The 56779-nt window shown below is 72.1% G+C and carries 53 protein-coding genes and 1 pseudogene (2 of these 54 running past the window's edge); 37 read left to right on the top strand and 17 right to left on the bottom strand.

Going from position 1 to position 56779, the window contains the following annotated elements; translation table 11 throughout:
• Window positions 1-451 carry the 3' portion of a LysR family transcriptional regulator gene (locus AQJ84_RS25825; protein WP_030038408.1) on the top strand. Its footprint begins 485 nt before the window's first position, so the window shows 451 of its 936 coding nt (coding positions 486-936); the start codon falls outside the window, past its left edge; it ends in the stop codon at window positions 449-451.
• A gap of 285 nt (window positions 452-736) precedes the next feature.
• Here AQJ84_RS25825 and AQJ84_RS25820 read toward each other — a convergent pair whose 3' ends face one another.
• Both AQJ84_RS25820 and AQJ84_RS25815 read right to left on the bottom strand, forming a co-directional pair.
• A complete protein-coding gene (locus AQJ84_RS25820) occupies window positions 737-1432 on the bottom strand; it encodes a gamma-glutamyl-gamma-aminobutyrate hydrolase family protein (RefSeq protein WP_030038409.1) in 696 nt (231 codons plus the stop codon).
• A 43-nt stretch (window positions 1433-1475) separates the two neighbouring features.
• Window positions 1476-2210 (bottom strand): FadR/GntR family transcriptional regulator, encoded by a 735-nt coding sequence (locus AQJ84_RS25815; protein ID WP_030038410.1) that lies wholly within the window; start codon window positions 2208-2210, stop codon window positions 1476-1478.
• 93 nt (window positions 2211-2303) lie between these two features.
• On the opposite strand from AQJ84_RS25815, the gene AQJ84_RS25810 reads away from it, so the two are divergent.
• The 4 genes from AQJ84_RS25810 to AQJ84_RS25795 are packed head-to-tail and all read left to right on the top strand — an operon-like array spanning window position 2304 to window position 6791.
• The gene (locus tag AQJ84_RS25810; protein WP_030038411.1) at window positions 2304-3674 is read left to right on the top strand and encodes a glutamine synthetase family protein; all 1371 of its coding nucleotides are present in this window, start codon (window positions 2304-2306) and stop codon (window positions 3672-3674) included.
• A gap of 7 nt (window positions 3675-3681) precedes the next feature.
• A complete protein-coding gene (locus tag AQJ84_RS25805; protein WP_030038412.1) occupies window positions 3682-5061 on the top strand; it encodes an aldehyde dehydrogenase family protein in 1380 nt (459 codons plus the stop codon).
• Window positions 5058-5849: a 3-oxoacyl-ACP reductase gene (locus AQJ84_RS25800; protein ID WP_030038413.1), complete on the top strand. Its 792-nt coding sequence runs from the start codon at window positions 5058-5060 to the stop codon at window positions 5847-5849. The genes AQJ84_RS25805 and AQJ84_RS25800 overlap by 4 nt, the downstream gene beginning before the upstream one ends.
• A gap of 27 nt (window positions 5850-5876) precedes the next feature.
• Complete coding sequence (locus AQJ84_RS25795; RefSeq protein WP_030038414.1) at window positions 5877-6791, top strand: DUF2510 domain-containing protein; 915 nt, start codon at window positions 5877-5879, stop codon at window positions 6789-6791.
• A gap of 7 nt (window positions 6792-6798) precedes the next feature.
• Here AQJ84_RS25795 and AQJ84_RS25790 read toward each other — a convergent pair whose 3' ends face one another.
• Window positions 6799-8001: an amino acid deaminase/aldolase gene (locus AQJ84_RS25790; RefSeq protein ID WP_053190429.1), complete on the bottom strand. Its 1203-nt coding sequence runs from the start codon at window positions 7999-8001 to the stop codon at window positions 6799-6801.
• A 1877-nt stretch (window positions 8002-9878) separates the two neighbouring features.
• On the opposite strand from AQJ84_RS25790, the gene AQJ84_RS45145 reads away from it, so the two are divergent.
• The 3 genes from AQJ84_RS45145 to AQJ84_RS25770 are packed head-to-tail and all read left to right on the top strand — an operon-like array spanning window position 9879 to window position 12615.
• Window positions 9879-10703, top strand: a complete 825-nt coding sequence (locus AQJ84_RS45145) for a hypothetical protein (RefSeq protein WP_030038418.1) — start codon at window positions 9879-9881, stop codon at window positions 10701-10703.
• 14 nt (window positions 10704-10717) lie between these two features.
• Window positions 10718-11896, top strand: coding sequence for a type VII secretion-associated serine protease mycosin (mycP, locus tag AQJ84_RS25775; RefSeq protein ID WP_053193128.1), 1179 nt, complete (start codon window positions 10718-10720; stop codon window positions 11894-11896).
• Window positions 11897-11940: 44 nt separating this feature from the next.
• A complete protein-coding gene (locus tag AQJ84_RS25770) occupies window positions 11941-12615 on the top strand; it encodes a TetR/AcrR family transcriptional regulator (RefSeq protein WP_030038420.1) in 675 nt (224 codons plus the stop codon).
• A 101-nt stretch (window positions 12616-12716) separates the two neighbouring features.
• Here the strand turns inward: AQJ84_RS25770 and AQJ84_RS25765 are convergent, their stop codons facing one another.
• Window positions 12717-13808 carry a serine hydrolase gene (locus AQJ84_RS25765; RefSeq protein ID WP_051869592.1) on the bottom strand — a complete coding sequence of 364 codons (1092 nt, stop codon included), beginning with the start codon at window positions 13806-13808 and terminating at the stop codon, window positions 12717-12719.
• Window positions 13809-13958: 150 nt separating this feature from the next.
• Here AQJ84_RS25765 and AQJ84_RS25760 point away from each other — a divergent pair, with 150 nt between their 5' ends.
• Window positions 13959-14690 (top strand): SseB family protein, encoded by a 732-nt coding sequence (locus AQJ84_RS25760; protein WP_053193138.1) that lies wholly within the window; start codon window positions 13959-13961, stop codon window positions 14688-14690.
• Between the two features lie 16 nt (window positions 14691-14706).
• Here AQJ84_RS25760 and AQJ84_RS25755 read toward each other — a convergent pair whose 3' ends face one another.
• Window positions 14707-15072, bottom strand: coding sequence for a DUF1844 domain-containing protein (locus AQJ84_RS25755; protein WP_030038423.1), 366 nt, complete (start codon window positions 15070-15072; stop codon window positions 14707-14709).
• Between the two features lie 346 nt (window positions 15073-15418).
• Between AQJ84_RS25755 and infC the strand changes: the two are divergent.
• The 10 genes and pseudogenes from infC to AQJ84_RS25705 all read left to right on the top strand — a co-directional run bounded on the left by infC (window position 15419) and on the right by AQJ84_RS25705 (window position 26358).
• Window positions 15419-16112 (top strand): annotated as a pseudogene (gene infC / locus AQJ84_RS25750) (translation initiation factor IF-3).
• A 111-nt stretch (window positions 16113-16223) separates the two neighbouring features.
• Window positions 16224-16418 (top strand): 50S ribosomal protein L35, encoded by a 195-nt coding sequence (gene rpmI / locus AQJ84_RS25745; protein ID WP_003977225.1) that lies wholly within the window; start codon window positions 16224-16226, stop codon window positions 16416-16418.
• Between the two features lie 100 nt (window positions 16419-16518).
• The gene (gene rplT, locus AQJ84_RS25740; RefSeq protein WP_018549117.1) at window positions 16519-16902 is read left to right on the top strand and encodes a 50S ribosomal protein L20; all 384 of its coding nucleotides are present in this window, start codon (window positions 16519-16521) and stop codon (window positions 16900-16902) included.
• 179 nt (window positions 16903-17081) lie between these two features.
• The gene (locus tag AQJ84_RS25735) at window positions 17082-17927 is read left to right on the top strand and encodes a TrmH family RNA methyltransferase (protein ID WP_030038425.1); all 846 of its coding nucleotides are present in this window, start codon (window positions 17082-17084) and stop codon (window positions 17925-17927) included.
• Between the two features lie 52 nt (window positions 17928-17979).
• Window positions 17980-19116 (top strand): sensor histidine kinase, encoded by a 1137-nt coding sequence (locus tag AQJ84_RS25730; RefSeq protein ID WP_053193118.1) that lies wholly within the window; start codon window positions 17980-17982, stop codon window positions 19114-19116.
• Window positions 19117-19252: 136 nt separating this feature from the next.
• Window positions 19253-20374, top strand: coding sequence for a phenylalanine--tRNA ligase subunit alpha (gene pheS / locus AQJ84_RS25725; protein ID WP_030038426.1), 1122 nt, complete (start codon window positions 19253-19255; stop codon window positions 20372-20374).
• A complete protein-coding gene (gene pheT, locus AQJ84_RS25720; protein ID WP_030038427.1) occupies window positions 20374-22881 on the top strand; it encodes a phenylalanine--tRNA ligase subunit beta in 2508 nt (835 codons plus the stop codon). The genes pheS and pheT overlap by 1 nt, the downstream gene beginning before the upstream one ends.
• A 167-nt stretch (window positions 22882-23048) precedes the next feature.
• A complete protein-coding gene (locus tag AQJ84_RS25715) occupies window positions 23049-24134 on the top strand; it encodes a PP2C family protein-serine/threonine phosphatase (RefSeq protein ID WP_030038428.1) in 1086 nt (361 codons plus the stop codon).
• Window positions 24135-24396: 262 nt separating this feature from the next.
• Complete coding sequence (locus AQJ84_RS25710; protein WP_030038429.1) at window positions 24397-25737, top strand: hypothetical protein; 1341 nt, start codon at window positions 24397-24399, stop codon at window positions 25735-25737.
• 75 nt (window positions 25738-25812) lie between these two features.
• Window positions 25813-26358, top strand: coding sequence for an NUDIX domain-containing protein (locus tag AQJ84_RS25705; protein ID WP_030038430.1), 546 nt, complete (start codon window positions 25813-25815; stop codon window positions 26356-26358).
• 24 nt (window positions 26359-26382) lie between these two features.
• Here the strand turns inward: AQJ84_RS25705 and AQJ84_RS25700 are convergent, their stop codons facing one another.
• Together AQJ84_RS25700 and AQJ84_RS25695 are read right to left on the bottom strand one after the other, a co-directional pair.
• A complete protein-coding gene (locus AQJ84_RS25700) occupies window positions 26383-26640 on the bottom strand; it encodes a hypothetical protein (protein ID WP_030038431.1) in 258 nt (85 codons plus the stop codon).
• A 206-nt stretch (window positions 26641-26846) separates the two neighbouring features.
• A complete protein-coding gene (locus AQJ84_RS25695; protein WP_030038432.1) occupies window positions 26847-27707 on the bottom strand; it encodes a 3-hydroxybutyryl-CoA dehydrogenase in 861 nt (286 codons plus the stop codon).
• Window positions 27708-27887: 180 nt separating this feature from the next.
• Here AQJ84_RS25695 and AQJ84_RS25690 point away from each other — a divergent pair, with 180 nt between their 5' ends.
• Entirely contained in the window at window positions 27888-29135 is a 1248-nt protein-coding gene (locus AQJ84_RS25690; protein WP_053193141.1) for a glycoside hydrolase family 10 protein, read from the top strand.
• Between the two features lie 16 nt (window positions 29136-29151).
• On the opposite strand, the gene AQJ84_RS25685 is transcribed toward AQJ84_RS25690, so the two are convergent.
• Together AQJ84_RS25685 and AQJ84_RS25680 are read right to left on the bottom strand one after the other, a co-directional pair.
• Window positions 29152-29346, bottom strand: a complete 195-nt coding sequence (locus tag AQJ84_RS25685; protein ID WP_030038434.1) for a DUF1918 domain-containing protein — start codon at window positions 29344-29346, stop codon at window positions 29152-29154.
• 93 nt (window positions 29347-29439) lie between these two features.
• Window positions 29440-30387, bottom strand: a complete 948-nt coding sequence (locus AQJ84_RS25680) for a DMT family transporter (protein ID WP_053193121.1) — start codon at window positions 30385-30387, stop codon at window positions 29440-29442.
• On the opposite strand from AQJ84_RS25680, the gene AQJ84_RS25675 reads away from it, so the two are divergent.
• From AQJ84_RS25675 to AQJ84_RS25665, 3 genes are all read left to right on the top strand, one after another.
• Complete coding sequence (locus tag AQJ84_RS25675; RefSeq protein ID WP_037802264.1) at window positions 30386-31864, top strand: aminotransferase-like domain-containing protein; 1479 nt, start codon at window positions 30386-30388, stop codon at window positions 31862-31864. The two genes, AQJ84_RS25680 and AQJ84_RS25675, sit on opposite strands and share 2 nt — an antisense overlap.
• A gap of 123 nt (window positions 31865-31987) precedes the next feature.
• On the top strand, window positions 31988-32422 hold the full coding sequence (locus AQJ84_RS25670) for a GNAT family N-acetyltransferase (RefSeq protein ID WP_030038438.1): 435 nt from the start codon (window positions 31988-31990) through the stop codon (window positions 32420-32422).
• 67 nt (window positions 32423-32489) lie between these two features.
• Complete coding sequence (locus AQJ84_RS25665; RefSeq protein WP_030038439.1) at window positions 32490-33083, top strand: histidine phosphatase family protein; 594 nt, start codon at window positions 32490-32492, stop codon at window positions 33081-33083.
• On the opposite strand, the gene AQJ84_RS25660 is transcribed toward AQJ84_RS25665, so the two are convergent.
• Window positions 33065-33508, bottom strand: coding sequence for a DUF6314 family protein (locus AQJ84_RS25660; protein WP_030038440.1), 444 nt, complete (start codon window positions 33506-33508; stop codon window positions 33065-33067). The two genes, AQJ84_RS25665 and AQJ84_RS25660, sit on opposite strands and share 19 nt — an antisense overlap.
• A gap of 164 nt (window positions 33509-33672) precedes the next feature.
• Between AQJ84_RS25660 and AQJ84_RS25655 the strand changes: the two genes are divergently transcribed.
• From AQJ84_RS25655 to AQJ84_RS25620, 8 genes are all read left to right on the top strand, one after another.
• Entirely contained in the window at window positions 33673-36156 is a 2484-nt protein-coding gene (locus tag AQJ84_RS25655; RefSeq protein ID WP_030038441.1) for an alpha-L-arabinofuranosidase C-terminal domain-containing protein, read from the top strand.
• Window positions 36157-36329: 173 nt separating this feature from the next.
• Window positions 36330-37547, top strand: a complete 1218-nt coding sequence (locus AQJ84_RS25650) for a DUF6745 domain-containing protein (RefSeq protein WP_107082847.1) — start codon at window positions 36330-36332, stop codon at window positions 37545-37547.
• Between the two features lie 52 nt (window positions 37548-37599).
• The gene (locus tag AQJ84_RS25645; RefSeq protein WP_030038443.1) at window positions 37600-38052 is read left to right on the top strand and encodes a hypothetical protein; all 453 of its coding nucleotides are present in this window, start codon (window positions 37600-37602) and stop codon (window positions 38050-38052) included.
• A gap of 205 nt (window positions 38053-38257) precedes the next feature.
• Window positions 38258-39286: an N-acetyl-gamma-glutamyl-phosphate reductase gene (gene argC / locus AQJ84_RS25640; RefSeq protein WP_053193124.1), complete on the top strand. Its 1029-nt coding sequence runs from the start codon at window positions 38258-38260 to the stop codon at window positions 39284-39286.
• On the top strand, window positions 39283-40434 hold the full coding sequence (gene argJ / locus AQJ84_RS25635; RefSeq protein ID WP_030038444.1) for a bifunctional glutamate N-acetyltransferase/amino-acid acetyltransferase ArgJ: 1152 nt from the start codon (window positions 39283-39285) through the stop codon (window positions 40432-40434). Before argC ends, argJ begins: the two co-directional genes overlap by 4 nt.
• Window positions 40431-41339, top strand: a complete 909-nt coding sequence (argB, locus tag AQJ84_RS25630) for an acetylglutamate kinase (protein ID WP_030038445.1) — start codon at window positions 40431-40433, stop codon at window positions 41337-41339. The genes argJ and argB overlap by 4 nt, the downstream gene beginning before the upstream one ends.
• The gene (locus AQJ84_RS25625; RefSeq protein ID WP_030038446.1) at window positions 41336-42523 is read left to right on the top strand and encodes an acetylornithine transaminase; all 1188 of its coding nucleotides are present in this window, start codon (window positions 41336-41338) and stop codon (window positions 42521-42523) included. Before argB ends, AQJ84_RS25625 begins: the two co-directional genes overlap by 4 nt.
• Before the next feature lie 19 nt (window positions 42524-42542).
• Window positions 42543-43082 carry an arginine repressor gene (locus AQJ84_RS25620; RefSeq protein ID WP_030038447.1) on the top strand — a complete coding sequence of 180 codons (540 nt, stop codon included), beginning with the start codon at window positions 42543-42545 and terminating at the stop codon, window positions 43080-43082.
• A 72-nt stretch (window positions 43083-43154) separates the two neighbouring features.
• Here the strand turns inward: AQJ84_RS25620 and AQJ84_RS25615 are convergent, their stop codons facing one another.
• The 6 genes from AQJ84_RS25615 to AQJ84_RS25590 form a co-directional block, all read right to left on the bottom strand.
• Window positions 43155-43955 (bottom strand): FAD:protein FMN transferase, encoded by an 801-nt coding sequence (locus AQJ84_RS25615; protein ID WP_225877133.1) that lies wholly within the window; start codon window positions 43953-43955, stop codon window positions 43155-43157.
• Window positions 43948-45027 carry an FMN-binding protein gene (locus tag AQJ84_RS25610; protein WP_059198870.1) on the bottom strand — a complete coding sequence of 360 codons (1080 nt, stop codon included), beginning with the start codon at window positions 45025-45027 and terminating at the stop codon, window positions 43948-43950. Before AQJ84_RS25610 ends, AQJ84_RS25615 begins: the two co-directional genes overlap by 8 nt.
• 28 nt (window positions 45028-45055) lie before the next feature.
• The gene (locus AQJ84_RS25605) at window positions 45056-46438 is read right to left on the bottom strand and encodes a ferredoxin reductase family protein (protein ID WP_030038452.1); all 1383 of its coding nucleotides are present in this window, start codon (window positions 46436-46438) and stop codon (window positions 45056-45058) included.
• Between the two features lie 138 nt (window positions 46439-46576).
• Window positions 46577-47275: a L,D-transpeptidase family protein gene (locus AQJ84_RS25600; RefSeq protein WP_030038453.1), complete on the bottom strand. Its 699-nt coding sequence runs from the start codon at window positions 47273-47275 to the stop codon at window positions 46577-46579.
• 86 nt (window positions 47276-47361) lie between these two features.
• Window positions 47362-47943, bottom strand: a complete 582-nt coding sequence (locus AQJ84_RS25595; protein ID WP_030038454.1) for a pyridoxamine 5'-phosphate oxidase family protein — start codon at window positions 47941-47943, stop codon at window positions 47362-47364.
• A gap of 118 nt (window positions 47944-48061) precedes the next feature.
• The gene (locus AQJ84_RS25590) at window positions 48062-48973 is read right to left on the bottom strand and encodes a hypothetical protein (protein ID WP_059198869.1); all 912 of its coding nucleotides are present in this window, start codon (window positions 48971-48973) and stop codon (window positions 48062-48064) included.
• Window positions 48974-49165: 192 nt separating this feature from the next.
• Here AQJ84_RS25590 and AQJ84_RS25585 point away from each other — a divergent pair, with 192 nt between their 5' ends.
• The 5 genes from AQJ84_RS25585 to AQJ84_RS25565 all read left to right on the top strand — a co-directional run bounded on the left by AQJ84_RS25585 (window position 49166) and on the right by AQJ84_RS25565 (window position 55212).
• The gene (locus AQJ84_RS25585; RefSeq protein ID WP_030038456.1) at window positions 49166-50359 is read left to right on the top strand and encodes an argininosuccinate synthase; all 1194 of its coding nucleotides are present in this window, start codon (window positions 49166-49168) and stop codon (window positions 50357-50359) included.
• 117 nt (window positions 50360-50476) lie between these two features.
• The gene (gene argH, locus AQJ84_RS25580; protein WP_030038457.1) at window positions 50477-51904 is read left to right on the top strand and encodes an argininosuccinate lyase; all 1428 of its coding nucleotides are present in this window, start codon (window positions 50477-50479) and stop codon (window positions 51902-51904) included.
• Window positions 51905-52087: 183 nt separating this feature from the next.
• Entirely contained in the window at window positions 52088-53059 is a 972-nt protein-coding gene (locus tag AQJ84_RS25575; protein ID WP_030038458.1) for an aldo/keto reductase, read from the top strand.
• A gap of 81 nt (window positions 53060-53140) precedes the next feature.
• Window positions 53141-53692 (top strand): TetR/AcrR family transcriptional regulator, encoded by a 552-nt coding sequence (locus tag AQJ84_RS25570; RefSeq protein ID WP_030038459.1) that lies wholly within the window; start codon window positions 53141-53143, stop codon window positions 53690-53692.
• Window positions 53689-55212, top strand: a complete 1524-nt coding sequence (locus tag AQJ84_RS25565) for an MFS transporter (protein WP_053190225.1) — start codon at window positions 53689-53691, stop codon at window positions 55210-55212. Before AQJ84_RS25570 ends, AQJ84_RS25565 begins: the two co-directional genes overlap by 4 nt.
• A 150-nt stretch (window positions 55213-55362) precedes the next feature.
• Here the strand turns inward: AQJ84_RS25565 and AQJ84_RS25560 are convergent, their stop codons facing one another.
• Window positions 55363-56034 (bottom strand): lysophospholipid acyltransferase family protein, encoded by a 672-nt coding sequence (locus AQJ84_RS25560; RefSeq protein WP_030038462.1) that lies wholly within the window; start codon window positions 56032-56034, stop codon window positions 55363-55365.
• Between the two features lie 377 nt (window positions 56035-56411).
• Here AQJ84_RS25560 and AQJ84_RS25555 point away from each other — a divergent pair, with 377 nt between their 5' ends.
• Window positions 56412-56779, top strand: the start of a protein-coding gene (locus AQJ84_RS25555) for a glycerophosphodiester phosphodiesterase (protein ID WP_053190226.1). The gene runs 820 nt beyond the window's last position; the window shows 368 of its 1188 coding nt (coding positions 1-368); it begins with the start codon at window positions 56412-56414; its stop codon lies off the right edge, out of view.

Raw genomic sequence — 56779 nt, 5'->3', positions numbered from 1 at the left:
GGCGGACCTGGGGTTCGTGGAGGGACTCAACGTTCCGACGGGTCTGGACTCCGTGGTCATCGCCCACGACCACCTGATAGTGGTGACGGCCCCCGGACATCCCTGGGCGCGGCGGCGCCGGGCGCTGGAGGCGTCGGAGCTGGCGACGACGCCGTTGATCCTGCGGGAGGAGGGCTCCGGGACCCGGCAGGTCCTGGATGCCGCGCTGGGGGGTCTGGCCCGCCCGCTGATCGAGCTGTCGTCCACCACGGCGGTGAAGGCGGCGGCGGTGAGCGGGGCGGGGCCGGCCGTGCTCAGCGAACTGGCCGTGGGGGAGGAGCTGGCGATGCGGAGGCTGGTGAGCGTGCCGGTGGAGGGAATCTCCCTGGCCCGCGACCTGCGGGCCGTATGGCCGACGGGGCACCGCCCGGTGGGACCGGCGCGGGACCTGCTGTCGCTGACCCGGGGGTAGACGGGCGGCGGTGACCCGGGGTGGGCGGGCGGCGGAGACCCGGGGTGGGCGGGCGACGGTGACCCGGGGTGGGCGGGCGACGGTGACCTGGCGGTAGACGGGGAAGGCTGGGCCGGGGGGTAGCCGGGCGGTGGTGACCCGGGGGTAGACGGGCAAGGTTGGGTCGGGGAGACGGGCGGCGGTGACTCGGGCGGGTGGCGGTGGGGCTTGGGTGGGAGGCCGGTGTGGGTTCCGGCGGGAGGCCGGTGACGCTCCGGTCAGGTAACCGCCGCGGGCCTGGCCGGCTCAGGCAGCCCGGCGATGCGCCGCCTCCACCAGTGCCCGCATCACGCGCAGGTCCTCGCCCATCTCCGGATGCCACTGCACGCCCATCACCCAATGAGAGCCGGGGAGTTCGACGGCCTCCACCGTGCCGTCCGCCGCGTGGGCCGACGGGACCAGGTCCGTGCCCAGCCGGTCCACGGCCTGGTGGTGGTAGGTGGGGACGGACGTCTCCTCGGGGACGACGTCGGCGTACGACGTGCCCGGCACGGGCTTCACGGGATGGTGGCCGAAGACGCCGGGCGTTTGCGCGTGGCCGTCGAGGTGCTGGACGAGCGTGCCGCCCAGGGCGACGTTCAGCAGCTGCATGCCCCGGCAGATGCCCAGCAGGGGCACCCCCGACGAGAGCGCCGCGTCGATCAGGGCGAGTTCCCAGGCGTCCCGGGCACGCGCGGGCGGCCCGGTGCGGGGGTCGGTCTCGGCGCCGTAGCGGACCGGCTCGACGTCCGGGCCGCCGGCGATCACCAGGCCGTCGAGGCGGGCGACGGTCGCGGCGGCGTGTTCCGGGGCGTCCGGCGGGAGCATCGCGGCCAACCCGCCCGCACGCTGGACGAGCCGGTGGTACCCGGCGGGCAGCAGCGCGGCCTCCAGCTCCCAGACGCGCCAGCGCACCTCCGCCTCCAGATACGTACTGACCCCGATCAGCGGCCTGACCGCCATGTGTCCCTCCGGTCCTTCAATGGATTGCCGCCATACCTTTTCGTCACGCCAGGAACCCCCTGAGGAGCGCCCCCGTTCCCGCGCAGTGTTCCCGCATCATCTCCCGCGCGCCGTCCGCGTCCCCGTCGAGGACCGCCTCCACCAGTGCGGAGTGCTGGCGCTGCGAGTGCTCCAGGTTGCGTACCAGCAGCGGGATGCAGTCGAGCAGGTCGTTGACCGAGGCCCGTACGGCCGCGTACTGCGCGGTCAGCGTCGGCGATCCGCACAGCTCGGCGAGCGTGAGGTGGAGCAGCGTGTCCAGTCGACGGTACTCCGACAGCGGGGCGTCCTGCGTGGCCACCAGTGCCTCCCGCAGCCGGCCCTCCTGCTCCGCCGACAGCCCGTGCGTCGCGCACAGCCCGGCCGCGCCCACCTCCAGCACCTCCCGGAAACGCAGGACGTCCTCGATGTCGACCTCGGTGATCCGCCGCCGCAGCTCGTCCTCGCCGCCGGCGTCCGCGCGCGGCAGCACGAACGTGCCGCCGTACCGCCCGCGCCGCGACTCCACCAGCCCCTGGTCCTGGAGCACCTTCAGCGCCTCGCGCAAGGTCACCCGGCTGATCCCGAGCCGCTCCGCGAGCTCCCGTTCGGCCGGCAGCCGCTCCCCGCCCGGCACCAGACCGAGCCGCACGACCTGAAGGATCTGTTCCAGTGCCTCCTCGAAGCCGTTGCCCGCCCGCACCGGCCGCAGCACCGGGGTCAACCGGTCCTCGCCGCCGCCGTCCGCATCGAGCGACATGAAGCGGTGCCCCCTTCCCAAGCAATGGTTCTCCGCAATACCTTATGGCTTCCGGCCCGGCCGAAAAAGCGAAGAAGCCGAAGGAGCTCTCCCGTGGCAGACCGCACACCCCCGCTCGGCATCGAGGAGCTGCACGCCCTCGTGGCGAGCGGTGAGATCGACACCGTCGTCCTGGCCTTCCCCGACATGCAGGGGCGGCTCCAGGGCAAGCGGTTCGCCGCCCGCTTCTTCCTCGACGAGGTCCTCCACCACGGCACCGAGGGCTGCAACTACCTCCTCGCCGTCGACACCGACATGAACACCGTCGACGGCTACGCGATGTCCTCCTGGGACCGCGGCTACGGCGACTTCGCCATGCACCCCGACCTGTCCACGCTCCGCCGCGTCCCCTGGAACGCCGGCACGGCGATGCTGGTGGCCGACCTCGCCTGGAACGACGGCTCCCCCGTGGTGGCCGCCCCCCGCCAGATCCTGCGCCGCCAGCTGGAACGTCTCGCCGAACACGGCTTCACCGCCCAGGTCGGCACCGAGCTGGAGTTCATCGTCTTCAAGGACACCTACGAGCAGGCGTGGGACGCGAACTACCGCGGGCTCACCCCGGCCAACCAGTACAACATCGACTACTCGGTGCTCGGCACCGGCCGTATCGAGCCCCTGCTGCGCCGCATCCGCAACGAGATGGCCGCCGCCGGCCTCACCGTCGAGTCCGCCAAGGGCGAGTGCAACCCCGGCCAGCACGAGATCGTGTTCCGCTACGACGAGGCCCTGGTCACCTGCGACCAGCACGCCCTCTACAAGACCGGCGCCAAGGAGATCGCCGCCCAGGAAGGCGTGTCGATCACCTTCATGGCCAAGTACAACGAGCGCGAGGGCAACTCCTGCCACATCCACCTCTCGCTCGCGGACGCGGACGGCAACAACGCCATGGCGGGCTCGGCGCAGGAGCCGGGCGGCATGTCCGAGGTGATGCGCCACTTCCTCGCCGGACAGCTCGCCGCGCTGCGCGACTTCTCCCTGCTCTACGCCCCCAACATCAACTCATACAAGCGGTTCCAGCCGGGCTCCTTCGCCCCGACCGCCGTCGCCTGGGGCGTCGACAACCGCACCTGCGCGCTGCGGGTGGTCGGCCACGGCCGCTCCCTGCGCTTCGAGAACCGGCTGCCCGGCGGAGACGTGAACCCGCACCTCGCCGTGGCCGGGCTGGTGGCGGCGGGTCTGTACGGCATCGAGCAGAAGCTTGAGCTGCCGGAGGTCTGCACGGGCAACGCGTACACCGCCGAGTACGCGCACGTGCCCACCACGCTCCGCGAGGCCGCCGAGCTGTGGGAGAACAGTCCGATCGCCAAGGCCGCCTTCGGCGACGAGGTCGTCGCGCACTACCGCAACATGGCCCGCGTCGAACTGGACGCCTTCGACGCCGCGGTGACCGACTGGGAGCTGCGCCGCTCCTTCGAACGCATGTGAGGCCCTCTTGTCTGCCGAGTACACGCTGGACGTACTGAACCCCGCCACCGAGGAGGTCGTCGCCACCGTCCCCGGCGCCACCGCCGCCGACGTCGACGCGGCCGTCGTACGCGCCACGAACGCACAGGCCCGGTGGGCCGCCCTCGCGCCCGGCGACCGGGCCCGGCTGCTGCGCCGGTTCGCCCTCGCGGTGGACGACCATCTCGAGGAGCTGGCCCGGTCCGAGGTCCGGGAGGCCGGCCACACCATCGGCAACGCCCGCTGGGAGGCGGGCAACGTCCGCGACCTGCTGGACTACGCGGCCGGGGGAGTGGAGCGGCTCACGGGGCGTCAGATCCCGGTGCCCGGCGGCCTCGACGTGACCATCCTCGAACCGCTGGGCGTCGTGGCCGTCATCGCGCCCTGGAACTTCCCGATGCCGATCGCGGCCTGGGGCACGGCCCCGGCGCTCGCGGCCGGCAACGCGGTGATCCTCAAGCCAGCCGAGACGACCCCGCTCACCGCCCTGCGCCTGGCCGAACTCGCCCTGGAGGCGGGCCTGCCCGAGGGTCTCTTCCAGGTGCTGCCCGGCCACGGTCCGGTCGCGGGCAACGCGCTCGTCGAGCACCCGGGTGTCGCGAAGATCGTCTTCACGGGGTCCACGTCCGTGGGCAAACAGGTGTTGGCGAGAGGCTCGGCCCTGCTCAAGCGGGTCACCCTCGAACTCGGCGGCAAGAGCCCCAACATCGTCTTCGCCGACGCGGACATCGAGGCCGCCGCCGCGGCGGCTCCCATGGCCTTCCTCGACAACTCCGGCCAGGACTGCTGCGCCCGCACCCGCATCCTCGTCCAGCGCGGTGTGTACGACCGGTTCCTGGACCTGCTGGCCCCGGGCATCGAGTCGGTCCGCGTCGGCGACCCGGCCGACGAGCGGACCCAGATGGGCCCGCTGATCTCCAGGGCCCAGCTGGACCGGGTCCGCTCCTACGTCGACCAGGACGCCCCCGGCCTCCGCGGCAAGGCCCCCGAGGGCCCCGGCTTCTGGTTCCCGCCCACCGTCCTGACTGGCACCGACCCGCACGCGCGCGTGGCCGTCGAGGAGGTCTTCGGGCCGGTCGCCGTGGTCCTGCCCTTCGAGGACGAGGCGGAGGCCGTGGCCCTGGCCAACGCCACCGACTACGGCCTCTCCGGCTCCATCTGGACCCGGGACGTGGGCCGCGCCCTGCGCGTCTCCCAGGCCGTCCGCGCGGGCAACCTGTCCGTCAACTCGCACTCCAGCGTCCGCTACTGGACGCCCTTCGGCGGCTACAAGCAGTCCGGTCTCGGTCGCGAGCTCGGCCCGGACGCCCTCACCGCCTTCACCGAGACCAAGAACGTCTTCATCAGCACGGAGGGCCCCGCACAGTGACCCCATCGACCGAGGAAAACATCTGCCGGCGTCTCGTCGGCCGTACCGCCGTCATCACCGGAGCCGGCAGCGGCATCGGTCTCGCCACCACGCGCCGGCTCGCCTCCGAGGGCGCACACGTCGTCTGCGGCGACGTCGACGAGGCCCGCGGCAAGGCGGCCGCCGAGGAGGTCGGCGGAACGTTCGTGAAGGTCGACGTCACCGACCCCGAGCAGGTCGAGGCGCTGTTCAGGACCGCCTACGACACCTACGGCAGCGTCGACGTCGCCTTCAACAACGCCGGCATCTCCCCGCCCGACGACGACTCCATCCTGGAGACCGGCCTGGAGGCCTGGAAGCGCGTCCAGGAGGTCAACCTGACCTCCGTCTACCTGTGCTGCAAGGCCGCCATCCCCTACATGCGGCGGCAGGGCAGGGGGTCCATCATCAACACGGCGTCCTTCGTGGCGAGGATGGGCGCCGCCACCTCCCAGATCTCGTACACCGCCTCCAAGGGCGGCGTCCTGGCCATGTCCCGTGAACTGGGCGTGCAGTTCGCCAGGGAGGGCATCCGGGTCAACGCCCTGTGCCCCGGCCCGGTCAACACCCCGCTTCTGCAGGAGCTGTTCGCCAAGGACCCCGAGCGGGCCGCCCGCCGGCTCGTGCACATCCCGGTCGGCCGGTTCGCCCGGGCCGAGGAGATCGCCGCCGCCGTCGCCTTCCTGGCCAGCGACGACTCCTCCTTCGTGAACGCCACCGACTTCCTGGTCGACGGCGGAATCTCGGGGGCGTACGTCACACCGCTGTAGGCGGCGCCCTACAGTGCCGGGATGAGCATGACGCCCTCGCCCGGCTGGTACCCCGACCCGTCGGCGCCCCATCTGGAGCGCTGGTGGGACGGGGCCGTATGGACAGAACACCGGCGCGTACCGGAGGCAGTCGAGACGCCCACGCCGCCCGCGCCGTCCGAGCCGGGCGGCGCGGCGTCCGGGCGGGCGAAGGCCGTGGCCCTCACGACCGCGGCCGTCGTCCTCGTCGCCGCGATCGTCACCGGAGTGGCCGTGCTCGGCGAGGACGACGACAGCGGCCCCGTGGCGGACGCCCTGCCGACGGCCGTCACCTCCCCGCCCGTCACCCCGACGACCGGCCCGCCGACCTCCTCGGCGCCGCCCGGCGATCCCGACGTCGTGGTGGACCAACTCAACGGCATCACCCTGCCGTTGCCGGACGGCTGGACCAGGCCGGAGAACGTCGCCGAGGACGACGTCGTGATGACCACCGACGACGGGACCTACGACTGCCCGGCAGGCATCGGCACCTGCCGCCACGGCCTAGTCCTCACCCACACGGTCACCGAGAACGACGAGCGGTCGCCGCGGGCCCTCGCCGAGCAGGACATCGCGGACGCGGCCGACGCGGCGTACGAGCACGACACCCTCGACCGGCGCGTCCACGGCGGCATCGAGTCGCACCGGACCGTCAGGTCCGGGCAGGTCGCGGTGGCGGGACGCGCCGGCTACCTCGTGCGCTGGCGGGTCAGGACGGCCGAGGGGCCTGGTGGTTACGTCCAGTCCCTCGCCTTCTCGTCCAGTGTCGGCAGCGAGTCACCGGTGATCGTGCGGTTCGTCTTCGACGCCGGTCCGGACGGGCCGCCGCTCGCCGACATGGACCGGATCACCAAGGGAATCCGGCCGGTCGGCGACGCGGACACCGGCGGAGGCGTGGGCAGCAGCATCGGCCCCACCGGCTGACCCCGGCCTACAGGAACGTGTGGCCCTCCCCGCGATACGTCGGCACGGTCCCCGTCACCGCGTCCCCCTCGATCAGGTGCAGCGCGTCGAACCGCTCGCACAGCTCACCGGCCTTCGCGTGGCGGAACCACACCTTGTCGCCGAGCAGCAGGTCGTCGGCCGGCGAGCCGAGCAGCGGCGTCTGGACCTCGCCGGGCCCCTCCTGCGGGTCGTACTTCAGTCCCTCCGGCAGATACGGCACCGGCAGCCGGTCGGGCCCGGCCGCACCGGAGGCGGGATACCCGCCGCCGAGCACCGTCACGACCCCGACACCCGGCCGCCGTACGACGGGCTGGGCGAAGAGCGCGGCCGGACGCCCGCTGAAAGACGTGTAGTTGTCGAACAGCCGCGGCACGTACAGCCCCGATCCGGCGCCGATCTCGGTGACCGCGTCCTCGGCGGCGGTGTGCTGCACACTGCCCGTGCCGCCGCCGTTGACGAACTCCAGGTCCGGTACGACGGCCCGGACCGCGCGCACCACCCCGGCGCGCCGCTCGGCGAGCTCCCGGCGGGCGGTGGCCTGCATGAGCCGCACGGCACGGGAACGCAGCGGCCGCCCGGCGACCGCGTCGCCGACACCCGCGATGTGCCCCTCGTACGCCATGATCCCGGCGACCTTGAACCCCGGCCGCCGGGCCACCGCACGGGCCATGTCGGCGACCTGGGCGGGGGAGTGCAGCGGCGAGCGCCGCGCTCCGACGCGCACCCGCCCGCCGAACATTTTCAGCGAGGTGTCCAACTCCAGGCAGACCCGCACGACTTCGCGACCGCCGCCGCGCGCCTCGTCGATGAACCGGAGCTGTGCCGGGTTGTCGACCATCACGGTCACGGCGGCGGCGAGCTTCGGATCGGAGGCGAGCTCGGCGAACCCGGCGCGGTCGGCGGAGGGATAGGCGAGCAGGATGTCGTCGAACCCGCTCCGCGCCAGCCACAGGGACTCGGCGAGGGTGAAGGACATGATGCCCGCGAAACCGTCCTTGGCCAGGACGCGTTCCAGAAGGGCCCGGCAGCGTACGGACTTGCTGGCGACGCGGATCGGCTTGCCGGCGGCGCGGCGGACGAGATCGTCCGCGTTCGCGTCGAAGGCGTCCAGGTCCACGATCGCGAGGGGGGCGTCGAGATGGGCGGTGGCCCTGTCGTAACGGGCCCGGTCGGCGGCGCGCGCAGTCATGGACGCAGCCTGCCAGACTGGATTACCGCAGGGTAGGGGGACGTTCCGGGCAGATGCCCCGGCCTCGCGGACTGGTTCCCGTTCGCGCAGGAACAACCCGTAGAGTGACGCGCACGCACGGAGGATCGCTCCACCGCCGGTCGCAGGCCGCGGGATGCCGGTCCGGCCGTGCGGGTATGCGTGCCCGGACGGCCTCGTCCGCACCGGGCGGGCCCACGACATCCGCGGCCCGCGTACGAGGAGACGGCCCGGGCACGAGGAAACGGGGGGTGGCCCGCATGAGCACCGAAGCACGCCGCCCCGCCGTCCCCCCGCGCCCCTCGACGCCACCCCGCCCGCCCGGGCCGCCCGCGGTGGGGGAGGGCGAGCCCGACGACTCGGGCCGGCCCGGCTCCTCGGACGCGCCCCGAGGCCGCGCCGATCACGTGAACGGGCGGGACATCGGCACCGACGGCGACGCGGCCCGGCGGAGCGCAGGCACCGACGGCGACGCGCGGCCCGACAGTTCTCCCCGAGACTGGTTCGGCGGCGACAGGGGCCGGGGCGCGACCGACGGGGCGGGCCGGGGTTGGTCCGAGGGGGAAGGCCGAAGCTTGACCGACACGGCACGTCGTGGCTGGTCCGACGCGGCAGACCGGGGCTGGTCGGCCGGCGCGGGCCGGGCGAGCGACGCGGAAGCGGGCGGGCACCGGCCCGACGGGACGGGCTCCACCGCCACCTCCCCGGGGCGACAAGGCACGGTGCCGGGAGGGTTTTCCGCCGCCCGTGGTCCGGTCGCCTCCGCGAGCGGTGACGGCTACGGCGCGGTGACGTCGCCCCGGCGCGCCGCGGAGAGCGACGGGACCGGCGCGACCACCACGCCCCGGACCGACCGACCCCGCATCCCGAGAACCTCCCCCCGGCCCGCGGGCTCCCCGCCCCCGCCACCGCCCCGGGCCTCGGCCCGCTTCCCGGACACCCCGCCGACAGCGGGCGGCGACACGGCACGAGAGAACGTCCACCGGACGAGCCCGGGCCCGATGCCGCCCCGCCCTCGTTCCGCGCCGTCGGGTTCGGGTTCGGGTTCGGGTTCGGGTTCGGGTTCGGGATCGGTTCCGTCAGGCCCGGCCTCGGAATCGGTGGCGTCCGGCGCCGGTTCCGCGCTGTCGCCTTCGGGGTCCGTGCCACCGCGCCCGAGCACCCCGCCCTCCGGGTCGGGCCCGATTCCTCCCCGTCCTGGTGCCGCGCCCGCCACACCGCATCCCGTGCCGCCCCGGCCGGGCCATCGCCCGCCGATACCGCCCCACCGCGCCGGCGTGCCCGCTCAGACCGCCGCGGAGACGACCTTCCGGATGCGGCCGATTCCCGTGGAAACGCCGTCCGAGACGGACGCGCGCCGGAGCGCGGAGTCGGGCGAGCCGGTACGCCGGCCGGACGCCCCGTCCAGGCCGCCCCGCCCCACCCGTCAGGCGCAGGCCGCCGATCGCGCCGCCGGACCGCGGGCGGGCTCCGCACCCGCCGAGGCCGCGGGCGCCCCACGCACTCCCATGGCGTCCACCGGCCCTGACGCCGATCCGCACACGCCCTCGGCGTCCGGCGGCCGTCCCGGTGGAACGCGCATGACCTCCGGGCCCGCCGCCCCGGCCGACAGCCCGCGTACGCGCCCGGCGTCCACCGGTCCTTCCGGTCACCCGCGCACGCCCTCCGCGTCCCTCGGCGGGCTTCGTGCCCCGTTGCCCCCCGCCGTCCCCGTCGAGGACCGGCGAACGCCTCCGGCACCGGCCGCCCCGCCGTCCGTCACCCCCGGTGCGGGGTCCGCGCCGACGAACCCCGACCCCGCCCTCTCCTGGAGCGCCCCCATGGCGCCGGGCGGGACGGCCGGTGCGAGCCGGCCCGTGATCTCGTTCGGGGAGCCGGAGGGGTTCGACGAACAGGCGCCGTCGCGGTCGCGGTCACGGACGTTCGGCGTGCGGGTACGGCCGCGCATCGCCCTGGTGGCCGCCTGCGTCGTCCTCGGACTCGGGCTCATCGGCGGTGCCGTGACCGGGACCTGGCTCATCGGGGAGCCGGGGGAGAGCGGCACCCGCGACACCTTCGCCGCCGCGCGCGGCCTGTGGCACAACATCCCGGTCGACCAGCTGTTCCCGCCCACGGTCGAGGGCCAGGGCGCGGGCCCCGGCGGCTCCGACCGGGCCTGGACGCGGATCGCGGTGGCCCCCGACAGCGGCTGTCAGAACGCCTTCGACCCGCTGCTGCGCAAGGCCCTGTCGACGGTGGGCTGCAGCCGTCTCCTGCGCGCCACCTACACCGACGCCACCCAGAGCTACGTCACCACCGTCGGCATCCTCTTCACGAAGGCCGACGCCGCCGCGACGACCACCCTGAACAAGAGGTTCGAGGACGAGGACCTCGGCAGCCGCGACGACCTCATGCCCCGGCCGTACGCCGCCAAGGGCACCGTCGCAGCCGGCTTCGGTCCCGAGCAGCGTGCCTCCTGGACCATCTCGGTCCTGACCGACGCCCCCGTCGTGGTCTACGCCGTCTCCGGCTGGGCGGACGGCCGTACGGTCGACGCCCCGGAGCCCGCCGCCGAGGCCATGAAGTCCGGCGCCACCACCGCCCCCGCCCAGGCCGGCCTCGGCAACGAGGCCCAGGGGCTCGCCGACCGCGTCGAACGCGGACTGCGCAAGACCGTCAGCTCGCCCACGGAGAAGACCTCATGAGCCGCGTGCGCCGGATGAGCAGCAGGACCCGCAGAGCCGGAACCCTGAGCGTCCTGCTCGCGGCGTCGATCGCGCTGGTCCCGCCCACCGCCGCGCACGCCGACGGCATACGCGCCAAGCAGTGGGCCCTGGACGCCATGCACACCCAGGAGGCCTGGCGCACCACCAAGGGGGCGGGCGTCACCGTCGCCGTCCTGGACACCGGTGTCGAGGCCGACCACCCCGACCTGGACGGCAACGTCCTCACGGGCAAGGACATGGTCGGCTTCGGCGCGAAGGAGGGCGACCGCTCCTGGGCCCGCCACGGCACCGCGATGGCCGGCATCATCGCAGGCCACGGACACGGCGTCGGGGACGGCGACGGCGTCATGGGTATCGCCCCCGAGGCGAAGATCCTTCCCGTCCGGGTGATTCTCGAGGACGGCGACCCGGCGCGCGCCAAGGCCCGCAGCACCCGCGGCAACGCGCTCGCCGAGGGCATCCGCTGGGCCGCCGACCAGGGTGCCGACGTCATCAACCTCTCCCTGGGCGACGACTCCGCCTCCGCCCACCCCGAACCCGCCGAGGACGAGGCCGTCCAGTACGCCCTGAAGAAGGGTTCCGTCGTCGTCGCCTCGGCCGGCAACGGCGGCGAGAAGGGCGACCACATCTCCTACCCGGCCGCCTACCCGGGCGTGATCGCCGCGACCGCCGTCGACCGCCTGGGCACCCGCGCCTCCTTCTCCACCCGCCGCTGGTACGCCACGGTCAGCGCCCCCGGCGTCGACGTCGTCATCGCCGACCCCGACCACAAGTACTACGAGGGCTGGGGCACGAGCGCCGCCTCCGCCTTCGTCTCCGGCGCGGTCGCGCTCATCAAGGCCGCCCACCCGGACCTCACCCCCGCACAGGTCAAGAAGCTCCTGGAGAGCACGGCCCGCAACGCCCCGGCCGACGGCCGCGACGACTCCCGCGGCTTCGGCTTCATCGACCCGGCCGCCGCCCTCGCCGCGGCCGACCGCCTCAAGCCGGAGGGCCTCCAGGCCGCCGCCTACGGCGACCGGTACTTCGGCTCGGGCCCCGACGCCGCCACGGACGAGAACACCACCGCGGACTGGGCGGCCCCCCTGGCGGGCACCCTCGGCGGACTCCTCCTGATCGCGGCGGTCCTCCTGTGGCGCGGCCGCCGAACCCGCTACGACGACGACTTCTAGACCGAGCGGGCCGGTCTGCCCGCGTTCCCGTGCGCGTCCAGAATCTGCGACTCACCGACTGCGCGAGGCGATCGACGCCGCCTCGTATCCGGCAGCGGGCGATCCTCGACACCGCGGCGGCCATGCTCGAGGAGATGCCGGTGAGTGCGGTCAGTCTCAACGAGCTGAGCCGGCGCGTGGGCCTGGCGAAGTCCAACGTGCTCAGGTACTTCGAGTCGCGCGAGGCCGTCCTGCTGGAACTGCTGGACCACAACTGGCGGCGATGGACGGCCGAGCTCCCCGCCCAGCTGGACGCGGCGATCGCCTCCGACGCCACGGCGCAGCAGCGTGGTCAGGCATTCGCGGCCGTGCTGACCCGTTCCGTCGCGCAGAACCGGGTGCTGTGCGACCTGCTCAGCGCACAGGCCGGCGTCCTGGAGCACAACGTCTCCGCCGACGTGGCCGCCCGCTACAAGCGATCCGCCCTTGACAACGTCGCCGCGCTGGCCGCCCTGGCCCGCCGTCACCTTCCCGAACTGGGCGACCGGGCCGGGCAGCTGAGCGCCCAGGCCGTCATGGTGATCGGCGCGGTGTGGACCCACGCCCGGCCCTCCGCGGCCATGCTCGCCGCCTACGCCGCGGACCCCTCGCTCGCGGCCCTGCGCATGGACTTCACCGGCACCCTGGAGGAGATGCTGGCCACGCTCGTCGCCGGGACCACGGCCCGGGCGGAGGGCTGATCACGCGGGGTCATCTGCCGGAGCCGGCGCCGGGAGCACACAGTGGCGACGACTCAACCCGCTTGCCGTGACCTTGTAGGCGGCCTTGGTTCACCCGGGACTCACCGCGTGACCGCCACCGAGGCGGAGTCCGAAACCGGTTCGTCCGTGTCGGTGGCCGTGCCCGTGGATGGGGCCGTGGACGGGGCCGTGCCCGTGGCCGTGGATGGGGACGTGTCCGTGTCCGTGAACACCGACAGCGCCGCCTTCGCCACCCGCTCCACCAGCGAGATTCCCGCCGCCTGCGTCGAGTTGCCCTTCGACAGGACGGCCACCAGATAGTCGGAGCCGTGCGCCGTCACCCGTCCGATGCTGTTGATGTCCCACAGCCCGGTGGTGCTGCGTGGCAGCCAGCCGTTCTTGAGGGCCCACCCGGAACCGTCCGCCGCGGCGGAGACCCCCCAGTCCTGCCCGGTGGCGATCCGCCCCATGAGTTCCCGCAGGTACGTCCGCGAGGCCTCGCTCAGTTCCGAGTCGGCTCCGAAGACCTGCCGGAGCAGGGTGAGCTGGTCGGTGGCCGTGGTCTGGGTCAGTCCCCACAGCATGTCGTCGCCGCCCTCGGTGTCCGCGAGTCCGAGGCGCACGTTCGCCGCGTCGAGGCCGTCCGCCTTGCCGATGGCCCGCCACAGGGCCGACGCGGAGGTGTTGTCGCTGTGCTCGATCATCGCGGTGGCGTACGACCTCTCCCGCGCGGTGAGAGGCCGGTCGGCGTCCTGCGCCTGGAGCAGCAGGGCCGCCAGGATGTCGACCTTGACGATGCTCGCCGTGTCGAAGAGGCCCTCGCCGTACGAGGCACCCACGCCGGAGTCGAGGTCGAGCACGGCCGCGGACACCTCCGCGTCGTCCGCCCCGCCCACCGACCGCATGGCGGCGGCCAGCAGACCGTCGTGGTCGACGGCCGGCGCCGCCACAGGTTCCACCGATGCCTCCTGGTCCGACGAAGCGGAAGTCGCGGCCGACGACGAGGCCGACGGCGTCGCCGCCGACGATACGACGCCCCCACCCGAGTGCGCCCGCGCCTGCACGTAGACGGTCCCGGCCGCCGTACCCCCGAGGACGGCGACGGAGGCGAGCGCGGTGTACAGCAACGGCCGGCGTCGGAAGGGCCGGGAGGAACGGGAGCGGCGGTTGCGGGGGGCTCTGGAAGACTCCATGCCCGCGATGGTCGGGGCGCCGACTGTGCGGGCCGTTAGACGGACGTTAGATGTGGGTCAGGGAAATCCGAGAAACCTGTGAAGTGGGTCACGGCCGCGTTTCCGGGCCCGCACAAGCCCAGCAGCATCCCCCCTATAGGGTCGGTGATCGTGGCGAACAAGAACATTCCCGACCCCGGCTTCTCCGACGACGACGGCTCGGCCGACCCCCGGCTGAGCGCGGCGCTCGCCGCCTGGGCCGAGGACGGCTCCGCCGTCGGCCCTGTCCTGGAGGCCCTCAAGGGCGCCCGGCTCCTAGTCCCCGTCGTGGCCGTGCTCGGCGAGGTCGAGGAGGACGAGAACGGACTGCGCCGCGAGAAGACCAGCGACATGGCCGTACCCACCCTGAAGGCCGGCCACCGCACCGCCCTGCCCGCCTTCACCTCCACCGAGTCGCTGGCCCGCTGGGACGCCTCGGCCCGCCCGGTCGCCGTACCGCTGCACCAGGCGCTCCAGGCCGCCGCGCACGAGAAGGCGGACACGGTGGTGCTGGACATGGCCGGGCCGGTTCCGTTCGAGCTGACGGGGACCGCGCTGCTGGCGCTCGCGGAAGGGCGTACGACCACGGATCCGCTCGCCGACCCGGCCGTCGTCGCGGCGGTTCGGGACGTCGTGGCCGCCGAACCCGCCGTGCTGCGTGCCCACCTCGGCCCCGGGCAGGCCGACGGCACCCTCGCCCTCGTGCTGGACGCGGCCGCCTCCCCGCCCGAGGTCGCCCGGGCGGTCGCCGAGCGGCTCGCCGCCGACCGGACGCTGAGGGCCCGCCTGGTGCGCGGCCTCGACCTGGCACTGCTGCCTGCCGGGGCGACGCCACCGGGCGAGCCCTTGTACGTACGCGGCTGAGAAGCCGTGGCCCGGACTAGCCGTAGATCGGGCCGGTGTACTTCTCGCCGGGGCCCTGGCCCGGCTCGTCGCGGACGAGCGACGCCTCGCGGAAGGCCAGCTGCAGCGACTTCAGGCCGTCGCGCAGCGGGGCGGCGTGGAAGGAGCTGATCTCGGTCGCGCTTCCGTCCAGCAGACCGGCCAGGGCGTGGATCAGTTTGCGGGCCTCGTCCAGGTCCTTGTACTTGTCGCCCTCCTCGGTGAGGCCGAGCTTCACCGCGGCGGCGCTCATCAGGTTGACGGCGACCGTCACGATCACCTCGACGGCGGGGACCTCCGCGATGTCGCGGGTCATCTCGTCGAAGTCGGGGGCATCGGGGGACTCAGGAGGGGTGTCACTCATGCCCCACACGATAGGCCCCGGTGTACGCCGGTTAGCACCACCCCCGGGTAGCTGCTAACCTTGTGTGACGACCGGCCGGACACGCGTGTGTAAGTGTGACTGGCCCACAAGTGGAGGCTCCGATCTCCCACCTGACCGTCCCCCGGGACGGCGGGTCACCCCGGTCAGGCGGCCACCATCGTTCCGTACGGACGATGGAGTCGTCCGAAAGCGCGCCCCGCGGCATCACCGCGGCGGTGCTCCGGTAGTGCTTGGAGCCCCGCCTGTGATCGTCCGGGGCATTTTTTGTGCTTCGGCGCGGTTAGGTCTGTCAAAAGAGACATACGCGGCCGTCCGCCAGATGGCCGTGTGGTGCTAACCGAGGAGGATCCATCAGCGCCGAGCCCCGCATCAACGACCGGATTCGCGTTCCCGAGGTGCGACTTGTCGGTCCCAGTGGCGAGCAGGTGGGCATTGTCCCGCTGGCCAAGGCACTGGAGCTTGCGCAGGAGTACGACCTGGACCTGGTCGAGGTCGCGGCGAACGCCCGTCCGCCTGTGTGCAAGCTCATGGACTACGGGAAGTTCAAGTACGAGTCGGCCATGAAGGCCCGTGAGGCGCGCAAGAACCAGGCGCACACGGTCATCAAGGAGATGAAGCTCCGGCCGAAGATCGACCCGCACGACTATGACACCAAGAAGGGTCACGTCGTCCGGTTCCTCAAGCAGGGCGACAAGGTCAAGATCACGATCATGTTCCGTGGTCGCGAGCAGTCCCGGCCCGAGTTGGGCTACCGACTGCTGCAGCGTCTCGCGGAGGACGTCCAGGACCTCGGTTTCGTCGAGTCGAACCCGAAGCAGGACGGCCGAAACATGATCATGGTTCTCGGTCCGCACAAGAAGAAGACCGAGGCGATGGCCGAGGCCCGCCAGGCGCAGGAAGCCCGCAAGGCAGAAGCGAAGGCCAACCCCGGCAAGTCGCAGAACGCCGCGGAGTCCGACCACGTCGAGGAGGTCGAGGCTCCGGCCGAGACTTCCGTCGAGGCTCCGGCCGAGGCGTGACCCCGGGGGACGCGAGTCCCCAGGACGTAACCGATACAAGAGCGACGCTCCACCGTGCCCGGTTTTCGTGACCGGGCACCGGAGCGCCACCGACGAGGAGAGAACGGCGCTATGCCGAAGAACAAGTCGCACAGCGGTGCCAGCAAGCGCTTCAAGATCACCGGCTCCGGCAAGGTGCTCCGTGAGCGTGCCGGCAAGCGCCACCTGCTCGAGCACAAGTCGTCCCGTGTGACGCGTCGCCTCACCGGCAACGCCGAGATGGCCCCGGGCGACGCCGCGAAGATCAAGAAGCTTCTCGGCAAGTGACGCGACGGCGCCTCCACTGAGCGCCGTACGTCAAGACCGGGACCCAATCGATACCGGGCCGCGTGAGTCCAACCGCGGCCCCGCTACAAGGAGTTAACAAGTGGCACGCGTCAAGCGGGCAGTCAACGCCCACAAGAAGCGCCGGGCGATCCTCGAGGCGGCCTCCGGCTACCGCGGTCAGCGTTCGCGCCTGTACCGCAAGGCCAAGGAGCAGGTCACCCACTCGCTGGTCTACAACTACAACGACCGCAAGAAGCGCAAGGGTGACTTCCGTCAGCTGTGGATCCAGCGCATCAACGCCGCTGCCCGCGCCAACGGCATCACCTACAACCGCTTCATCCAGGGTCTGAAGGCCGCCAACGTCGAGGTCGACCGCAAGATCCTGGCCGAGCTGGCCGTCAACGACGCCGGTGCCTTCGCGGCGCTCGTCGAGGTCGCCCAGAAGGCGCTGCCGGCGGACGTGAACGCGCCCAAGGCCGCGTGACGCCGCGCTGGGCCTAGGCCGACGTGACTGTACGGACCCGTGGGTTTTCTGCCTGCGGGTCCGTTGCGTTGAGCGGTGCGGCGGGTTCGGCACCGCCGTAGTCCGCCGTCGTGGTTGATCGCCGTAGCGGCGGAGCACTCTCCGCCCCCCGGCGGAGAAGAGTGCTGAAAGTGAGTCCGATGTCTGCTGCCTCCGAGCTGATCTCCCCCCGTTCCCCCCGCGTCGCCGCCGCCCGGCGGCTCGCCCGGCGGAACTTCCGGGGGAAGGAGCGGCTGTTCCTCGCGGAGGGACCGCAGGCCGTGCGGGAGGCGGCGGCGCACGACTCCACGCTGGTCGAGCTCTTCACCACCCCGGAGGCCGCCGAGCGCTACGCCGACATCATCGGCGAGGCCCGGGACGCCGGGGCCCGCGTACACCTCGCCGACGAGCAGGTCATCGCCGACATCTCCACCACCGTCACCCCGCAGGGACTCGTCGGGGTCTGCCGGTTCCTCGACACGCCCTTCGAGGAGATCCTCGCGGCCCGGCCCCGGCTGGTCGCCGTGCTCGCGCACGTCCGGGACCCCGGGAACGCCGGGACCGTCCTGCGGTGCGCCGACGCCGCCGGCGCCGAGGCCGTCGTCCTGACCGACGCCTCCGTCGACCTCTACAACCCCAAGGCCGTACGGGCCTCCGTCGGCTCGCTGTTCCACCTCCCCGTCGCCGTGGGCGTCCCCGTGGAGCGGGCCGTCGAGGGCCTCAAGGAGGCCGGCGTCCGCATCCTCGCCGCCGACGGCGCCGGGACGGACGACCTCGACGGCGAGCTCGACAAGGGCACCATGGGCGGGCCGACCGCCTGGGTGTTCGGCAACGAGGCCTGGGGGCTCCCCGAGGAGACCCGCGCACTGGCGGACGCCGTGGTGCGCGTCCCGATCCACGGGAAGGCCGAGAGCCTGAACCTCGCCACCGCCGCCGCCGTATGTCTCTATGCGTCGGCCCGTGCACAGCGCGCCTCCGGAGGGTGCCGCTCCGTCACCGAGAGCTAGTAGGGTGACCAGCTCGGGGGCCCCTCAGACGCCTGAGAGGTGGGGTACGGGGATGAGTGTCGGCACGAGCAGCGCACCGGGAGCACGGGACGTACGGCGCCCGCCCGCGCCGCGGCCCGGTGATCTCGCCGAGCTCGGTATCGATCCCGACCAGCTGCCCGACGGACTCGTCGTCGCGGACGAGCACGGGCACGTGGTCTGCTTCAACGCCGCGGCGGCCCGGATCACCGACCTCCCCGCCGAGGACGCCCTCGGACAGCGGCTGGAGAAGGCCCTGCCGTTAGAGGACCTGGAGGGCCGGCGGTGGTGGCAGCTGACCGACCCCTACGGCGGTCTCGCCATCCGGGTCGGACAGCCCGAGCGCAACCTGCTGCTGCCCGGCGGCCGTGAGGTCCTCGTCTCCGCGAAGTTCGTCCGGACGCGGCCCACCGGACCCGTCCACCGGGTCGTCGTCAGCCTCCGCGACACCGAGGCCCGCCGCCGCACCGAGCGCAGCCACGCCGAGCTGATCGCCACCGTCGCCCACGAGCTGCGCTCGCCGCTCACCTCGGTGAAGGGGTTCACCGCCACCCTCCTCGCGAAGTGGGAACGCTTCACCGACGACCAGAAACGCCTGATGCTGGAGACCGTCGACGCCGACGCCGACCGCGTCACCCGGCTCATCGCCGAGCTGCTCGACATCTCACGCATCGACTCCGGGCGCCTGGAGGTCAGGCGCCAGCCCGTCGACATCGGCGCCGCCGTCGGCCGGCACATCCAGGCGTACGTCGCCGCAGGCCTCGCCGCCGACCGGTTCCTGCTGCGGATGGCACAGCCGCTGCCCGCCCTGTGGGCCGACCCCGACAAGATCGACCAGGTGCTCAGCAACCTGCTGGAAAATGCGGTGCGGCACGGCGAGGGAACCGTCACGATTGACATCACGCCCACGGCGTCCCCCCGCGAGGGCGAGGACACCGGCACGTCGGTCACGGTGAGCGACGAGGGGTCCGGCATCCCGGAGGAGTCCATGAACCGCGTCTTCACCCGCTTCTGGCGGGGCAGCAAGCGCGGCGGCACCGGGCTCGGGCTCTACATCGTCAAGGGCATCGTCGAAGCCCACGGCGGCACCATCACGGTCGGCCGCGCCACCGGCGGTGGCGCCGAGTTCCGATTTACGTTGCCCGTGAGCGCTCCGGCCTACCTGACCTGAGCGGCCCGCGGGCGCATTCGTCCACCCCCACCCCGTTAGACTCGGCCATTGGCACCTTTGCGTCCCCGTTCAGGGACGACGCGTCCCCCGAGTCGGGACGGGGACCATCCGCCAGCAATCGGAAGCACGGGAAGAGATGTCGGCACCGAATAAGTCGTACGACCCTGTCGAGGTCGAGGCGTTGAAACCGGAAGAGATCGAGCGCATGCGGGACGAGGCGCTCGCCGCCTTCGCTGCCGCGGACTCCCTCGACGCGCTCCAGGAGGCCAAGGTCGCCCACACCGGCGGCACCTCCCCGCTGGCCCTCGCCAACCGCGAGATCGGCGCGCTGCCCCCGCACGCGAAGGCCGCCGCCGGCAAGCTGGTGGGCCAGGCCCGCGGCGCCGTGAACAAGGCCCTCGCCGCCCGCCAGGCCGAGCTGGAGGCCGAGCGCGACCAGCGCGTGCTGGTCGAGGAGGCGGTGGACGTCACGCTGCCGTACGACCGCGTACCGGCCGGCGCCCGCCACCCGCTCACCACCCTGTCGGAGCGCATCGAGGACGTGTTCGTGGCCATGGGCTACGAGGTCGCCGAGGGCCCGCAGGTCGAGGCCGAGTGGTTCAACTTCGACGCGCTGAACATCGGCCCGGACCACCCGGCCCGCGGCGAGGCCGACACGTTCTTCGTGCAGGGCGAGGGCGGCGGCACCGAGTCCGGTGTCGTGCTGCGCACCCACACCTCGCCCGTGCAGATCCGCTCCCTGCTCGACCGCGAGCTGCCGGTCTACGTGATCTGCCCCGGCGTCGTCTACCGCACCGACGAGCTGGACGCCACGCACACGCCCGTCTTCCGCCAGGTCGAGCTGCTCGCCGTGGACGAGGGCCTGACCATGGCCGACCTCAAGGGCACCATGGACCACATGGTCCAGGCCCTGTTCGGCGAGGGCATGAAGACCCGGCTGCGGCCGAACTTCTTCCCCTTCACCGAGCCGTCCGCCGAGATGGACATGGTCTGCTACGTGTGCCGCGGCGAGTCCGTCGGCAACCCCGACCGCCCCTGCCGCACCTGCTCCAGCGAGGGCTGGATCGAGCTCGGCGGCTGCGGCATGGTCAACCCCAAGGTGCTGACCGCCTGCGGCGTGGACCCGGAGAAGTACAGCGGCTTCGCCTTCGGGTTCGGCATCGAGCGAATGCTGATGTTCCGCCACAACGTCGAAGACATGCGAGACATGGTCGAGGGTGACGTCCGGTTCACCCGGCCGTTCGGGATGGAGATCTGATGCGGGTCCCGCTTTCTTGGCTGCGGGAGTACGTCGACCTGCCGGCGACTCAGACCGGACGTGACGTCCAGGCCAAGCTCATCTCGGCCGGTCTCGAGGTCGAGACCGTCGAGCACCTCGGCGCCGACCTCAAGGGCCCCCTCGTCGTCGGCCAGGTGCTGACCATCGAGGAGCTGGAGGGCTTCAAGAAGCCGATCCGCTTCTGCACGGTCGACGTCGGCCAGGCCAACGGCACCGGCGAGCCCCAGGAGATCGTCTGCGGCGCCCGCAACTTCGCCGTCGGCGACAAGGTCGTCGTGGTCCTCCCCGGCGCCACGCTGCCGGGCGGCTTCTCGATCTCCGCCCGCAAGACGTACGGCAAGACCTCCCACGGCATGATCTGCTCCGGCGACGAGCTGGGCATGGGCGACGACGGCAGCCACGGCATCATCGTGCTCCCCCCCGAGACCGAGGTCGGCAAGGACGCCATCGAGCTGCTCGAACTGGTCGACGAGGTCCTGGACATCGCCGTCACCGCCAACCGCGGCGACTGCCTGTCCATCCGCGGCGTCGCCCGCGAGACGGCCATCGCCTACGGCCTCCCGCTCAGCGACCCGGCCCTCCTCGACGTGCCCGGCCCGAACGCCTTCGGCTACCCGGTGCAGGTCTCCGAGCCGGTCGGCTGCGACCGCTTCACCGCCCGTACCGTCTCCGGTCTCAGCCCCGAGGCGCGCTCCCCGATCTGGCTGCAGCGCCGACTGCAGAAGGTCGGCATGCGCCCGATCTCGCTCGCCGTCGACGTCACCAACTACGTGATGATGGAGCTCGGCCAGCCGCTGCACGCGTACGACCGCTCGCTCGTCCAGGGCACCATCGGCGTCCGCCGGGCCGAGGAGGGCGAGCAGATCGTCACCCTCGACGGCGTCACCCGCACCCTGCACGCCGAGGACCTGGTGATCACCGACGAGCGCGGCCCGATCGGCCTCGCCGGCGTCATGGGCGGCGCCGACACGGAGATCGCCGACCACGAGGACGGTGCCACCACCGACGTGGTCATCGAGGCCGCCCACTTCAACGCGGTCTCCATCGCCCGTACGGCCCGCCGCCACAAGCTGTCCTCCGAGGCGTCCAGGCGCTTCGAGCGCGGCGTCGACCCGCAGGCGGCCTCCGCCGCCGCGCAGCGGACGGTCGACCTGCTGGTGCTGCTCGCGGGCGGCACCGCCGAGGCCGGCGTCACCGAGGTCCTCGCGCCGTCCGCGCCGCACACCATCACCATGCCGGCCGACCACCCGGACCGGGTCGCGGGCATCGAGTACGGTCGCGAGACCGTCGTACGCCGTCTCCAGGAGATCGGCTGCGACGTGTACGGGCAGGACGAGCTGATCGTCACCGTGCCGTCCTGGCGGCCCGATCTCGGCGAGGTCAACGACCTGGCCGAGGAGGTCATCCGCCTGGAGGGCTACGAGAACCTGCCCTCCACGCTGCCCAAGCCCCCCTCCGGCCGCGGCCTCACCCACCGCCAGCGGCTGCACCGCCGCGTCGGCCGGGTGCTGGCCGGTGCCGGCTACGTCGAGGCGCCCAACTACCCGTTCGTCTCCGAGCAGGTCTTCGACCAGCTCGCACTGGACGCCGACGACCCGGCCCGCCGGGTCGTCAAGCTGGTCAACCCGCTCAACGACGAGGAGCCGGCCCTCCGGACCTCGCTGCTGCCCGGCCTGCTCGGCGCGCTGCGGCGCAACGACGGCCGGGGCTCGCACGACCTCGCGCTGTTCGAGACCGGCCTGGTCTTCCTCCCGCGCGAGGAGCAGCGGGCCGCCGTCTCGCCGCCCGTCGACCGGCGTCCCACCGACGAGGAGATCGCCGAGCTGAACGCCGCGCTGCCCGACCAGCCACGCCACGTCGCCGTCGTCCTCGCGGGCGCCCGCGAGCAGGCCGGCTGGTGGGGCAAGGGCCGTCCCTCCGACTGGGCCGACGCGGTCCAGGCGGCGCGCGCGGTGGCGGGCGAGGCCGGTGCGGAACTCGTGGTGCGCGGCGGGCAGTACGGGCCGTGGCACCCCGGGCGGTGCGCCGAGCTGGTGATCGTCACCGACGGTGCGGAGCGGGTCGTCGGTCACGCGGGTGAGCTGCACCCGCGCGTGGTGAAGGCCCTGGGCCTGCCCGCGCGTACCTGCGCGATGGAGCTCGACCTGGACGCGGTGGAGCGGGTGGGCGACTCGACTCCGCAGGCGCCGGGCATCTCCACCTTCCCGGTCGCCACGCAGGATGTCGCGCTGGTGGTCGACAAGTTCGTACCGCACGCCGACGTGGAGGCCGCGCTGCGTGACGGGGCGGGTGAACTGCTCGAGGCGATCCGGCTGTTCGACGTGTACGAGAACGCCGAGCAGCTCGGTGACGGGCGGAAGTCCCTGGCCTACGCGCTGCGCTTCCGGGCGGCTGACCGGACGCTGACAGTGGACGAGGCGTCGGCGGCCCGGGACGCGGCGGTGGCCCTCGCGGGCGAGCGTACGGGGGCAGTGCTGAGGGGCTAGCCGTTGCGGGGGACATGCCCCCTACAACCCCCATACCGGTCACCTCACTCGATGGGGTGACTTCTCCCGGTGATCGGGCCCTCTCGGGTCATACGATCGACAGAATCGGACCGGCCCTTCGGGGTCGGTCCGATTGCGCTTGCAGGGCCTGATGGGGGGCCGTCGGCATGATCCGTACCAAGGCTGGGGTGCCCCGCCGGCCGCTGCGGCGGGCCCTCGCGCTGGGCCTGCCCACCGTCTGGGGAGCCGTCGCGATCACCTACAAGCTCGGCTGTCCGCTCGCCCGGCAAAGCGGCCTCGAGGCACGCGTCGCCACCAGTGCCGTCTTCTTCGTCGTCGGCACCGGACTGATACTGCACGTCCGGCACGCCCTGCTGCGCGAGCTCCGGCAGGCACGGCAGGTCGCCGGCGCCGCCCAGAGCGCGCTGCTGCGGCCGCTGCCCCCGCGCATCGACGGGCTGGACGTCGCCGCCGCCCAGTTGTCGGCGGACCGGGGAGCCACCATCGGCGGCGACCTGTACGAGGCCGTCGCCACCGAACACGGCGTGCGGGTCGTGATGGGCGATGCGCGCGGACACGGACTGGCGGCGATCGGCACGGCCGCGGCCGTCCTCGGCAGCTTCCGCGAGGCCGTCCACGACGAGGCCGGACTCGACGGTGTGCTGCGCCGATTGGAGCGCGCCCTGGCCCGGCATCTGCGCGAGCAGGCCCGCGCGGAGCACCCCTCGGCCGGCCCGGAGCCGGATCATCCGGCCGCCGAGGAGTTCGTGACCGTACTGCTGCTGGAGATCCGTCGGGACGGGGAGGTGCACGCCCTCAACTGCGGGCATCCATGGCCGTATCTGATCAGCGGCACCCAGGTCGAACCCCTCGCCAGGGCGGACCCCCTGCCGCCGCTCGGGGCGTTCCCGCTGCCGTCCGACCTCGCGCCCGCCCACCGGGGCCGTCTGCTGCCGGGCGAGGCACTGGTGCTCCACACCGACGGTGCCGAAGACGCGAGGGACTCCCGTGGCCGGTTCTTCCCCCTCTCCCGAGCGCTGGCGGACGCCGTCCGGGACCGGCCCTCGGCAGGTCCCCAGGTTGTCCTGGGATCGGTCTTCACCGCGCTCCTGCGCCACACGGGAGGCGCCCCCTCCGACGACGTGGCCCTGCTGGTGCTGCGCAACGACCGGACGGCCGGGTGCGTTTCCGGGGTACCGCCCGGGACCGCGCGGGCCGCCACGACCGACCCGCAGCCGACCAACCACCTCTGAGGCCACCGGCGTTGCCAGTGCGCCGCCCGCCCCGCCACGGAGTGTCGGGCAGGCAGCCGGGCGGACGGCGCGGAGTCGGGCCGCCGCACTGTACGAGGGGGAGCCGGCGGCCCGGCCGGCCTCTTGCGAGGCATTTCAGTCAACCGGCTGGAAACTCTCCGCAACAGTGTGCACACAGCGCGGATTCGAGTACTCCGTTCACACCCCGTGTGAAGGCGGACCCACTACTCTGACGGCACCGAGCCACCCGGGGGGCCATCCCATGCAGCCCAACACTCTGCTCGACGCGATCCTGGACGAGGCGGGCATCTCGCACGCGGGACTCGCCGCCCATGTGAACCAGGCCGGCCGGGCGCGCGGACTCGCGCTCAGGTACGAACACACCGCGGTGGCGCGGTGGTTGAAGGGCCAGCGGCCCCGGGGTCAGGTGCCCGACCTGATCTGCGAGGTGCTCGCCGGCCGGCTGCACCGGCCGGTCACCCTCGACGACATCGGTCTCGGCGTGCCGGGCGAACCCTCCGCCCCGCACGGCACCTCGCTGTCCGGGTTCGTGGAGCGGGCCACCGCCCTGTGGCGCTCCGACGAGCAGCAGCGCCCGCACATCCTGGGCGCGCCCGCGGTCACCGGTACGCCCGCCGTGATGCCGGTGTGGGAGTGGGAGAACCCGCCCGAGGACGTCGACGTGTCGCGGGGCGGCCGCCACCGGGTCACCCCCGCCGACATCGAGATGCTGCGCGCGGCCCGTGCCCACTACGAGCAGATGTACCGCAAGGCCGGCGGTGTGGCGACCCGTACCCGGATCGTCGGCTTCCTGAACGCCGAGGCCGCCCCGCTGCTGCGCGGCAGCTACACCGACGAGACGGGCCGTCAACTGCACCGGGCCACCGGCGGGCTGGTCGCGGTCGCCGGGATCTGCGCGTACGACTCGGACGCGCACGGGCTCGCCCAGCGCTACTTCCACCAGGCGCTCAGGCTGGCCAAGGCCAGCGGGGACCGCGGCCTGGGCGCCTACGTGATCGCGCTCCTCGTCAACCAGGCACTGTTCATGCGCGAGTACCGGCAGGCCGTCGCCTTCGCCGAGGCCGCGCTGCGCGCCGCCGGCCCGCACATCACCCCGGCGCTCGCCTCCGACCTGTACGCGATGCAGGCGAAGGCGTACGCGCACCTCGGCGACGGCACGAGCGCGCTGTCCTGCATCCGGCGGGCCGAGCAGGCCGCCGACCGCATCCGGCGCGGATACGAGCCGGCCGAGACGGGCTATGTCCAGCCGGGACTCGTCAACGTCCAGGTGGCGGAGGCGCTGCTGAGCCTCGGTGAGGTGGCGGCGGCGCGGGAGCACGCCATGGCCGCCGTCGACAACCCCGCCCACGACCGGGGCCGGGTGCACCGGCTCGCCATGCTCAGCACGATCGAGCTGCGCCAGGGCAACGCCGACAAGGCGGTGGTCATCGCGGTGCAGATGGCCGAACAGGCCCGCGGAATGGAGTCCCAGCGGCTGCGCGACAGACTCCGGGCGGTGCGCGAACACCTCGTGCGCAGCGGCTGCGCGGGCACGGCCGAGGCGGCCGAACTCATTGACGGGGCACTGCGCGTACCGCTGTAGACCGGAACGTGGGCACCGACACCTCATCGTCCCTGCTGCGATATTGCCACTTACTCGACGGAAGGTGGCAGAACCTTGCAGTGGACGAAACAGAACGAACAAACTGTGTATGAAAACCGCTGGTTCACCGTCAACCTGGCAGATGTGGAGCTGCCGGACGGACGGCACCTCGATCACTTCTTGATACGGCTGCGGCCCGTCGCCGTGGCCACGGTGGTGAACGAGGCCAACGAGGTCCTCCTCCTGTGGCGCCACCGCTTCATCACCGACAGCTGGGGATGGGAACTCGCGGCGGGCGTCGTCGAGGACGGCGAGGACATCGCGGCCGCGGCCGCGAGGGAACTCGAGGAGGAGACCGGCTGGCGGCCGGGACCCCTGCACCACCTCATGAGCGTGGAGCCTTCCAACGGGCTCACCGACGCCCGGCACCACATCTACTGGGCCGACGAGGGCGAGTACCTCGGACACCCCGTGGACGACTTCGAGTCGGACCGCCGGGAATGGGTTCCGCTCAAGCTGATCCCCGACATGGTCGCCCGTGGGGAGGTCCCGGCCGCCAACATGGCGGCCGCGTTACTCCTGTTGCATCACCTCAGGCTCGGCCAGGACACCTTGCCCTGACGTCCCCCCACCGCGTCCTGGACCTCAGTGGCCGAGAGCCTGCCAGACCGTCACGACGAGCGCGCCCACGGCGGTGATCACCGCGACCGCGGGCAACGGCCAGCGGGCGTGCTCCAGTGCGACGACGCGTGTGCTCAGGTCGTCGACTTCCTTGTCCGTCTCCTCGGTTCGATGACTGAGCAGAGCCAGCCCTCCCTCGACACGCGCGTAGGCGACGTCGAGGCGTCGGCGTAACTCTGCGAGTTCGCCATGGACGACGGGATGCTCTGGGTCGGTGTTCACGAGTCCACTCCTCTCGGTGGTCGGGTCATCCCTTGCATGCGCATGAAGAGTCAACTCGCCTGGTGGGCGCGTGGGGAGAGTGTGCGAGGGGCATATGCGAGCCCACGGCGCACACGCCGTGTGAATACAGTGAGCCCGGCACCATATGAGGTGCCGGGCCCACGTGTTGGCTGAATTCTTACGGTACGTAATCAGCCGCGGGACGCTCAGCCGTACGTGTAGAAGCCCGAGCCGGACTTGCGGCCCAGCCGGCCGGCGTCGACCATGCGCTGCAGCAGCGGGGGAGCGGCGTACAGCGGCTCCTTGTACTCCTCGTACATCGAGAAGGCCACCGAGGCCACCGTGTCCAGGCCGATCAGGTCGGACAGCTTCAGCGGGCCCATCGGGTGGGCGCAGCCCAGCTCCATCCCGTTGTCGATGTCCTCGCGGCTGGCGATGCCCGACTCGAACATCCGGATGGCCGAGAGGAGATACGGGATCAGCAGCGCGTTGACCACGAAGCCGGAGCGGTCCTGTGCCCGGATGGCGTGCTTGCCCAGCAGCTTCTCGGCGAAGGACTGTGCCCGGCTGAGCGTGCCCTCGGAGGTGGTGAGCGCCGGGATCAGCTCGACGAGCTTCTGCACGGGGGCCGGGTTGAAGAAGTGGATGCCGATGACGTGGTCGGGCCGCGAGGTGGCGACCGCCAGCCTCACCAGGGGGATCGAGGAGGTGTTGGAGGCCAGGATGGCGTCCGGCCGGGTCACGACCTGGTCGAGCACCTGGAAGATCTCGGTCTTGACCTGCTCGTTCTCGACGACGGCCTCGATCACCAGATCGCGGTCCGAGAACTCGCCGAGGTCGGTGGTGAAGCTGAGGCGCGCCATCGTGGCGTCCCGCTCCTCCTCGGTGATCTTGCCGCGCTCGGCGGCCTTCGTCAGGGAGTTGAACAGCCGGGTCCGGCCGATCTCCAGGGCTTCGCCGGTGGTCTCGGCGACCCGCACGTCCAGTCCGGCGCGGGCGCACACCTCGGCGATGCCCGCTCCCATCTGGCCGCAGCCCACCACTCCGACGCGCTCGATGTCGGTCACATCGTCCCTTTCGCTGGTCTACGGACATCGCAGGCTCCGTGGGTCCGGTGCGCTGCTCCGTTCGTGCACGTTACCGCCAAGTATCGATGATCGATCGCCGGGGTCGGGCATCCGTCGGGCATTCTGGGGCCCGGAGACGGTCCGTGACCGTGCGGATCCGTGGTGTTCGGGGGTGTGCGGATGGGACGTGTCTCACGTCTTTCACGTCGGGCTTTCGCGCTGGCGGCGCTGTCGACGCTCACGACGGCCTCGGGCGGTGCGGCGGTGGCCGTGCCGGACCGCCGGTCCGCCGTGCCTCGCCGGGTCACCGAGATGCGGGGTGTGTGGCTGGCGGCCGTGGAGAACCGGGACTGGCCCTCCCGCCCGGGCCTGAGCGCGGCCGAGCAGCGCGCGGAACTCCTCGCCCACCTCGACCACGCCGCGGAGGCCGGCCTCAACACGGTGTTCTTCCAGGCGCGGCCCACGGCCGACGCCCTGTGGCCCTCCCCGTACGAGCCCTGGTCGCGGTACCTCACCGGGACCCAGGGCGAGAACCCCGGGTGGGACCCGCTGGGCACGGCCGTCACGGAGGCGCACGCGCGCGGCCTGGAGCTGCACGCCTGGTTCAACCCCTACCGGATCGCGATCCACGCCGACCCCGGCCGGCTCGTGGAGAACCACCCGGCCCGCCGCAACCCGGGCTGGGTGGTGCCGTACGGCGGGAAGCTGTACTACAACCCGGGGCTGCCCGAGGTCCGCGCCTTCGTCCAGGACGCGATGCTCGACGCGGTGGAGAAGTACCCCGTCGACGCCGTGCACTTCGACGACTACTTCTATCCGTATCCCGTGGCGGGCCAGACCTTCGACGACGGTGACGCCTACGACCGGTACGGCGGCGGCTTCCCCAGCCGGGCGGCGTGGCGGCGCGACAACATCGACCTGCTGGTGCGCGAGACCTCGGCCCGCGTCAAGAAGGTCCGGCCGGGTGTGCGCTTCGGTATCAGCCCCTTCGGGGTGTGGCGCAACGCCACCACCGACCCTCGCGGTTCTCACACCCGGGCCCTGCAGACGTACGACGACCTGCACGCCGACACCCGCAGGTGGGTCCGCGAGAACTGGATCGACTACATCGTCCCGCAGCTGTACTGGCACATCGGCTTCGCCGCCGCCGACTACGCCGAGCTGCTGCCCTGGTGGGCCGAGGTGGCACGGGGCACCGGCACACAGCTGTACGCCGGTGAGGCGCTGTACAAGGCGGGGGCCGATGGGCAGCCCGCACCCTGGCAGGACCCCGCCGAGCTCTCCCGGCATCTCACGCTCGCGCAACGCCATCCGGAGGTGCGCGGGCATGTGTTCTTCGCCGCGAGGGAGGTCGCGGCGGACCCGATCGGCGCGATGGCCCGGGTGGTCGCCGACCACTACGGTCAGCCGGCGACGCCCCCGCGCTGAACCGGCCGGACGGGGCTCAGTGGTCCATTTCGCGGTGCCGGATCTCGGTGTCGGGGCCGGGTGAGCACACGCCCTCGTGCCCGTCCTCGAAGCGGACGCGGTACGGGGGAGTGCCCTCGTGCCCCATCACTTCGACGATCTCGCCGACCTTGTCGTGCTGTCCGACCACCCTGCCGTGCTGTACGAGCTGGTCGCCCACGGTTGCACGCATCTGTCGGGCCTCCTCACCAGGTGCGGGAGCATCGGTCCGTGGCCTTGAGTCTACGGCGCAGGGGCCCGGTCGGAACCGGTGCGTGCGCGCCGCTCAGCCTCGCGCCCGCTGGGTGACCGCGATGCACACCAGCACCGCCGCGGCCGTCAGCGGTGCGGCCACCGTCAGGTGCTCGCCGAGCAGCAGCACCGACCACACCAGTGTGAGCAGCGGCTGGGCCAACTGCAACTGGCTGGCCTTGGGGATGCCGACGGCGGCCATGCCCCGGTACCAGACGACCAGGCCGAGGAACTGCGAGCCCGCGGCGACCCACAGCAGCCCGGCCACGCTGTGGGCGGTGAGGTGGACGGGTTCGTACGACAGCGCCACCGCGGCGGCGGGGACGGCGAGCGGCAGGCACAGCACCAGGGCCCAGCCGATGACCTGCCAGCCCGGCATGACCCGGGCCAGCCGGCCGCCCTCGGTGTAGCCGGCCGCGCACACCAGAAGCGCGGCGAAGAGGTAGAGGTCGGCGGTGCCGAGGGCGCCGCCGCTCTGCTGCACGGTGAAGGCGGCCACCGCCGCCGCGCCCGCGAGCGCCGCCGCCCAGAAGGTGCGGGACGGGCGGGTGCCCATGCGCAGCGCGGACCCGAGGGCGGTGGTCAGCGGGAGCAGACCGACCACCACGGCGGCGTGCGCGGTGGTGGAGGTCTCCAGGGCGAGCGTGGTGAGCAGCGGGAAGCCGACGACGACACCGGCGGCGACCACCGCGAGGCCCGGCCAGTGCCGGCGGCCGGGCAGCGGGACGCGCAGGGCCAGCAGACAGCCGCCCGCGATCACCGCGGCGAGGACGCCGCGCACGGCGACCAGGGACCAGGGGCCGAAGCCCTCCAGGCCCCAGGCGGTGGCGGGGAAGGTGAGGGAGAACGCGACGACGCCCAGGGCGGCCTGCAGGGTGCCGGCTGCGGGGGTGCCTGGTGCGGGCGTGCCGGGTCCGCTCGTCCCGATCGGGGTGGTGACCGCTATCCGGTGCGGCGCGGTAGCGCTACTCTGTGCTCTCATGCAAGAGCGTAGCAGCGTGGATGACCTGGCGGAACGGTTGCGCAGAGAGCTGGACCGCTACTCTCCCGGTGAGAAGCTCCCGTCGAGCCGTGCCCTCGTCGAGCGCTTCAGGGTCAGCCCGGTGACCGTCTCGAGGGCCCTGGGGCAGCTCGCCGCCGAAGGGCTGGTGGTCACCCGGCCCGGCGCCGGCGCCTTCCGGGCCCGGCCGCGTGCGGAGACCGGCGCCGTGGGGGACACCTCCTGGCAGGAGGTCGCCCTCAGCGCGGGCGACACCGCCGACCTCGTGCCGCGCTCGGTGGACGCCTCCGGGGTCCTGGTCTCGCTGGCCGCTCCGGCGCCGGGCGTCATCGAGTTCAACGGCGGCTATCTGCACCCCTCCCTGCAACCCGAGCGGGCGATGGCCGCGGCCCTCTCCAGGGCGGGCCGCCGCCCGGGAGCCTGGGGGAGACCGCCCATGGAAGGGCTGCCGGAGCTGCGGGAGTGGTTCGCGCGCAGCATCGGCGGGGCCGTCACGGCCGCGGAGGTGCTGATCACCTCGGGCGGCCAGTCCGCGCTGACCACCGCCCTGCGCGCGCTCGCCCCGCCCGGCGCGCCCGTGCTCGTCGAGTCGCCCACCTACCCGGGCATGCTGGCGATCGCCCGCGCGGCCGGGCTGCGCCCGGTCCCGGTGCCGGTGGACGCCGACGGTGTACGGCCGGCCCTGCTCGCGGACGCCTTCCGGGCCACCGGCGCCCGGCTCTTCGTCTGCCAGCCGTTGTTCCAGAACCCGACCGGAGCCGTGCTCGCGCCCGAGCGGCGCGGTGAGGTGCTGCGCATCGCGCGCGAGGCGGGCGCGTTCGTCGTCGAGGACGACTTCGTACGACGGCTCGTGCACGAGGACGCGGGACCGTTGCCGCGTCCGCTGGCCGCCGACGACCCCGACGGCGTCGTCGTCCACGTCGGTTCGCTGACCAAGGCCACCTCGCCCAGCTTCCGGGTGAGCGCGCTCGCCGCGCACGGGCCGGTGCTGGAGCGGCTGCGCGCCATCCAGGTCGTCGACACCTTCTTCGTGCCCCGGCCGCTGCAGGAGGCGGCGCTCGAACTCGTCGGCTCGCCCGCCTGGCCGCGCCATCTGCGCGCGGTGTCGGCGGAGCTGAAGGCCCGGCGGGACGCGATGACGGCCGCGCTGCGGCTGGACCTGCCCGAACTCGCGCTCCCGCACATCCCGTCGGGCGGCTACCACCTCTGGCTGCGCCTGCCCGACGGCACCGGGGACACCTCCCAGGCTTTCGGCTCCGGGGGCGAGTCCGCCCTGGTGGCGGCCGCCCTGCGCGCGGGCGTCGCCATCACCCCCGGCCGCCCCTACTTCAGCGCCGAACCCCCGGCCGGGCACATCCGGTTGAGCTTCGCGGCGGTGGCCGGTCCGCAGGAGATCGCGGAAGGAGTACGGCGGCTCCGGGCCGGCTGTGACGCCGTGCTCCAGTCGGGTCGCCTGTGACGTCGTGCTCCAGTCGGGTCGCCTGTGACGCCGTGCTCCAGCCGGTACGCGTCCGCGGCCGCAGACGCGAGGCGGGGCGAAAACCGCTCGACGCGCTCGTGCGCGACCTGCGAATCTCCCCGCATGACCGACACCCCGCCGCTCGCCGAGGGCTACGAGATCTCCGCCGACACCGACCGCATCGACGCCGAGCGCGTGCACCGCTGGCTGTCCGCTGACGCGTACTGGGCGATCGGGCGGACCCGCGAGAAGCAGGACCGGGCCGTCGACGGATCACTCAACTTCGGGGTGTACGAGGCGGTTTCCGGCGATCAGGTGGCGTATGCCCGGGTCGTCACGGACCGGGCCACCTTCGCGTGGCTGTGCGACGTGTACGTCGACCCCTCGGTGCGCGGCAAGGGCATCGGTACGGCGCTCGTCGCGGCCGTGCGCGAGCACCTGCGGCCGTACGGGCTGCGGCGGATCCTGCTGGCCACGGACGACGCCCACGGGGTGTACGGGAAGCTCGGGTTCGCGTCGCTGGAGAAGCCGGACCAGTGGATGGCGCTGGTCCTTTGACGGCCGCTCGGATAACTCCCAGGTAACACCCCTTGACCTGCGCACTTTCGCGACTCACCATCGCCGCATGCAACTACGGGTCACGTTCGTCGCCGCCGCGCGCAGCTCCCCGCTGCTCGCCGAGCGCTTCGAGGACGACCGTCCGCTGGACCAGGCCGGCTGGGGCGAGGTGCAACAGGTCGCCCAGGACCTGATCCCACTCGCGGCGGCCGAGCTGCGCTACTGCTCGCCGACCCCGCGCAGCCGCGCCACCGGGGACGGCCTCGGGTACGCGCCGCTGGTGCAACTCGCCCTGCGGGACTGTGACATGGGGCGCTGGCGCGGGCTCACGCTCGGGGAGGCGATGGCCCGGGAGCCGGAGGCCGTGGACGCCTGGCTCGCCGATCCGAACGGCACGCCGCACGGCGGGGAGTCGCTGCTGGAGTTCATCAACCGGGTCGGCGGCTGGCTCGACACCCGGCCCGTGGAGGACGGCGGCCGGATCGTCGCCGTGGCCGAGCCCTCGGTCATCCGTGCCGCCCTGGTGTACGCCCTGAAGGCGCCGCCCTCGACGTACTGGAACATCGACGTCCGTCCGCTGTCGACGACTGTCGTCACGGGGCGGGCCGGACGCTGGAACCTCCGCCTCGACGGTGTGTCGACTCAGCTCTCGCGGACGTAGTCGGTGGTGAGGACCAGGTCCTTCGCGGGGCCGCCCACCCGCCACACGGTCCGCCAGTGGTCCCCGTCCCGGACGGTGAACTCGCCGCGGTAGAGGTCCGCCGCGCAGGGGTGGTCGGCGACATGGCGGCCGGAGGTCAGGTCCAGGTCGTGGAAGGGCCTCCCGTCGGCGAAGCACACGTCCGCCGTGCCGGGCGAGCTGCCCGGCAGGTACCGCAGGGCGCGTTCGGCGGGGCGGGAGACGCCTTGCCAGGTGAAGATGCCGGACTCCCGGTGCAGTAGTCCGCCGCCGTCCAGTGGGCCGAAAGTCGTCGTGCCGGCGAACCGGCCGTCCGCGCCGCTCGCCAGATCCCGCACGGAACGCCGCACACGCCAGCTCCCCGCCAGATACGCCAGTACGTCCGGCACTGGCCAGAACTCGCCCATCCCTTCCCGCCCTCCGTCCCCTCCGGTCTGGTGCGACCCATTGACGCGTCCCTGCCTCCTACCTATCTTGCCGTTCGAAGTGCTGATCATTGTCCGAGATCTCGAACTACTCTCGAACCACTGCACCGCACACAACTCCACACCCCCAGAGCCGCGGAGTATCAATGTCACGCAATTGCACCCGCTGGAGACTCGGTCTCACGGCCACCGCCCTCCTGGTGGCCGCCGGCCTGATCCCGGCGCCCGCGCATGCCGAGGACGTCACCGACTACGCGATCACCGTCGATCCGGCCGCCCAGGGCGCGAAGATCGACGACTCGATGTACGGCGTCTTCTTCGAGGACATCAACCGGGCAGCCGACGGCGGGCTGTACGCCGAGCTCGTGCAGAACCGGTCCTTCGAGTACTCCACCGCCGACAACACCTCGTACACGCCCCTCACCTCCTGGACCGTCGACGGCACCGCGCAGGTCGTGAACGACGACGGCCGGCTCAACGACCGCAACCGCAACTACCTGTCCCTGGCGGCCGGTTCCTCCGTGACGAACGCCGGCTACAACACCGGCGTCCACGTCGACGAGGGCAAGAAGTACGACTTCTCGGTGTGGGCCCGCGCCACCGGCGCCGCCACCCTCACCGTCACCCTCCAGGACGCCGACGGCACGCTCGCCACCGCCCGCAGGGTGGCCGTGCGCAAGAACGGCTGGGCCAAGTACACCGCCACCTTCACCGCGACCCGCACCAGCAGCAACGGCCGGCTGTCCGTCGCGTCCTCCGCCGCCGCGGCCCTGGACATGGTGTCCCTCTTCCCGCGCGACACCTACAAGCACCAGTCCAACGGCCTGCGCAAGGACCTCGCCGAGAAGGTCGCCGCCCTGCACCCGGGCTTCGTGCGCTTCCCCGGCGGCTGCCTGGTCAACACCGGCTCCATGGAGGACTACAGCGAGGCCTCGAACTGGCAGCGCAAGCGGTCCTACCAGTGGAAGGACACCATCGGCCCGGTCGAGGAGCGCGCCACCAACTCCAACTTCTGGGGTTACAACCAGAGTTACGGCCTCGGCTACTACGAGTACTTCCGCTTCTCCGAGGACGTCGGCGCGATGCCGCTGCCCGTCGTCCCGGCCCTGGTGACCGGCTGCGGCCAGAACAAGGCCACCGACGACGAGGCGCTGCTCAAGCGGCACATCCAGGACGCCCTGGACCTCATCGAGTTCGCCAACGGACCGGTGACCTCGACCTGGGGCCGGAAGCGGGCGCAGATGGGCCACCCCGAGCCCTTCCACCTCACCCACATCGGGGTCGGCAACGAGGAGAACCTGCCGGTCGAGTTCATGGCCCGGTTCAAGCAGTTCCGCACGGCCATCGAAGCGAAGTACCCGGACATCACCGTGGTCTCCAACTCCGGTCCCGACGACACCGGTTCGACCTTCGACACGGCCTGGCAGCTCAACCGCGAGGCCAAGGTCGACATGGTCGACGAGCACTACTACAACAGCCCGCAGTGGTTCCTCCAGAACAACGGCCGCTACGACTCCTACGACCGCAACGGGCCCAAGGTCTTCCTCGGCGAGTACGCCTCCCAGGGCAACGCCTTCAAGAACGGCCTCGCCGAAGCCGCCTTCATGACCGGGCTGGAGCGCAACGCCGACATCGTCAAACTCGCCTCCTACGCCCCGCTGTTCGCCAACGAGGACTACGTGCAGTGGCGCCCGGACATGGTGTGGTTCAACAACCACGCCTCCTGGAACTCCGCCAACTACGAGGTCCAGAAGCTGTTCATGAACAACGTCGGCGACCGGGTGGTGCCCTCCACGGCCACCGGAACACCGTCGCTGCTGGCCCCGATCACCGGCGCCGTCGGCCTGTCGACGTGGGCGACCACGGCGGCGTACGACGACGTGAAGGTCACCGGCGCCGACGGCGAGACCCTGCTCACCGACGACTTCTCCGGTGACGCCTCGCAGTGGACCCACACCGGCGGCGGCAGCTGGAGCGTCCAGGACGGGCAGTACGCGCAGACCGACGTGGCCGCCGAGAACACCATGGTCTCGGCCGGCGACCCGTCCTGGCACGACTACGACCTGCATGTGAAGGCCACCAAGAAGGCCGGCAAGGAGGGCTTCCTCGTCGCCTTCGGAGTCAAGGACACCGGGAACTACTACTGGTGGAACCTGGGCGGCTGGAACAACACCCAGTCCGCCGTCGAACAGGCCGTGGACGGCGGCAAGTCGACGCTCCTGTCCAAGGCCGGTTCGGTCGAGACCGGCCGCGCCTACGACATCGACGTCAAGGTGCGGGGCCGGCAGGTCACCCTCTACCTCGACGGTCAGGAATGGGGCAGCTTCACCGACGACAAGCCGGCCGAGCCGTTCCGGCAGGTCGTCACCAAGGACAGGAAGACCGGTGACCTGATCGTCAAGGTCGTCAACGCCCAGTCCTCGGCCGCCCGTACGGCGATCGACCTCGGCGGTGCCAAGGTCCGCTCCCGGGCGAAGGTCACCACGCTGGCCGCCGCGCCGGACGCGGTGAACACCGAGACGGCCACCGCGGTGGCACCGGTGTCGTCCACCTACGAAGGAGTCTCCGACCGGTTCACGTACACCTTCCCGGCGAACTCGATCACCTTCCTGAGGATCAGGCAGCGGTAGCCGGAATCGTGGGGGCCGCCGTCCGAGGGCGGCGGCCTCCATCCCGGCCCCCACCCCGGCTTCCAGCAGGAGACACAGGCAGCCGATAACTCGCTTGCCCACTGCCGGCGTCGGTGTCACGATCTCCGCATGATGATGCGAAAGGCGGACCTCGAAGTCCTCCGGTGAGCCCCGTGACCGCTCGTCCCCGCTCCTTCCAGGAGTGGGAGGCCTCGGCCCGCGCCCTGTGTGACGACTGGCTGAGGGACGCACTCTCCACCCGCCCGGCCGACCGGGCCACGGCCCAGGCGGCCGTGACCGATCTGTACCGCCTGCTCGGCAGCTCACCACCCCGGTTCGTCTGGGTACCCTCGCCCGCCGCCGCGGTCCGCACGGTCCTGGACAGCCCGGGCAGGTTCAGCCCGGCCGGCCTACGGGCCGCCGACGCGCTGCCGGGCGGCCCCGGCTGGCCGGTGGCCGCGCGGCTGGCCTCCCTGGCCGCCGAGCTGCGGGACCGCATGGACACACGGCTGCGACGCCCTCCCCGCCAACGGGGCCTGGAATCCGTCGCCGACCCGGGCGGCACCCGCCCCACCCCGCAAGCGGCGCTCGCCGCCGGTGCCTCCTGGGACACCGTGCTGCGCGGCCTGCTCGACGGACCGCTGACCGCGAGCCTGCGAGACGCCGTCCGGGCCCCGCTGCGCACCGCCCTCCTGCCCACCGACACCGACGCGCTCGGCCTGACCTGGCACGGACAACACGACGCGTACTGGATCGCGGCCTACGACGCCCGGGCCCGGCTCGGAGTCGCCCGCTACCACGAGGAGGACGTCCGGCAGCTCGGACTCTGGACGGACCTTGCCCGGTCCACGGGCTGGTGGTGGGCAGGCGACGGCGTCTGCGTGATGGCCGAGCGCCCGGCCGAACTCCACACCGAACGCCTCTCCGCGTTCGGCGCGGAACTGCGGCTGCACCGGATGGACGGCCCCGCCGTACGGTTCACCGACGGCACCCGGCTGCACGTCCTGCACGGCACACCCGTGCCCGAATGGGTCGTCACGGGGCCGACGGTCGAGCGCATCCACGCCGAGCGCAACGTCGAGGTGCGGCGCAGTGCCATCGAGCGGCTCGGCTGGGCCGCGTACATCGAACAGGCCTCACTCCGGCTCGTCGCCACGGCCGACGACCCCGGCAACCCCGGCTCCCGACTCCAGCTCTACGACGTCCCGCTCGCCCTCTGGCGCCGCCCCGCGCGTCTGCTGCTCACCGTCAACGGCTCCGTCGAACCGGACGGCACCCGCCGACGCTACGGCCTGGGCGTCCCGGGGCACCTGGACGACCCGGTCGCGGCGGCCGGCTGGACCTACGGCTTGTCCGGTGGACAGTACGCGCGGCTCGTGCGCCGCACCTGAGGCAGACCCCCGCACCACACCCACGCCAACCGAGAACCCAGAGGTGAAGCCCATGTCCACGCCCATGACCACGACCTTGTCGGACCTGACCGCCCGTACCGGCCTCGGCGTCCTCGACCACCTGGAGCGGCAGGTCGCCGTCCCCGTCGTCGACGGCCTCCAGGCCCAGGGCGACCTGATCGTCGTCCCGTTCGCGTTCGTCGCCGACTCCGTGCGGCTGGCGGCGTACGTGCAGTGGCAGGAGGTCCCCGCCGCCGGCATCGAACTGCTGCGCAGTGCCGCCGGAGGCAACCCGCACTCCCTGGTCGCGGACCCCGGCACCTGCCTGTGGACCCCGCATGTCTTCGACGACACACGACTCGCCCTCGTGGTCGTCGACGTCCGCGAGGTCGCCTACCTCATCCACCCCGAGCACGGCGCCACCGGCCTCGCCCCCGGCCGGTACGTCGTACGCCGTCAGCGGGAGCGCAACGGGGAGCGGGGGCAGCGGATGATCGCCGACTGAGGCGTCGTCCGGGCCGTCAGACCCGCCGACCCGGCGCTGCGTCATGATCGCCGGATGGTCGTCCCCGGCCCCGAAAGTGTTCCCCATGACCGGCAGGGTAGGACCACGTGCGAACCGGCCCCACGTGACCGTCGGGTACCTGAATCAGATTGCATAAACGTGCATCGAAACGTATAGTCATGCCATTACGAGGAGGGTGGAACCCATGGCGGTACGTGCGGCAGTGGCCGGAGCGAGTGGATACGCGGGCGGAGAGCTCCTGCGTCTGCTCCTGGCGCACCCCGAGGTCGAGATCGGCGCCCTGACCGGCAACTCCAACGCCGGGCAGCGGCTCGGCGCGCTGCAGCCGCACCTGCTGCCGCTGGCCGACCGCGTGCTCCAGGAGACCACCGCGGACGTCCTCGCGGGACACGACGTCGTCTTCCTCGCGCTGCCGCACGGGCAGTCCGCGGCCGTCGCCGAACAGCTCGGCCCGGAGGTCCTCGTGGTCGACATGGGGGCCGACTTCCGGCTCGCGAACGCCGGTGACTGGGAGCGGTTCTACGGCTCCCCGCATGCCGGTACCTGGCCGTACGGCCTTCCCGAACTGCCGGGTGGCCGCGCCGCGCTGGAGGGGTCCAAGCGCATCGCGGTACCCGGCTGCTACCCGACCGCCGTCTCCCTCGCGCTCTTCCCGGCGTACGCCGCCGGGCTCGCCGAGGCGGAGGCCGTGATCGTCGCCGCGTCCGGGACCTCCGGCGCGGGCAAGGCACCCAAGCCGAACCTGCTGGGCAGTGAGGTCATGGGCTCCATGTCGCCGTACGGCGTCGGCGGTGTCCACCGGCACACCCCCGAGATGATCCAGAACCTCAGCGCGGCCGCCGGGGAGCGGGTCTCCGTCTCCTTCACCCCGACCCTCGCGCCGATGCCCCGCGGCATCCTCGCCACCTGCAGCGCGAAGGCCACCGCGGGAGTGACGCGGGAGTCCCTGCGGGCCGCCTACGACAAGGCCTACGCCGACGAGCCCTTCGTCCACCTGCTACCCGAGGGCCAGTGGCCCGCCACGGCGTCCGTCTACGGCTCCAACGCCGTCCAGGTGCAGGTCGCCTACGACGAGGCCGCCGGCCGCGTCATCGTGATCAGCGCCATCGACAACCTGACCAAGGGCACCGCGGGCGGTGCCGTCCAGAGCATGAACATCGCCCTCCGGCTCCCCGAGGAGCTCGGTCTTTCCACGATCGGAGTCGCACCGTGAGCGTCACGGCAGCACAGGGGTTCCAGGCCGCGGGCATCGCCGCCGGAATCAAGGAGAACGGCAACCCGGACCTGGCCCTCGTGGTCAACACCGGGCCCCGCCGCGCCGCCGCCGGCGTCTTCACCTCCAACCGTGTCAAGGCGGCGCCCGTCCTGTGGTCCGAGCAGGTCCTCAAGGCCGGCCAGGTCTCCGCCGTGGTCCTCAACTCCGGTGGCGCCAACGCCTGTACGGGAGCGAAGGGCTTCCAGGACACGCACGCCACCGCCGAGAAGGCAGCCGAGGTGCTCGGTCTGGGCGCGGTCGAGGTCGCCGTCGCGTCGACGGGGCTGATCGGCGTCCTGCTCCCGATGGACAAGCTGCTGCCGGGAGTCGAGCAGGCGGCGGGCGCCCTCAGCGAGCACGGCGGCGAGAAGGCCGCCATCGCCATCAAGACCACCGACACCGTCCACAAGACGTCCGTCGTCACCAAGGACGGCTGGACCGTCGGCGGCATGGCCAAGGGCGCGGGCATGCTCGCCCCCGGCCTCGCCACCATGCTGGTCGTCCTCACCACCGACGCCGACCTCGACAACGCGACCCTGGACCGGGCGCTGCGCGCCGCCACCAGGGTCACCTTCGACCGCGTCGACTCCGACGGCTGCATGTCCACCAACGACACCGTCCTCCTGCTGGCCTCCGGCGCGGCCGGAGTCGCCCCGGAGTACGAGGAGTTCGCCGAAGCCGTGCGCACGGTCTGCGACGACCTCGGTCAGCAGCTGATCCGGGACGCCGAGGGCGCCGGCAAGGACATCAAGGTCGAGGTGATCAACGCCGCGACCGAGGACGACGCCGTCGAGGTGGGCCGCTCCATCGCCCGCAACAACCTGCTCAAGTGCGCCATCCACGGCGAGGACCCCAACTGGGGCCGGGTGCTCTCCGCGATCGGGACCACCCGGGCCGCCTTCGACCCCGACCAGCTCAACGTCGCCATCAACGGCGTGTGGGTGTGCAAGAACGGCAGCGTCGGCGAGGACCGCGAGAAGGTCGACATGCGCTACCGCGAGGTGCACATCGTCGCCGACCTCGCCGCCGGCGCCGAGACGGCCACCATCTGGACCAACGACCTCACCGCCGACTACGTCCACGAGAACAGCGCGTACTCCTCATGAGCACCACTCGCAAGCACACCGCGCTCCCCAAGGCACAGATCCTCATCGAGGCCCTGCCCTGGCTGGTCCGGCACAACGGCAAGACCGTCGTCATCAAGTTCGGCGGCAACGCCATGATCGACGAGGATCTCAAGGCCGCGTTCGCCCAGGACGTCGTCTTCCTGCACCACGCCGGCCTCAGGCCCGTCGTCGTGCACGGGGGCGGCCCGCAGATCAGCGCCGCCCTCGACCAGCACGGCATCGTCAGCGAGTTCAAGGCGGGCCTCAGGGTCACCACCGAGGACGCCATGGACGTCGTCCGGATGGTGCTGGCCGGACAGGTGCAGCGTGAGCTGGTCGGACTGCTCAACCAGCACGGCCCGCTCGCCGTCGGACTGACCGGCGAGGACGCGCACACCATCACCGCCACCAAGCACCAGCCCGAGATCGACGGGGAGTTGGTCGACATCGGGCGGGTGGGCGAGATCACCGCGATCGACACGGGCGCCATCGAGGCACTGCTCGCCGACGGCCGGATCCCGGTCGTCTCGTCGATCGCCCGTAGCCAGGACGACGGACATGTCTACAACGTCAATGCTGATACGGCGGCTGCGGCACTCGCTGCTGCTCTGGACGCCGAAACCCTCATGGTCCTCACGGACGTCGAGGGACTCTACGAGGACTGGCCGCACAGCGACGAGGTGATCAGCCGCCTCACCGCCTCCCAGCTGGAGAAGCTGCTGCCGGACCTGAGCTCCGGCATGGTCCCGAAGATGGAGGGCTGCCTGCACGCCGTACGCAACGGCGTCACCACGGCCCGGGTCATCGACGGGCGGGTCCAGCACTCCATCCTGCTGGAGATCTTCACCGACGAGGGCATCGGCACGATGGTCGTGGCCGACGCCGAACAGGGGGACGCCGTATGACCACGAACGAAGAGCTGACCCAGCGCTGGCAGGGCTCGCTCATGAACAACTACGGCACCCCGCGACTGCCCCTGGTACGTGGTGCGGGCACCAGGCTGTGGGACGCCGACGGCAAGCAGTACCTCGACTTCGTCGGCGGCATCGCGGTCAACGCGCTCGGTCACGCCCACCCGGCGATCGTCGAGGCGGTCAGCACCCAGGTCGCCGCCCTCGGCCACGTCTCGAACCTCTTCATCGCCGAACCGCCCGTCGTCCTCGCCGAACGGCTCCTGCAGCACTTCGGCCGTGACGGCAAGGTGTACTTCTGCAACTCCGGCGCCGAGGCCAACGAGGGCGCCTTCAAGATCGGGCGGCTGACCGGGCGGACCCACATGGTCGCCACCAGCGGCGGCTTCCACGGCCGGACCATGGGCGCCCTCGCGCTCACCGGCCAGCCCGGCAAGCAGGAGCCGTTCCTCCCGCTGCCCGGTGACGTCACGCACGTGCCCTACGGCGACGCGCAGGCGCTGGCCGCCGCGGTCACCGACGAGACGGCCCTCGTCATCATCGAGCCGATCCAGGGCGAGAACGGGGTCGTGGTGCCCCCGGCCGGCTACCTCAAGGCCGCCCGGGCGATCACCGCCGCCACCGGCTCGCTGCTGGTCCTCGACGAGGTGCAGACCGGGATCGGGCGGACCGGCCACTGGTTCGAGTACCAGGCCCACGAGGGCGTCCTGCCGGACGTCGTCACCCTCGCCAAGGGCCTCGGCGGCGGGCTGCCGCTCGGCGCCACCGTCGCCTTCGGGCGGGCCGCAGAGCTGCTCGGGCCGGGCCAGCACGGCACGACCTTCGGCGGCAACCCGATCGCCTGCGCGGCCGGACTCGCGGTCCTGGAGACGATCGCCTCCGAGGGGCTGCTGGAGAACGTCAAGCGGCAGAGCGAGAAGCTGCGCGAAGGAATCGAGTCGCTCGGGAACCCGTTGATCGCCCATGTCCGGGGCGCGGGCCTCCTCCTGGGTATCGTGCTCACGGAGCCGCTCGCGCCGAAGGTGCAGCAGGCGGCTCAGGACGCCGGGTTCCTGGTGAACGCGCCCGCCCCAGATGTCGTACGGCTGATGCCACCGCTGAACCTCGGCGACGACGAGGTGGACGCGCTCCTCCAGGCGCTGCCCGGCATCCTGGACGGGGCCGAGGGGGACCGATGATCCGGAGAATGAGACGACGATGAGCCAGGCGCAGGATCACGAGCAGACCGCAGGGCCTGCCGTACCGCAGACCCGCACCGCACGCCACCGCCGGATCGTGGACATCCTCAACCGGCAACCGGTGCGCAGCCAGAGCCAGTTGGCGAAGCTGCTCGCCGATGACGGACTGAGCGTCACTCAGGCGACGCTCTCCCGAGACCTCGACGAGCTGAACGCGGTGAAGATCCGCAACAACGACGGCGACCTGATCTACGCGGTGCCGAGCGAGGGGGGCTTCCGTACGCCCCGCGTGCCGCTGGGGGAGTCGGCCAAGGAAGAGCGGATGCGTCGGCTCTCGGCGGAGCTGCTGATCTCCGCGGAGGCCTCGGCGAACCTGGTGGTCCTGCGGACCCCGCCGGGGGCCGCGCAGTTCCTGGCCTCGGCCATTGACCAGGCCGAGTTGCACGACATCCTGGGGACGATCGCGGGGGACGACACGTTGCTGCTGATCAGCAGGGAGCCGACGGGTGGTCAGGCGCTGGCCGATCATCTGCTGCGGCTGGCTCAGAACGGGCACTGAACGCCCGGCAGGTCGGGTACGGGTGCGTGGGGGCCGGTCGTGCGGTTCCCCGCGCACCTCGGACGAGCTCGGTCACCCCAGTCGGGAAGCCAGGCCTTGGGTGCACCTCACCTCGTCGCCTGCGGTGATGAGCAGGGCCTCGACGTCCGGCAGGGACTCCAGCCAGCTCAGGCCCTCTCGCGAGCCCATGGCGAAGGCCGCTGTCGCCCAGCAGTCCGCCCAGGTGAGGGAGGGGGTCACCACGGTCACGGCGACCAGGTCGGTGACCGCCGAGCGGCCGGTGCGGGGGTCGACGATGTGGGCGCCGCGTTCGGCCGTACCGGAGGTGGCCACGGCCAGTTCGGCCGCGCCGGCCGCCGAGACCACCGCCGCCAGCCCGCCCGGGCGCAGCGGGTCCGACACGCCGATCCGCCACGGGCGTTGCGGGCCGGGCACGCCCAACAGCTGTACGTCCCCGCCGCCGTTGACGCTCACGCCGCTCGCCCCCGCCTCGGCCATCCGCCGGGCCGCGCGTTCCACCGCCCAGCCCTTGACGATGCCGGTCGGGTCCAGGCGTCCCTCGTAGCGCATGCTGAACCAGTGGTCGCTGGCCCGTTCGGCCTCGGCGCCCAGTTCCAGCACCTCGGCGACCATCGGGTCGCACTCCTCGACGCTCAGCTCACCGCGGGCCAGCCGGGAGATCTGGCTCTCGTCGCGGTAGGTGCTGAACACCGCGTCGACCCGGTGCAGTCCGGCGACCGCCTCGCGCAGCGCGCTGTGGACGGCCTCGGGGTCCCCGCCGCGGACGTCAAAGGAGAAGACCGTCCCCATGACCTCCTCCGCATGACGTACCGCGGCGGGAGCTTGTGCCGAGTCGGCCACCGTGTCAGCCACCGGCCTGGTCCAGGGCCGACTGCAGCGACTGCTTGTAGCCGGCGCTGGTGTAGGTGGCGCCGGAGACCGCGTCGATGTCGGCGGTGCCGGCCGCGACGGCGGCCTGGTTGAGCTTGGGTACGGCGTTGGCGGTGATCTGGTCGCTCTGGCCGCCCTTGGGGGCCTGGACGGTCTCGGCCTTGGTGATCTTGCCGCCCGCCACCGTGATGCGGACCTGGACGGCGCCGTACTGGGTCTGGGCGGCGGTGCCGGTGACGGTCTTGGCGGCCTGGGCGCCGCCCGAGTCCTCCGCCGCCGCTCCCGACCCGGAACCCGCCGAGGCGTTCGCCTTGTCGAGTGCGGACTGGAGGGACTGCTTGTAGCCGGCGCTGGTGTAGGTGGCGCCGGAGACCGCGTCGATGTCGGCGGTGCCGGCCGCGACGGCGGCCTGGTTGAGCTTGGGTACGGCGTTGGCGGTGATCTGGTCGCTCTGGCCGCCCTTGGGGGCCTGGACGGTCTCGGCCTTGGTGATCTTGCCGCCCGCCACCGTGATGCGGACCTGCACCGCGCCGTACTGGGTCTTGGCCGCGTCCCCGGTCACGGTCCGCGCCTGGGCCGAACCCTCCGCGGCACCCGCCCCGGTGTCGGCCGAGGCGTTCGCCTTGTCGATGGCCGACTGCAGCGACTTCTTGTAGCCGGCGCTGGTGTAGGTGGCGCCGGACACCGCGTCGATGTCCGCGCTCTGCGCGGCCACCGTCGCCTGGTTGAGTTTGGGTACGGCGTTGGCGGTGATCTGGTCGCTCTGGCCGCCCTTGGGGGCCTGGACGGTCTCGGCCTTGGTGATCTTGCCGCCCGCCACGGTCAGCCGGACCTGGACCGCGCCGTACTGGGTCTGGGCCGCGTCCCCGGTGACCATGCCGGTGCCGGCGGCCTGGGCGCCGCCCTGGGCCGACGCGGCCGGCGGGACGGCCCCGTTGCCCGCGGCCGACGCGGAGCCCGGGTCGGACGGCTTCAGCGACAGCAGCAGCACGACACCGGAGACGGTGGCGGCGGTCGCGAGCACGACACGTCGGACGGGGTGACTCTTCCTCATCGCTTCTACAGCTCCTGAAGTCCGTCGCTCACATCTCGAACGACTCGTGATGGATGCGGCGGGCGGGTACGCCCGCCCCGCGCAGTGCTTCGTACACGGACTGCGCGAACCCGGGCGGGCCGCACATGAACACGTCGTGGTCGTCGATGTCCGGCAGTTTCTGCCGCAGCCGCTCGGCCGAGATGTCGGGACGTTCCCCTTCCGGGCTGTTCACCGCGTACATCAGCCGGGCCCCGCGCTCGTCGGCGATCGTCGCCAGCTCGTCCCACAGCGCCAGGTCCTGGGTGCTGTTGGCCCGGTAGAGCAGGGTGATGTCGCCGGTCCCGCCGGGCAGCGTCTCGAACAGCGCCCGCATCGGGGTGATCCCGACGCCGCCGGCGACCAGCAGCACCTTGCCGCGACTGCGGCGGGAGGCGGTCAGCGCGCCGTACGGCCCCTCGGCCCACACCTTGGTGCCCGGCGTCAGCTCGCGCAGCCGTTCGCTGTGGTCGCCGATCGCCTTCACCGTGATCCGCAGCATGTCCGGGCGGGGCGCCGCCGACAGCGAGTACGGGTGCGAGCTGAACCGCATGCCCGGCGCCAGGAACCGCCAGCGGAAGAACTGCCCCGCCTCCGCGCCCATCCGGTGCAGCTTCCGGCCGCCGATCAGCACCGACACGATGCCCGGCGTCTCCTCGATCACCGCCACGACGTACATGCGGTGCCGCAGGTTCAGCCGGACCGGGGTGAGGATCCGGTACCAGACCACCAGGGCGGTGACCGACCCGTACAGCCCGTACCAGACGGTCTTCGCGACCGGCTCGACGGCGAACTCGTTGCCCGTGGTGAGCTGGTGCCAGAAGGTCAGGAACACCGCCGCGTACGTCAGCAGGTGCACGTGGTACCAGGTGTCGTACGGGATCAGGCGCCGGACCGGTCCGATGGAGATCAGCCCGATGACGAACAGCAGGCCGGTGCCGATGGCCGCCTTGCCCATGTCGGGCAGCTGGTTGATGGAGTCCATGGTCTGCTGGACGATGTCGCCGAGGCCCTTGCCCGCCTGGAGGGCGTAGCCCCACATGATCAGGAAGACGTGGGCCACGGTCAGACAGAGCGTGTAGCGGCCGCTCATCGCGTGCCACCGCGCCACCCGGTCGGAGCCCACCCGCCGCTCCAGCGCGGGCACCCGGGCCATCTGGAGCACCACCAGCGCCATCAGGTACCCCGCGAGCAGACCGGTGATCCGGCCCGCGTTGAGGATCTTGCCGTTGTTGTCGCTGATCGACGGAGTGTTGGCCCACCACAGCCACAGCACGCCCGCGGCGCCGGCCCACACGGCCAGCAGCAGCAGGGTCGCCGGGGAGCGGCGCGGGCGGATGCGGCGCATCGTCTGGCGGCGGGCGGCGCGGCCGCCTGCGAGCGTCGTGGTCACGGTTCCTCCGGGAGCGGGGCAAGGGGGGCTTGGTCCCTTGGTCCACTCATACGTGCCGCGACGCCCGTGTGTTCAGCCGCCTCCCGAGTCCGGTGCGGACCGGTGTGACTGGCGGTAACTCAGCACCCGGGCACCGCCTCAGTACCGGGTGATCGCGGTGGCCCCGCCCGCCGTCCCGATCGCCATGTGCGGCTCGGCCCCGGGCCGCGCCCACCTCAGGATCCGCCGCATGGCGTCCGACGGGACCGAGACGCAACCGGCCGTCGCCCCACGCCCGTCGACATGCAGGAAGATGCCGGCGCCGCGTCCACGCACCGGCTCGGCGTAGTTGAAGCCGATGACCATCGCGTACGCGTACTGCGTCCGGTACGAGATCAGCCGCTCGGCCTCGGCGGCCGCGCAGTGCCTGGGACGCGGCTCGACCCAGCGGTTGTAGGACCGCGAGTCGTTGTCCTGGCACCACCAGGAACCTTCGCGCACGGGGCGGTACTTGTACGTCGTCCCCTTCGGCGCCGCCTTGATCCCGAAGGCGTACGGCAACTCGTACAGCCCTGTCGGGGTGGTGTTCGTGCCCTGCCGACGGGAGGTGCCCTCGACCAGCCCCCTGGCCCCGAAGCGGGCCTTCGCGGAGCCGGTCCTCACCCACCCGCCGTCGCGCCGGTCCCACCAGGTCACCGTGCCCGAGGTCGAGCCGGTCCGGGCGGCCACCGCGGTGACGAGCTGGGTGCCGCCCCCGGTGTCGGCCATCCTCGCGGGCAGCGGCGGGTCGGCCGTGGGCGCGGCACCGAGCCCCAGGAGGGACAGGGACAGGAGGGCGGCTACTACACCAGGGCGCATGGCCCAGACCGTAGAGGCAGAGGGCGGCGACGGCAGCCCGGGTGAGCCGTTCAGGGCCCGCGCAGGGCCGCGTCGGACGGACGAGGCTAGATCGGGCGCAGCGGCAGGGGGAGTCCGGGCAGTCCGTCCAGGCTGGTGGCGATGTGGTCCTTGCCGGCGAAGTACTCGCTCAGCGACTCGTCGTCCTCGCGCCCGAAGCGCTTGCCGTGCAGTTCCCGGTCCGAGTCGTAGGACATGTACGGCACCGCGAACCCGCAGGAGTCCCGGATCAGTTCGGCCCGAACGACGATGATCGCGCGCAGCCCGTGCGGCTTCGGGTCGATGTCCGGGAAGTGGGTCAGCAGCTCACCGAAGCGCGGGTCGTCGCGGAAGACCGGTTCGCCCCTGCCGTGCACCCGCACGATGTTCGGCGGGCCCTGGAAGGCGCACCACATCAAAGTGATCCTGCCGTTCTCCCGCAGATGGGCGACGGTCTCCGCGTTGGAGCCGGCGAAGTCGAGGTAGGCCACCGTGAGTTCGTCGAGGATCACGAAGGATCCCTTGAGGCCCTTGGGGGAGAGGTTCACCGTGCCGTCGCCGGAGAGCGGGGCGGACGCGGTGAAGAAGACCGGCTGCTCCTCGATGAACGTGCGGAGTCTGCCGTCGATGCGCTCGTAGGTCGTTCCCATGTCCGACCATTATGGACGCAGGTCGTTTGTTTGTCTAAGGAATTATGGCATCCACTCGCGGGGAGACGTCCGTGGCCGCCCCGGGCGGTACCCGGGGCGGCCACGGACGTCTGTCATGTCACTGGTTCAGGGCGCAGGGCGCGAGGGCGTCGAGGCCCTGGGGCTTCTCGGCGGTGCGGCCGATGGAGGTGGCGATGCGGTTGATGGCGGCGACGCGCTTGTCCTCCAGCGGGCCGAGGATGGCGTTCTGGACGAAGTTGGGGCCGCCCTGGCCGACGGTGTCGACGAGGCGCTTGTTGGCTTCGGCGATCTGGGTCTGGAGCTGGGTGAGGTTGCGGTCGACCTCGGCCTGCGCGGAGGCCGGGATCGCGGGCAGCTGGGAGGCCACGTCCGGGCAGCTGATCGTGCCCACCGCGCCGGCCTCACCGGTGTCGCCCGCCTCGCCGGCGTCCCCGCCGGCCTCCTCCCCGCCGGCTTCGCCCGCGGCGGTCTCGCTCGGGGTGGCCTCGACCTCACCGCCGGCCTCCTCGCCCGCGCCGGCCTCCTCGCCGGCGCCCGCTTCCTCACCCGCGGCGCCGTCCGCGTTCAGGGCGCAGGGCGCGAGGGCGTCGAGGCCCTGGGGCTTCTCGGCGGTGCGGCCGATGGAGGTGGCGATGCGGTTGATGGCGGCGACGCGCTTGTCCTCCAGCGGGCCGAGGATGGCGTTCTGGACGAAGTTGGGGCCGCCCTGGCCGACGGTGTCGACGAGGCGCTTGTTGGCTTCGGCGATCTGGGTCTGGAGCTGGGTGAGGTTGCGGTCGACCTCGGCCTGCGCGGAGGCCGGGATCGCGGGCAGCTGGGAGGCCACGTCCGGGCAGCTGATCGTGCCGGGGCCGGCCAGCGTCCGGGCGTTGGTGGCGCTGCTCTTCGAGCTGCCCGGCTCCCCGGCGAGGGCGGTGCCGGCGATGACCGCACCGGTCAGCGCCACCGCGGCGGCGCCGCCGATCAGCGTGACGCGGCGCTTGTTGTACTTCGGAAGAGCCCTGGACATGGGGATGCCTCACTCGGGTCGGGGGGTCTCGTCGTTGACGAACGCGGCGCCTGCGTTCGGCGAGAGGTACGGGTAAGCGGTTTCCCGTGTTCAAAGGATCTTCAAATTCGTGATGACCCGACCGAGATTGACGAATCATGCAGACCACTGCATACTCATGCATGTCAGTGAAGGCACCATGAGGAGCATCCCGTGACCGAGCGCGTCGTACTCGCCTACTCAGGCGGCCTGGACACCTCCGTCGCCATCGGCTGGATCGCCGAGGAGACGGGCGCCGAGGTCATCGCCGTCGCGGTGGACGTCGGCCAGGGCGGCGAGGACCTGGACGTCATCCGCAAGCGCGCGCTCGCCTGCGGTGCCGTGGAGGCCGAAGTCGCCGACGCCAAGGACGAGTTCGCCGAGGAGTACTGCCTCCCGGCGATCAAGGCCAACGCCCTCTACATGGACCGCTACCCGCTGGTCTCCGCGCTCTCCCGGCCGACGATCGTCAAGCACCTCGTCGCCGCCGCCCACAAGCACGGCGCCACCACGGTCGCCCACGGCTGCACCGGCAAGGGCAACGACCAGGTCCGCTTCGAGGCCGGCATCGTCGCCCTCGCCCCCGACCTGACGTGCATCGCCCCGGTCCGCGACTACGCGATGACGCGGGACAAGGCGATCGCCTTCTGCGAGGAGAAGAACCTCCCGATCGCGACCACCAAGAAGTCCCCGTACTCCATCGACCAGAACGTCTTCGGGCGCGCGGTCGAGACGGGCTTCCTGGAGGACATCTGGAACGCCCCGATCGAGGACGTCTACGAGTACACCTCGAACCCGGCGACCCCGCGTGAGGCCGACGAGGTGATCATCACCTTCGAGGAGGGCGTCCCGGTCGCCCTCGACGGCAGGCCCGTCACCGTCCTGCAGGCCATCCAGCAGCTCAACGAGCGCGCCGGTGCCCAGGGCGTCGGCCGGATCGACATGGTCGAGGACCGCCTGGTGGGCATCAAGTCCCGCGAGGTGTACGAGGCCCCGGGCGCGATCGCCCTGATCACGGCCCACCAGGAGCTGGAGAACGTCACCGTCGAGCGCGAACTCGCCCGCTACAAGCGGCAGGTCGAGCAGCGCTGGGGCGAACTGGTCTACGACGGTCAGTGGTTCTCCCCGCTCAAGCGCGCCCTGGACGGCTTCGTCAACGAGGCCAACCAGCACGTCACCGGTGACATCCGGATGACCCTGCACGCCGGCCGCGCGGTCGTCACCGGCCGGCGCTCCCAGTCGTCGCTGTACGACTTCAACCTGGCGACGTACGACTCGGGCGACACCTTCGACCAGGCCGCGGCCAAGGGCTTCATCGACATCTACGGCCTGTCGTCGAAGATCGCGGCCAGGCGCGACCTGGCCTAGGGCCTCTCGCAGAGGCCTCTCGCGCAGGCCCTCGCACAGGCCTCATGGCGGCCTCATGCGGCCTCAAGGCCTATAAAGGTCACCGGTCACATCCACACCTCTCTAGGAGCAACGCAAGTGAGCAGCAACAGCGGTGACGTACGGCTCTGGGGCGCCCGTTTCGCCGACGGTCCCGCCGAGGCCCTGGCGAAGCTGTCCGCGTCCGTCCACTTCGACTGGCGGCTCGCGCCCTACGACATCGCCGGTTCGCGTGCCCACGCGCGCGTGCTGCACAAGGCGGGGCTGCTCACCCAGGACGAGCTGACCCGGATGCTCGCGGGCCTCGACCAGCTCGAAGCGGACGTCGCCGACGGCTCCTTCGTCGGCACCATCGCCGACGAGGACGTCCACACCGCCCTGGAGCGCGGCCTGCTGGAGCGCCTGGGCCCCGACCTCGGCGGCAAGCTGCGCGCCGGCCGTTCCCGCAACGACCAGATCGCGACGCTCTTCCGGATGTACCTGCGGGACCACGCCCGCGTCATCGGCGGTCTGATCGCCGAGCTCCAGGACGCGCTGATCGGTCTCGCCGAGGCCCACCCGGACGTGGCGATGCCCGGCCGGACCCACCTCCAGCACGCCCAGCCCGTGCTCTTCGCCCACCACGTCCTCGCGCACGTCCAGCCCCTGTCCCGGGACGCCGAGCGGCTGCGCCAGTGGGACGAGCGCACCGCCGTCTCGCCGTACGGCTCCGGCGCGCTCGCCGGGTCCTCCCTGGGCCTGGACCCGGAGGCGGTGGCCAAGGACCTCGGCTTCGAGCACGGCAGCGTCGGCAACTCCATCGACGGCACGGCGTCCCGTGACTTCGTGGCGGAGTTCGCCTTCATCACGGCGATGATCGGGATCAACCTCTCCCGGATCGCGGAGGAGATCATCCTCTGGAACACGAAGGAGTTCTCCTTCGTGACCCTGCACGACGCGTTCTCCACCGGCTCGTCGATCATGCCGCAGAAGAAGAACCCGGACATCGCGGAGCTGGCGCGGGGCAAGTCGGGCCGCCTGATCGGCAACCTGACCGGCCTGATGGCCACGCTCAAGGCCCTCCCGCTCGCGTACAACCGCGACCTCCAGGAGGACAAGGAGCCGGTCTTCGACTCCTGCGACCAGCTGGAGGTGCTGCTCCCCGCCTTCACCGGCATGATCGCCACCCTCACGGTCCACCGCGAGCGCATGGAGGAGCTGGCCCCGGCCGGCTTCTCGCTCGCCACCGACGTCGCCGAGTGGCTGGTCAAGCAGGGCGTGCCCTTCCGGGTCGCGCACGAGGTGGCCGGCGAGTGCGTGAAGGTCGCCGAGGCGGAGGGCAAGGAGCTCGACGGTCTCACCGACGAGCAGTTCGCGAAGATCTCCGCCCACCTCACCCCCGAGGTCCGGACGGTCCTCAACGTCCCGGGCGCCCTGGCCTCCCGTAACGGCCGTGGCGGCACGGCCCCGAGCGCGGTGGCGGTGCAGCTGGCAGAGGTGAAGGCGGACGTGGCGGCCCAGCACGCCTGGGCGACGGCCAAGAACTGAGCACTCTCAGGAGGCGGAGCCGCACAGTTGTGCGGCTCCGCCGCGCGGGTGACCGGCCACGAGGCGCCCGTGCCCGCCCGGGAGGCCCACCGCCGGCCTCTTGGACGCCCCGGCCTCACCGAAGGTCATCGCGGGTTACGTTGGTCAGGAGCCGTACCGGAGCCGACCACGACGGAGCCCGCGATGCCCTTCGCCCGACTGGCCACAGCGACGACCCCCACCTGCCACATCGGCCTCGGTCTGGCCGCCGTCGGCCGCCCCGGCTACATCAACCTGGGCAGGGACGCCGACCTCGGGGACAACCGCAGCGTCGACCGGCTGCGCACCCGCACCCACGAACTCCTCGACGCCGCCTACGCCCAGGGCGTCCGCTACTTCGACGCGGCCCGCTCCTACGGCCGTTCGGAGGAGTTCCTCGCCGACTGGCTCAACGCCCGCCCCGACGTCGACGACATCGTCGTCGGCAGCAAGTGGGGCTACACCTACACCGCGGCCTGGAGCACCGACGCCGAGCAGCACGAGGTCAAGGACCACACGCTTGCCACCTACGAGCGGCAGCGCGCCGAGAGCGACGCAATTCTCGGCGACCGGCTCGACCTCTACCAGATCCACTCGGTGACCCCGGACAGCCCAGCCCTCACCGACAAGGAACTCCACGCGAGGCTGGCGGAAGCCGCCGCGCAGGGCCTGACCGTCGGCTTCTCCACGAGCGGCCCCGCCCAGGCCGACGCGATCCGGGCCGCGCTCGCCGTCACGGTCGACGGCGAGCCCCTGTTCCGTACCGTCCAGTCGACCTACAACGCCCTGGAGACCTCGGCCGCTCCGGCCCTCGCCGAGGCGCACGCCGCCGGACTCACGGTGATCGTCAAGGAGGCCATGGCCAACGGCAGGCTCGCGGCCCCGCACGCGCCGGACGCCCTGAAGGCGGTGGCCGAGGAGACGTCTCTGGGGTGCGACGCCGTGGCGCTCGCGCTCGTCCTGCGCCAGCCGTGGGCGGGGGTGGTCCTGTCCGGCGCGGCCACCGCCAACCAGCTCGCCTCCAACCTGCACGCGGCGGTCGTCGACCTCGACGACGACCAGCTGGGCCGGCTGGCGGCGCTGGTCGAGGGCCCGCAGGCCTACTGGGAGAAGCGCGGGCAGCTGCCCTGGCACTGAGAAAAGCCTGAGACCGACCCCACATGAGACATCCATGCCCATGGTGAGACAGTCATGTCTCACATGGGTTATCGTCGTCTCATGGCCGTCGATCGTGACCACGTACTGCGCAGCGCCGCAGCCCTGCTGACCCGCAAATCCACCGCGACCATGGACGAGGTCGCCAAGGCGGCCGGGATCAGCCGGGCCACCCTGCACCGTCAGTTCGCCGGGCGGGACGCACTGGTGCGGGCGCTCGAGGCGCTCGGCATCGCGGAGTGCGAGGCCGCCCTGGACGCGGCCCGGCTGGACGACGGACCAGCCGAGGACGCCGTGCGCCGCCTGGTGCACGGGATCGAGTCCGCCGCCGGTCTGCTCGCCTTCCTCTACACGGAGAACCAGCTGTTCGAAGGCGAGGAGCAGAACGCGGGCTGGGCCACCATCGACGACCGGATCTCCGCCCTGTTCCGGCGCGGCCAGCTCGGCGGCGAGTTCCGCATCGACCTCACCCCCGCCTGGCTGACCGAGGCCCTGTACGGCCTGCTCGCCTCCGGCGCGTGGATGGTGCAGAGCGGCAAGGGCGCCCCCAAGGACTTCACCCACATGATCGCCGAGCTGCTGCTCGGCGGCGCACTACGGAGAGAGGAACCATGACCAGCACCCTGCAGCCGGTGACCACGACCGAGGCGGTGAAGCGCCCCGGCCGTTGGCTCGCGCTCTCCGTCCTCGTGCTCGCCGTGCTGCTGGTGGCCGTGGACGCGACCGTCCTCGGCCTCGCGACCCCCTACATCAGCGAGGACCTCAATCCCACCGGCACCCAGCTGCTGTGGATAGGCGACGTGTACTCCTTCGTCATCGCCGGACTGCTCGTCTCCATGGGCAGCCTCGGCGACCGCATCGGACGCAAGCGGATCCTGCTCGTCGGTGCCACGGCGTTCGGCGCGGTGTCCGTCCTCAACGCCTACGCCACGACACCCGAGATGATGATCGTCGCCCGGGCGCTGCTCGGCGTCGCGGGCGCGACCCTGATGCCGGCCACGCTCGCCCTGATCCGCAACCTGTTCCACGACCCGCGCGAACGCAGCCTCGCCGTCGGCGTCTGGGGTGCCACCGCTTCCGCGGGCACGGCCATCGGCCCGATCGTCGGCGGCTTCCTGCTCGAGCACTTCTGGTGGGGCTCGGTCTTCCTGATCAACCTGCCCGTGATGGCGGTCCTCGTCCTCGTCGGCGTCAAGCTGCTGCCCGAGTCGCGGAATCCGCGTCCCGGACCGTGGGACATGCTCAGCGTGGTGCTGTCCCTGGTCGGCATGATCGGTGTGGTGTACGCCGTCAAGGAGGCGGCCACCCACGGCCTCACGGGGGAGACGCTCGCCGCGGCCCTGGTCGGAGCGGGCGCGCTGTACGGCTTCGTACGCCGCCAGTTCACCCTGCCGACCCCGCTCCTGGACATGCGGCTGTTCGGCAACCGTGGCTTCAGCGGGGCGGTCCTGGCCGACCTGCTGACCATCCTCGGCCTGTCCGGACTGGTGTTCTTCCTCTCCCAGTACCTGCAACTCGTGCAGGGCAGGGGTCCGCTGGAGGCCGGCCTCGCGGAACTGCCCGCCGCCGTGGGCGCGGTGGCGGCCGGTCTGGTGGCCGGGTCCGTGGCCCGTCGCTACTCGGTGCGGTCCGTGGTCGCCGGCGGTCTCGCCGCCGTCGGCCTCGCGCTGGCCTCCCTCGCCGTGCTCGACCAGTCCACCGGCTACCCGCTCCTGGGTGCCGCGCTCCTGGTCGTCGGCATCGGCGCCGGCTTCTCCTTCACGGTGACCGCCGACGTGATCCTCGGCTCCGTCCCCAAGGAGCAGGCGGGCTCCGCGTCCGCGGTCTCCGAGACGGCGTACGAACTGGGCGCCGCCCTCGGTATCGCCGTGTTGGGCTCCATCGTCACGGGCGTGTACCGCGGCTTCACCGGTCCGGCGGGCACTCCGGCTCAGGCCCACGAGTCGCTGGGCGGCGCGGTGGAGGCGGCGGAGGGCCTGCCGACGCAGACGTCGGAGGCGTTGCTGGACGCGGCCCGCGGCTCCTTCGTGGACGGCCTGGCCCTGGCGGCCGGCGTGGGCGCGGTGGTGCTGCTGGCGGCGGCCGTCGCGGCATGGTTCCTGCTGCGCGGCCAACGGCTGGACAGCGCGTCCTGATCCGGGGGCGGCCTCTGGACCACGACGCCCCGCGCCGGATCGTCCGTGGAGCGGCCCGCCCCGCGAGAGGCCGACGGTGGCCCGCCGCGCGAGACGCCGACGGCGGGCCGCCCCCAGGGGCAGCCCGCCGTCGGCCGTGCCGTAACCGCCCTACGCGGCCTTGGCCTTCGTGGCGTACATGTCCACGTACTCCTGTCCGGACAGCCGCATGACCTCGGTCATCACGGAGTCGGTGACCGCCCGCAGGACATAGCGGTCGCGGTCCATCCCCTCGTACCGGGAGAACTCCATCGCCTCGCCGAAGCGGACCGTGACCCGGCCGGGGCGCGGGATGCCCGCGCCGCCCGGCTGCAGCTTGTCGGTGCCGATCATGGCGAAGGGCACCACGGGCGCCCCGGTCATCAGGGTGAGCCGGGCGATGCCCGTGCGACCGCGGTACAGGCGGCCGTCGGGGGAGCGGGTGCCCTCGGGGTAGATGCCGAAGACCCGGCCCTCCTCGAGGACGCGGCGGCCGGTCATCAGCGCGGCCACCCCGCCGCGCCCGCCGTCACGGTCCACCGGGATCATGCCGACGCCGATGAAGAACCAGGCCATGAACCGGCCTTTGAGGTTCTTGCCGGTGACGTACTCGTCCTTGCCGATGAAGAAGACCTGCCGGTCGCACACCAGCGGAAGGATCATCGAGTCGATGAACGTCAGGTGGTTGCCGGCCAGGATGACGGGACCGTCGCCCGGGATGTGCTCCGCACCCTCCACCCGTGGGCGGAACATCAGGCGCATGATCGGTCCGAGCACTGCCTTGATGAGCACGAAGCGGGACAACGAGCCCTCCGATGTCAAGAGAACGGTCAAGGAATCTGTATGAGTCTGTGCAGGTGAGGACATTACTCGCGGCCCGGGGGGTCGCGCACATCGGGAGCGCCGGGTTCACCGAGGTCTTACGTACTGTTGACGTTCGTTTACCTGCGGTGGCACGGCGTTTCCCGGCGGTAACCCGGCCGGAACGGTGTGACGGACCTCGCGCGGGGCCCTCTGCTGGACGCGTACCCCCGCCCGGCGGGGTGAAGCCGACAAACCGTCAGACATCTGTTCCCATACGACATCCTGAGTCACCCGCGTGTTCCGCCCGAGGTCTCCCGCCCGTCACGTACCCGCACCTACGATCGGCCCGCATCGAGGAGCCGACGGCAGGAGACGCCATGGGAACGCAGGCATCGGGCAAGTCGCAGGAGTCGCACGAACGGACGCAGGGCACCGCACGCCGGGCCCTCCTCGGCGCGGCGGTGCTCGGCGCGGGAGGGGCGGTCCTCGGACTGTCCGGCACGGCCAGAGCCGCCGACGCGGGCCACGGCGGCCGGGGCGGCGTGAAGAGCCTGCCGGTGCCCACGATCATCGGCCACCGCGGGGCAAGCGGCTACCGCCCCGAGCACACGCTCGGCTCGTACCAGCTGGCCCTCGACATGGGGGCCCACGTCGTCGAGGCGGGCGACCTGGTGCCCACCAGGGACGGCCACCTCGTCTGCCGCCACGAGCCCGAGATCGGCGGCACGACCGACGTGGCGAACCA

Source organism: Streptomyces resistomycificus (assembly GCF_001514265.1).
Taxonomy (GTDB): domain Bacteria; phylum Actinomycetota; class Actinomycetes; order Streptomycetales; family Streptomycetaceae; genus Streptomyces; species Streptomyces resistomycificus.
This window is presented reverse-complemented; position numbering and strand designations above follow the sequence as displayed.

What these genes read in the sequence shown, in the direction of transcription:
- argB (WP_030038445.1), top strand. Translation starts at nt 40,431, where the DNA reads ATGAGCACCACTCGCAAGCACACCGCGCTCCCCAAGGCACAGATCCTC.
- AQJ84_RS25685 (WP_030038434.1), bottom strand. Translation starts at nt 29,346, where the DNA reads ATGCGTGCAACCGTGGGCGACCAGCTCGTACAGCACGGCAGGGTGGTC.
- AQJ84_RS25570 (WP_030038459.1), top strand. Translation starts at nt 53,141, where the DNA reads ATGGCCGTCGATCGTGACCACGTACTGCGCAGCGCCGCAGCCCTGCTG.
- AQJ84_RS25625 (WP_030038446.1), top strand. Translation starts at nt 41,336, where the DNA reads ATGACCACGAACGAAGAGCTGACCCAGCGCTGGCAGGGCTCGCTCATG.
- AQJ84_RS25590 (WP_059198869.1), bottom strand. Translation starts at nt 48,973, where the DNA reads ATGTCCAGGGCTCTTCCGAAGTACAACAAGCGCCGCGTCACGCTGATC.
- AQJ84_RS25820 (WP_030038409.1), bottom strand. Translation starts at nt 1,432, where the DNA reads ATGGCGGTCAGGCCGCTGATCGGGGTCAGTACGTATCTGGAGGCGGAG.
- AQJ84_RS25755 (WP_030038423.1), bottom strand. Translation starts at nt 15,072, where the DNA reads ATGAGTGACACCCCTCCTGAGTCCCCCGATGCCCCCGACTTCGACGAG.
- AQJ84_RS25735 (WP_030038425.1), top strand. Translation starts at nt 17,082, where the DNA reads ATGTCTGCTGCCTCCGAGCTGATCTCCCCCCGTTCCCCCCGCGTCGCC.
- AQJ84_RS25765 (WP_051869592.1), bottom strand. Translation starts at nt 13,808, where the DNA reads ATGGAGTCTTCCAGAGCCCCCCGCAACCGCCGCTCCCGTTCCTCCCGG.
- pheS (WP_030038426.1), top strand. Translation starts at nt 19,253, where the DNA reads ATGTCGGCACCGAATAAGTCGTACGACCCTGTCGAGGTCGAGGCGTTG.
- AQJ84_RS25665 (WP_030038439.1), top strand. Translation starts at nt 32,490, where the DNA reads ATGCAACTACGGGTCACGTTCGTCGCCGCCGCGCGCAGCTCCCCGCTG.
- pheT (WP_030038427.1), top strand. Translation starts at nt 20,374, where the DNA reads ATGCGGGTCCCGCTTTCTTGGCTGCGGGAGTACGTCGACCTGCCGGCG.
- AQJ84_RS25670 (WP_030038438.1), top strand. Translation starts at nt 31,988, where the DNA reads ATGACCGACACCCCGCCGCTCGCCGAGGGCTACGAGATCTCCGCCGAC.
- AQJ84_RS25595 (WP_030038454.1), bottom strand. Translation starts at nt 47,943, where the DNA reads ATGGGAACGACCTACGAGCGCATCGACGGCAGACTCCGCACGTTCATC.
- AQJ84_RS25690 (WP_053193141.1), top strand. Translation starts at nt 27,888, where the DNA reads ATGGGACGTGTCTCACGTCTTTCACGTCGGGCTTTCGCGCTGGCGGCG.
- argC (WP_053193124.1), top strand. Translation starts at nt 38,258, where the DNA reads ATGGCGGTACGTGCGGCAGTGGCCGGAGCGAGTGGATACGCGGGCGGA.
- AQJ84_RS25790 (WP_053190429.1), bottom strand. Translation starts at nt 8,001, where the DNA reads ATGACTGCGCGCGCCGCCGACCGGGCCCGTTACGACAGGGCCACCGCC.
- AQJ84_RS25660 (WP_030038440.1), bottom strand. Translation starts at nt 33,508, where the DNA reads ATGGGCGAGTTCTGGCCAGTGCCGGACGTACTGGCGTATCTGGCGGGG.
- AQJ84_RS25610 (WP_059198870.1), bottom strand. Translation starts at nt 45,027, where the DNA reads ATGAGGAAGAGTCACCCCGTCCGACGTGTCGTGCTCGCGACCGCCGCC.
- AQJ84_RS25620 (WP_030038447.1), top strand. Translation starts at nt 42,543, where the DNA reads ATGAGCCAGGCGCAGGATCACGAGCAGACCGCAGGGCCTGCCGTACCG.
- AQJ84_RS25795 (WP_030038414.1), top strand. Translation starts at nt 5,877, where the DNA reads ATGACGCCCTCGCCCGGCTGGTACCCCGACCCGTCGGCGCCCCATCTG.
- AQJ84_RS25680 (WP_053193121.1), bottom strand. Translation starts at nt 30,387, where the DNA reads ATGAGAGCACAGAGTAGCGCTACCGCGCCGCACCGGATAGCGGTCACC.
- AQJ84_RS25600 (WP_030038453.1), bottom strand. Translation starts at nt 47,275, where the DNA reads ATGCGCCCTGGTGTAGTAGCCGCCCTCCTGTCCCTGTCCCTCCTGGGG.
- AQJ84_RS25675 (WP_037802264.1), top strand. Translation starts at nt 30,386, where the DNA reads ATGCAAGAGCGTAGCAGCGTGGATGACCTGGCGGAACGGTTGCGCAGA.
- mycP (WP_053193128.1), top strand. Translation starts at nt 10,718, where the DNA reads ATGAGCAGCAGGACCCGCAGAGCCGGAACCCTGAGCGTCCTGCTCGCG.
- AQJ84_RS25565 (WP_053190225.1), top strand. Translation starts at nt 53,689, where the DNA reads ATGACCAGCACCCTGCAGCCGGTGACCACGACCGAGGCGGTGAAGCGC.
- AQJ84_RS25715 (WP_030038428.1), top strand. Translation starts at nt 23,049, where the DNA reads ATGATCCGTACCAAGGCTGGGGTGCCCCGCCGGCCGCTGCGGCGGGCC.
- AQJ84_RS25815 (WP_030038410.1), bottom strand. Translation starts at nt 2,210, where the DNA reads ATGTCGCTCGATGCGGACGGCGGCGGCGAGGACCGGTTGACCCCGGTG.
- rpmI (WP_003977225.1), top strand. Translation starts at nt 16,224, where the DNA reads ATGCCGAAGAACAAGTCGCACAGCGGTGCCAGCAAGCGCTTCAAGATC.
- AQJ84_RS25575 (WP_030038458.1), top strand. Translation starts at nt 52,088, where the DNA reads ATGCCCTTCGCCCGACTGGCCACAGCGACGACCCCCACCTGCCACATC.
- AQJ84_RS25730 (WP_053193118.1), top strand. Translation starts at nt 17,980, where the DNA reads ATGAGTGTCGGCACGAGCAGCGCACCGGGAGCACGGGACGTACGGCGC.
- AQJ84_RS25645 (WP_030038443.1), top strand. Translation starts at nt 37,600, where the DNA reads ATGTCCACGCCCATGACCACGACCTTGTCGGACCTGACCGCCCGTACC.
- AQJ84_RS25710 (WP_030038429.1), top strand. Translation starts at nt 24,397, where the DNA reads ATGCAGCCCAACACTCTGCTCGACGCGATCCTGGACGAGGCGGGCATC.
- AQJ84_RS25655 (WP_030038441.1), top strand. Translation starts at nt 33,673, where the DNA reads ATGTCACGCAATTGCACCCGCTGGAGACTCGGTCTCACGGCCACCGCC.